Annotated in this window: 55 protein-coding genes (1 of these 55 running past the window's edge); 17 read left to right on the forward strand and 38 right to left on the reverse strand. The window is 32.1% G+C overall.

Annotated elements, in window-relative coordinates:
• Window positions 1–99: 99 nt before the first annotated feature.
• From FLS47_RS05490 to FLS47_RS05625, 28 genes are all read right to left on the reverse strand, one after another.
• The gene (locus tag FLS47_RS05490) at window positions 100–873 is read right to left on the reverse strand and encodes a polysaccharide biosynthesis/export family protein (protein WP_149913378.1); all 774 of its coding nucleotides are present in this window, start codon (window positions 871–873) and stop codon (window positions 100–102) included.
• A gap of 134 nt (window positions 874–1007) precedes the next feature.
• On the reverse strand, window positions 1008–1970 hold the full coding sequence (locus FLS47_RS05495) for an MraY family glycosyltransferase (protein ID WP_149913379.1): 963 nt from the start codon (window positions 1968–1970) through the stop codon (window positions 1008–1010).
• A gap of 6 nt (window positions 1971–1976) precedes the next feature.
• A complete protein-coding gene (locus tag FLS47_RS05500) occupies window positions 1977–2876 on the reverse strand; it encodes an NAD-dependent epimerase/dehydratase family protein (protein WP_149913380.1) in 900 nt (299 codons plus the stop codon).
• 1 nt (window position 2877) lies between these two features.
• The gene (locus FLS47_RS05505; RefSeq protein ID WP_188347363.1) at window positions 2878–3996 is read right to left on the reverse strand and encodes a glycosyltransferase family 4 protein; all 1119 of its coding nucleotides are present in this window, start codon (window positions 3994–3996) and stop codon (window positions 2878–2880) included.
• Window positions 3997–4058: 62 nt separating this feature from the next.
• The gene (wecB, locus tag FLS47_RS05510; RefSeq protein WP_149913382.1) at window positions 4059–5198 is read right to left on the reverse strand and encodes a non-hydrolyzing UDP-N-acetylglucosamine 2-epimerase; all 1140 of its coding nucleotides are present in this window, start codon (window positions 5196–5198) and stop codon (window positions 4059–4061) included.
• Between the two features lie 12 nt (window positions 5199–5210).
• A complete protein-coding gene (locus tag FLS47_RS05515; protein WP_149913383.1) occupies window positions 5211–6329 on the reverse strand; it encodes a polysaccharide biosynthesis C-terminal domain-containing protein in 1119 nt (372 codons plus the stop codon).
• A complete protein-coding gene (locus FLS47_RS05520) occupies window positions 6329–6754 on the reverse strand; it encodes a WxcM-like domain-containing protein (protein ID WP_149913384.1) in 426 nt (141 codons plus the stop codon). Before FLS47_RS05520 ends, FLS47_RS05515 begins: the two co-directional genes overlap by 1 nt.
• A 6-nt stretch (window positions 6755–6760) precedes the next feature.
• Entirely contained in the window at window positions 6761–7795 is a 1035-nt protein-coding gene (locus FLS47_RS05525) for a polysaccharide biosynthesis protein (protein WP_149913385.1), read from the reverse strand.
• Between the two features lie 49 nt (window positions 7796–7844).
• Window positions 7845–8951: a glycosyltransferase family 4 protein gene (locus FLS47_RS05530; protein ID WP_149913386.1), complete on the reverse strand. Its 1107-nt coding sequence runs from the start codon at window positions 8949–8951 to the stop codon at window positions 7845–7847.
• Window positions 8941–10353, reverse strand: a complete 1413-nt coding sequence (locus FLS47_RS05535) for a hypothetical protein (protein ID WP_149913387.1) — start codon at window positions 10351–10353, stop codon at window positions 8941–8943. The genes FLS47_RS05530 and FLS47_RS05535 overlap by 11 nt, the downstream gene beginning before the upstream one ends.
• On the reverse strand, window positions 10350–11753 hold the full coding sequence (locus FLS47_RS05540) for an MATE family efflux transporter (protein ID WP_149913388.1): 1404 nt from the start codon (window positions 11751–11753) through the stop codon (window positions 10350–10352). Before FLS47_RS05540 ends, FLS47_RS05535 begins: the two co-directional genes overlap by 4 nt.
• Window positions 11743–12654 carry a hypothetical protein gene (locus FLS47_RS05545; protein WP_149913389.1) on the reverse strand — a complete coding sequence of 304 codons (912 nt, stop codon included), beginning with the start codon at window positions 12652–12654 and terminating at the stop codon, window positions 11743–11745. Before FLS47_RS05545 ends, FLS47_RS05540 begins: the two co-directional genes overlap by 11 nt.
• On the reverse strand, window positions 12651–13805 hold the full coding sequence (locus tag FLS47_RS05550; protein ID WP_149913390.1) for an EpsG family protein: 1155 nt from the start codon (window positions 13803–13805) through the stop codon (window positions 12651–12653). Before FLS47_RS05550 ends, FLS47_RS05545 begins: the two co-directional genes overlap by 4 nt.
• A 26-nt stretch (window positions 13806–13831) precedes the next feature.
• On the reverse strand, window positions 13832–14692 hold the full coding sequence (rfbA, locus tag FLS47_RS05555) for a glucose-1-phosphate thymidylyltransferase RfbA (RefSeq protein WP_149913391.1): 861 nt from the start codon (window positions 14690–14692) through the stop codon (window positions 13832–13834).
• 16 nt (window positions 14693–14708) lie between these two features.
• On the reverse strand, window positions 14709–15560 hold the full coding sequence (gene rfbD / locus FLS47_RS05560; RefSeq protein WP_149913392.1) for a dTDP-4-dehydrorhamnose reductase: 852 nt from the start codon (window positions 15558–15560) through the stop codon (window positions 14709–14711).
• A gap of 11 nt (window positions 15561–15571) precedes the next feature.
• Window positions 15572–16102, reverse strand: a complete 531-nt coding sequence (gene rfbC / locus FLS47_RS05565) for a dTDP-4-dehydrorhamnose 3,5-epimerase (RefSeq protein ID WP_149913393.1) — start codon at window positions 16100–16102, stop codon at window positions 15572–15574.
• Between the two features lie 7 nt (window positions 16103–16109).
• Window positions 16110–17162, reverse strand: a complete 1053-nt coding sequence (gene rfbB / locus FLS47_RS05570) for a dTDP-glucose 4,6-dehydratase (protein ID WP_149913394.1) — start codon at window positions 17160–17162, stop codon at window positions 16110–16112.
• A gap of 1 nt (window position 17163) precedes the next feature.
• A complete protein-coding gene (locus FLS47_RS05575) occupies window positions 17164–18447 on the reverse strand; it encodes a nucleotide sugar dehydrogenase (protein ID WP_149913395.1) in 1284 nt (427 codons plus the stop codon).
• A gap of 44 nt (window positions 18448–18491) precedes the next feature.
• Window positions 18492–19460, reverse strand: coding sequence for an SDR family oxidoreductase (locus FLS47_RS05580; RefSeq protein WP_149913396.1), 969 nt, complete (start codon window positions 19458–19460; stop codon window positions 18492–18494).
• Window positions 19461–20233: 773 nt separating this feature from the next.
• Window positions 20234–21136: a hypothetical protein gene (locus tag FLS47_RS05585; RefSeq protein WP_149913397.1), complete on the reverse strand. Its 903-nt coding sequence runs from the start codon at window positions 21134–21136 to the stop codon at window positions 20234–20236.
• Window positions 21137–21484: 348 nt separating this feature from the next.
• Window positions 21485–22651 carry a nucleotide sugar dehydrogenase gene (locus FLS47_RS05590; RefSeq protein WP_149913398.1) on the reverse strand — a complete coding sequence of 389 codons (1167 nt, stop codon included), beginning with the start codon at window positions 22649–22651 and terminating at the stop codon, window positions 21485–21487.
• Between the two features lie 44 nt (window positions 22652–22695).
• On the reverse strand, window positions 22696–23781 hold the full coding sequence (gene gmd, locus FLS47_RS05595; RefSeq protein WP_149913399.1) for a GDP-mannose 4,6-dehydratase: 1086 nt from the start codon (window positions 23779–23781) through the stop codon (window positions 22696–22698).
• A 6-nt stretch (window positions 23782–23787) separates the two neighbouring features.
• Complete coding sequence (locus FLS47_RS05600) at window positions 23788–24738, reverse strand: GDP-L-fucose synthase family protein (protein WP_149913400.1); 951 nt, start codon at window positions 24736–24738, stop codon at window positions 23788–23790.
• A 7-nt stretch (window positions 24739–24745) separates the two neighbouring features.
• Window positions 24746–25741 (reverse strand): mannose-1-phosphate guanylyltransferase, encoded by a 996-nt coding sequence (locus FLS47_RS05605; protein WP_149913401.1) that lies wholly within the window; start codon window positions 25739–25741, stop codon window positions 24746–24748.
• Window positions 25742–26032: 291 nt separating this feature from the next.
• The gene (locus tag FLS47_RS05610; protein ID WP_149913402.1) at window positions 26033–26317 is read right to left on the reverse strand and encodes a hypothetical protein; all 285 of its coding nucleotides are present in this window, start codon (window positions 26315–26317) and stop codon (window positions 26033–26035) included.
• A 312-nt stretch (window positions 26318–26629) separates the two neighbouring features.
• Window positions 26630–27094: an adenylyltransferase/cytidyltransferase family protein gene (locus FLS47_RS05615; protein WP_149913403.1), complete on the reverse strand. Its 465-nt coding sequence runs from the start codon at window positions 27092–27094 to the stop codon at window positions 26630–26632.
• A gap of 23 nt (window positions 27095–27117) precedes the next feature.
• On the reverse strand, window positions 27118–27654 hold the full coding sequence (locus FLS47_RS05620) for an exonuclease domain-containing protein (RefSeq protein ID WP_149913404.1): 537 nt from the start codon (window positions 27652–27654) through the stop codon (window positions 27118–27120).
• 78 nt (window positions 27655–27732) lie between these two features.
• A complete protein-coding gene (locus FLS47_RS05625; RefSeq protein WP_149913405.1) occupies window positions 27733–29013 on the reverse strand; it encodes a replication-associated recombination protein A in 1281 nt (426 codons plus the stop codon).
• Between the two features lie 97 nt (window positions 29014–29110).
• Here FLS47_RS05625 and FLS47_RS05630 point away from each other — a divergent pair, with 97 nt between their 5' ends.
• The 4 genes from FLS47_RS05630 (at window position 29111) to tnpB (ending at window position 33285) form a co-directional block, all read left to right on the forward strand.
• Window positions 29111–30199, forward strand: coding sequence for a tetratricopeptide repeat protein (locus FLS47_RS05630; RefSeq protein WP_149913406.1), 1089 nt, complete (start codon window positions 29111–29113; stop codon window positions 30197–30199).
• A gap of 144 nt (window positions 30200–30343) precedes the next feature.
• Window positions 30344–32464 carry a carboxy terminal-processing peptidase gene (locus FLS47_RS05635; protein WP_223225144.1) on the forward strand — a complete coding sequence of 707 codons (2121 nt, stop codon included), beginning with the start codon at window positions 30344–30346 and terminating at the stop codon, window positions 32462–32464.
• A gap of 183 nt (window positions 32465–32647) precedes the next feature.
• The gene (gene tnpA, locus FLS47_RS18945; RefSeq protein WP_394349515.1) at window positions 32648–32920 is read left to right on the forward strand and encodes an IS66 family insertion sequence element accessory protein TnpA; all 273 of its coding nucleotides are present in this window, start codon (window positions 32648–32650) and stop codon (window positions 32918–32920) included.
• Window positions 32920–33285: an IS66 family insertion sequence element accessory protein TnpB gene (tnpB, locus tag FLS47_RS18950; RefSeq protein ID WP_149913408.1), complete on the forward strand. Its 366-nt coding sequence runs from the start codon at window positions 32920–32922 to the stop codon at window positions 33283–33285. The genes tnpA and tnpB overlap by 1 nt, the downstream gene beginning before the upstream one ends.
• 428 nt (window positions 33286–33713) lie before the next feature.
• On the opposite strand, the gene FLS47_RS05645 is transcribed toward tnpB, so the two are convergent.
• Window positions 33714–34895, reverse strand: a complete 1182-nt coding sequence (locus tag FLS47_RS05645; protein ID WP_149913409.1) for a hypothetical protein — start codon at window positions 34893–34895, stop codon at window positions 33714–33716.
• Window positions 34896–35043: 148 nt separating this feature from the next.
• Window positions 35044–36018 (reverse strand): hypothetical protein, encoded by a 975-nt coding sequence (locus FLS47_RS05650; protein WP_149913410.1) that lies wholly within the window; start codon window positions 36016–36018, stop codon window positions 35044–35046.
• Window positions 36019–36342: 324 nt separating this feature from the next.
• On the opposite strand from FLS47_RS05650, the gene FLS47_RS05655 reads away from it, so the two are divergent.
• The 5 genes from FLS47_RS05655 to FLS47_RS05675 all read left to right on the forward strand — a co-directional run bounded on the left by FLS47_RS05655 (window position 36343) and on the right by FLS47_RS05675 (window position 39874).
• A complete protein-coding gene (locus FLS47_RS05655; RefSeq protein WP_149913411.1) occupies window positions 36343–37284 on the forward strand; it encodes an AvrD family protein in 942 nt (313 codons plus the stop codon).
• A 1-nt stretch (window position 37285) separates the two neighbouring features.
• The gene (locus FLS47_RS05660; RefSeq protein ID WP_149913412.1) at window positions 37286–37984 is read left to right on the forward strand and encodes an ATP/GTP-binding protein; all 699 of its coding nucleotides are present in this window, start codon (window positions 37286–37288) and stop codon (window positions 37982–37984) included.
• Window positions 37985–38171: 187 nt separating this feature from the next.
• Entirely contained in the window at window positions 38172–38756 is a 585-nt protein-coding gene (locus FLS47_RS05665) for a cyclic nucleotide-binding domain-containing protein (RefSeq protein ID WP_149913413.1), read from the forward strand.
• A gap of 151 nt (window positions 38757–38907) precedes the next feature.
• Window positions 38908–39396 carry a MauE/DoxX family redox-associated membrane protein gene (locus FLS47_RS05670; protein WP_188347364.1) on the forward strand — a complete coding sequence of 163 codons (489 nt, stop codon included), beginning with the start codon at window positions 38908–38910 and terminating at the stop codon, window positions 39394–39396.
• A 196-nt stretch (window positions 39397–39592) separates the two neighbouring features.
• On the forward strand, window positions 39593–39874 hold the full coding sequence (locus tag FLS47_RS05675) for a hypothetical protein (RefSeq protein WP_149913414.1): 282 nt from the start codon (window positions 39593–39595) through the stop codon (window positions 39872–39874).
• Window positions 39875–39968: 94 nt separating this feature from the next.
• On the opposite strand, the gene FLS47_RS05680 is transcribed toward FLS47_RS05675, so the two are convergent.
• The 3 genes from FLS47_RS05680 to FLS47_RS05690 all read right to left on the reverse strand — a co-directional run bounded on the left by FLS47_RS05680 (window position 39969) and on the right by FLS47_RS05690 (window position 46117).
• A complete protein-coding gene (locus tag FLS47_RS05680; RefSeq protein WP_149913415.1) occupies window positions 39969–41357 on the reverse strand; it encodes a RagB/SusD family nutrient uptake outer membrane protein in 1389 nt (462 codons plus the stop codon).
• A gap of 3 nt (window positions 41358–41360) precedes the next feature.
• Window positions 41361–44468, reverse strand: coding sequence for a SusC/RagA family TonB-linked outer membrane protein (locus FLS47_RS05685; RefSeq protein WP_188347365.1), 3108 nt, complete (start codon window positions 44466–44468; stop codon window positions 41361–41363).
• Between the two features lie 107 nt (window positions 44469–44575).
• Window positions 44576–46117: a TlpA family protein disulfide reductase gene (locus FLS47_RS05690; RefSeq protein ID WP_149913417.1), complete on the reverse strand. Its 1542-nt coding sequence runs from the start codon at window positions 46115–46117 to the stop codon at window positions 44576–44578.
• A gap of 630 nt (window positions 46118–46747) precedes the next feature.
• On the opposite strand from FLS47_RS05690, the gene FLS47_RS05695 reads away from it, so the two are divergent.
• From FLS47_RS05695 to FLS47_RS05705, 3 genes are all read left to right on the forward strand, one after another.
• Window positions 46748–47152 (forward strand): helix-turn-helix transcriptional regulator, encoded by a 405-nt coding sequence (locus FLS47_RS05695; protein ID WP_149913418.1) that lies wholly within the window; start codon window positions 46748–46750, stop codon window positions 47150–47152.
• 192 nt (window positions 47153–47344) lie between these two features.
• Window positions 47345–48592, forward strand: coding sequence for a DNA cytosine methyltransferase (locus FLS47_RS05700; protein ID WP_223225145.1), 1248 nt, complete (start codon window positions 47345–47347; stop codon window positions 48590–48592).
• On the forward strand, window positions 48592–49701 hold the full coding sequence (locus tag FLS47_RS05705) for an HpaII family restriction endonuclease (RefSeq protein WP_149913419.1): 1110 nt from the start codon (window positions 48592–48594) through the stop codon (window positions 49699–49701). The genes FLS47_RS05700 and FLS47_RS05705 overlap by 1 nt, the downstream gene beginning before the upstream one ends.
• A 402-nt stretch (window positions 49702–50103) precedes the next feature.
• Here FLS47_RS05705 and FLS47_RS05710 read toward each other — a convergent pair whose 3' ends face one another.
• A complete protein-coding gene (locus tag FLS47_RS05710; protein WP_317131680.1) occupies window positions 50104–50901 on the reverse strand; it encodes a RagB/SusD family nutrient uptake outer membrane protein in 798 nt (265 codons plus the stop codon).
• A gap of 36 nt (window positions 50902–50937) precedes the next feature.
• Window positions 50938–51402: a RagB/SusD family nutrient uptake outer membrane protein gene (locus FLS47_RS05715; RefSeq protein ID WP_149913421.1), complete on the reverse strand. Its 465-nt coding sequence runs from the start codon at window positions 51400–51402 to the stop codon at window positions 50938–50940.
• A 299-nt stretch (window positions 51403–51701) separates the two neighbouring features.
• Between FLS47_RS05715 and FLS47_RS05720 the strand changes: the two genes are divergently transcribed.
• Window positions 51702–51980 carry a transposase gene (locus tag FLS47_RS05720; protein WP_149913422.1) on the forward strand — a complete coding sequence of 93 codons (279 nt, stop codon included), beginning with the start codon at window positions 51702–51704 and terminating at the stop codon, window positions 51978–51980.
• A 25-nt stretch (window positions 51981–52005) separates the two neighbouring features.
• Window positions 52006–52272 (forward strand): transposase, encoded by a 267-nt coding sequence (locus FLS47_RS18955; RefSeq protein WP_149913423.1) that lies wholly within the window; start codon window positions 52006–52008, stop codon window positions 52270–52272.
• Between the two features lie 189 nt (window positions 52273–52461).
• Here FLS47_RS18955 and FLS47_RS05730 read toward each other — a convergent pair whose 3' ends face one another.
• The 3 genes from FLS47_RS05730 to FLS47_RS05740 form a co-directional block, all read right to left on the reverse strand.
• Window positions 52462–53229, reverse strand: coding sequence for a DUF3050 domain-containing protein (locus FLS47_RS05730; RefSeq protein WP_149913424.1), 768 nt, complete (start codon window positions 53227–53229; stop codon window positions 52462–52464).
• A gap of 222 nt (window positions 53230–53451) precedes the next feature.
• The gene (locus tag FLS47_RS05735) at window positions 53452–53721 is read right to left on the reverse strand and encodes a hypothetical protein (protein ID WP_188347366.1); all 270 of its coding nucleotides are present in this window, start codon (window positions 53719–53721) and stop codon (window positions 53452–53454) included.
• A gap of 221 nt (window positions 53722–53942) precedes the next feature.
• Window positions 53943–54482, reverse strand: coding sequence for a transposase (locus FLS47_RS05740; RefSeq protein WP_149913426.1), 540 nt, complete (start codon window positions 54480–54482; stop codon window positions 53943–53945).
• 388 nt (window positions 54483–54870) lie between these two features.
• On the opposite strand from FLS47_RS05740, the gene FLS47_RS05745 reads away from it, so the two are divergent.
• The 3 genes from FLS47_RS05745 to FLS47_RS05755 form a co-directional block, all read left to right on the forward strand.
• Window positions 54871–55548, forward strand: a complete 678-nt coding sequence (locus FLS47_RS05745) for a response regulator transcription factor (protein ID WP_149913427.1) — start codon at window positions 54871–54873, stop codon at window positions 55546–55548.
• A gap of 102 nt (window positions 55549–55650) precedes the next feature.
• Complete coding sequence (locus tag FLS47_RS05750) at window positions 55651–56889, forward strand: sensor histidine kinase (protein ID WP_149913428.1); 1239 nt, start codon at window positions 55651–55653, stop codon at window positions 56887–56889.
• Between the two features lie 81 nt (window positions 56890–56970).
• Window positions 56971–57671: the 5' portion of a TolC family protein gene (locus FLS47_RS05755; protein WP_149913429.1), read on the forward strand. Its footprint extends 553 nt past the window's final position; the window shows 701 of its 1254 coding nt (coding positions 1–701); the start codon lies at window positions 56971–56973; its stop codon lies off the right edge, out of view.

Below are 57671 nucleotides of genomic sequence, written 5' to 3' on the forward strand. Positions count from 1 at the left end.
CCATTTCCAAAAATAAGCGTACTGTTCAAAAAGTTGTCTTAAATTTAAATCCGATTCTTCTTGAATTGGTTGTTGTGATTCGTTGCTCATTTAAAATATTTAATTACGTACGAAAATAGCTATTAAATCAATAATTACACTTGACACGGAAACAAAGATGGAAGTATTCTGCGTATATTTCGATGATTGTACACGAGCGCCATTAGGCTCTACATATATTACATCATTTTGTGCCAAATAATAAACTGGTGAATTTAAAGCGTCACGTGAGGTTAAGTCTACACGATACTCATTTTTAACACCATTTTGTTCGCGAATCACTAAAACATTACTTCGCACACCATTTATTGTTAAGTCACCAGCAAGCCCAATCGCTTCTAACAATGTAATACGATCATTATTTATTGGATATGTACCAGGTAGCTTCACTTCACCAAGCACGGTAACTCTAAAGTTGCGAATTTCTAAACTGATTCCAGGACTTACAATATATTTACTAACCTCTGTTCTCAAATAATCAATTGCTTCTGTCCTACTCTTACCACCAAGTTTAATTTTACCTAATTTCGGAAAATCAATGAATCCATTATTGTCAATGGCGTAAGTTGGAATGAACGGATTTGTAGTTTGTAATCCAGCAGTAGCACCTTGATATGCTGAAATTTGATTAAATGGCTGAGTTGCACGTATATCATCAGCTGTTACAGAAATAGCTAGAATATCGCCGGCTTGTAATTTAGGCGCATTATTTTCATAGTTTGTCACTAATGTAATACTATCTGATGGCTGGAAATATATAAGGTCTTTCCGTGAAGCACAAGACAATACAGTAAGACTTATAACAAATAATGTATAAAGTATTTTTCTTTTCATAAATTAAAGTTTAATTATACAAAAATTAATTGTGTATTGGCAAAAATAATCATTTTAGTAGTATTATTTATTTTTATAATAAAAAACACCACAGGATAACAAATATGTATAGAATACATTTACTCTATACATATTTAATTTGATTTAACATATTTCTTAACTATGTATGTTTTAAACAGCAAATAGAAAACACTTAATATTGTTAAAAGTATTATCGAGAATCCTAATTGAAAATTAGACGTCTCTTCAGTTACATAAATTATAGCGAAACCTATTACAAGTTGTAAAACACTATAAATGGATGAAATAAACAACTTATTAACCCCAGCCTCATTTCCTAAATATTGATATAAATGTGACCTGTGCGCTTCGAAAATATTTTCGCCACGTAATAGACGTCTTACAATAGTCCAAACCGAATCAACACCATATATCGCTAAAAACAATATATAAATAAAATTACCTGTTTTTAGAATTAATGCACCTAAAGCAAATAAAAGAATAAATGCAATAGACACTGAACCAACATCTCCAGCAAAGCACTTAGCCTTAGTTCTAAAATTAAAGAATGCAAATACTAAAACACTAAACAATGTGTATAGTAACAAGTCTTGAGCAATAAACTCTATTTGCGTATTAACTAGTACCAATAAAATCCCGACCGCTAAACTATAACCAGCCGTTATACCATTTATGCCATCCATAAAATTATAAGCATTGATTACACCTACAATAATTACAAATGATATTAATAAATAATACCATGGAAAAGTAAAAATCTGTAATTCATACGCCATTAATAATACAGAAGAGAAATGAACCAATATTCTTAATTTATTAGATAGTGTCATTATATCATCTGCAAAAGAAACAATTGTCATCAAGGTCAATCCTAGAAAAAACCAAGGGTATTGAAATCCTGATTGGATAAAATAAATCAATGCACCAATATAAAATATTATTCCCCCTCCTCGTAAAGTTATGCGAGAATGAGATGACCTCTCATTAGGTTTATCAATAATATTATAGCGATCCGCGATTTTGAAGTATATCAACTCCAATATAAAAAGTATTGAAAAAATGATTAAATAAATCATTGAATATTAGCTTTTGATAAATGACTTTATAGTTATTTTTAAACCCTCTTCAGCTGACAAGGGTAATTTCTGAATTCCTAGAGCACTTTTAATTTTTGAGTTCGAGACCAACAAGTTTGATGTCAGTTTTTTTAATCTAACAGAATTTAAAGGGATGGGTACAATGTCACCAATCCTAGCTAGACCGATTAATAAAAATTTTGGCAATGCCAAATTTGGCATATTCTTTTTTGTTATTTTCTTTATAATTTCAATGATCTCATTTGTAGATATAGGATCATCATCCGAGATATGATAGATACCTGACTCTAATAACTCTTGTTTAGATATTATTTCTTTAATAAAAAATGTGAAATTATAAATCGAAATAAAAGAACGTTTATTTTTGAAGGAAGATAGGGGATATGGAATTCCCTTTGATATTAATTTATATAATAATCCTAAATTACCCTTATCACCTGGACCATGTACCATAGGTGGCCTAATTATTATTACTTTTTTATTTTCAGGTAATTTTTGTTGCAGCAACCAAACTTCGGCATCTCGTTTTGTTATCCCATAGTAAGATTTTGGATTACAACAATCATTTTCCACGAGGTATTTTTTTGACTCATATTCTTCGACAGCAGCTAGCGAACTTATGTGTATAAATAAAGTTGCAGTTGAATTCAAGAATTCCTTGAATATATCTTGGACTAAAATAACATTCGCATAATGATAATCTTCTAACTTAGCTTTACCATTATGATCGTGAGCCTTACCTACAAGATTAATAATTACATTTGATCTATTAATTTTTTTCTTCCAATCTATTTCTCTTGTAGAAATTAAAATTAAATTTTCACTTAATGCATTTTTAAGATGATGTCCAATAAATCCTGTATGTCCAATAATACCTATACCCATATTAGATAATTTTATTCAATTTAGACAAAACAGTCGATACACTATACTCCTCAATAGCAAGTTTTCTTGCATTATCAGAGAACTTACTATTAATTTCTACTAACGAATTTAGATATTCAACTATCTCCACTTCTTCATTCCAGCTAAATGACATTCCAACGGATTTCTGTTTCACCAAAAGATCAATTTCTGAATACTCGTCTCCAATAAATAAAATAGGCTTCCCAAGGTATAAAAGATTATAAGATTTGGAAGGCACGCCTAAACCATACATATTTGGTGCCAATGAAATTAAACCTATATCAAAACAATTTAAAAATTTAGATTGTTCGCTTCTATTTTTAGATCCTAATATTAAAACGTTTTTAATGTCATTGTTTAATACAAATTCTTCAATCAGCGGGCTTTCAGCTCCCTCACCAATAAGCAAAAGTACTAGCTTATGATTATCTACCTTATTGAAAATTTTTACGAAATCAAAGATATTCTGAACTCTACCTATATTTCCTGCAAAACCAATAACAATTTTTTCATCCAAATTAACCCCTAAATAATCATTTCTATTAATATTTGGATTATAAACAAGATCACTATCAAACCAATTTTCTACAATATGAACATTATGAGGCTTTTTGGATTTAGAAACTACTAATTCTTGCATATCTCGACCTAAAACAATTAGTTCATCAGCCTGAGCATATGACCAATCATACACTTTTTTAACTAATGAATAAAATAGCGAATTATTTCTTAAAACTCCTGCAGGAACCGCATTTTCTGGGAAAACATCATGTACAAGTAAGACATATTTAAATCTGATTATTTTTCTTAATATTGCCAGAATGATGACTAACAAAAATGGATTAGTTACTCCAAATACAGTGTCGTTTTTCGTTACATGCTTTAGAATCTTAAGAGTAAAAGATAATGAAACGCGAATTGCTCCCAAAATTCTAGATGAAGATCTATTCTTATTTACTTTTGGGGTATCACATAAAATCATATTAATGTTATTGATTTCACTATCATCATCAGCACTAACATTACTATCGTAAGCAGCAGAAGAACAAATAACTGAGACATTTCTCGATGAAATAAAATATCTCGCTATCTCAGTCATTATATATGCTGTAGATGTTTTGTTAGGATAAAATAACTCTGTAATAAAAAAAATATTTCGCATTATATCTCCTCTGACCAAACAGTTCTTTTAATATAATCTGTGTATGATATAATTATACGAACAACCTTATCCGAGACATTTGGCATTGAATAATCCGCTACTGGTCTGAAATTACGTTCTTCCCCTACTTTTTGCTGCAAAACTTGTGTTAAACCTTGTAAAATTCTTTCAGGCGACAAACCTACCATCATTACAGATGCTTCCTCCATTGCTTCAGGTCTTTCATGTGCTTGACGAATATTTAGAGCACGGAAGTTCAAAATTGATGATTCTTCTGAAATAGTACCTGAGTCTGATAATACAGCATATGCACGTTTCTGCAACGCATTATAATCGTGAAAACCTAGGGGTTTTAAGAATTGTACCTCTGGACGCATTTGAATTTTCATTTTATCAATCATATTCTGCGTACGAGGATGCGTAGACACAATGATTGGGTACTCGTATTTCTCTGCAATAGCATTAAGTGATTCCATTAATCCACTGAAGTTTTTCTCTGAGTTAATATTTTCCTCACGATGAGAAGATACCACAAAAAATTTACCTTCTTCTAGATTTAATTTTTCTAACACATTAGAAGCATCAATTTCAGGTAAATAATGTGTTAATACTTCGTACATTGGAGAACCAGTTTTTATTATACGGTCGGCTGGTAAACCTTCACGCAATAAATATTCCCTTGCAATATCAGAATATGTCAAGTTAATATCCGAAGTATGATCTACAATCTTACGATTGGTTTCTTCTGGTACACGTTGATCAAAACATCTATTACCAGCTTCCATGTGGAAAATCGGAATATGACGTTTTTTAGCAGGAATAGCACACAAACAAGAGTTTGTATCTCCTAAAACTAAGAATGCATCAGGTTTTAATTCTTCTAATAAAGGATCAATTTTAATAAGAATATTACCGACAGTCTCTGTAGCTGTTTTTCCAGCAGCTTCTAAGAAATAATCTGGCTTACGAAGCCCCAAATCTTCAAAGAAAATTTGATTCAACTCGTAATCATAATTTTGTCCTGTATGAACTATAATATGTTCGACAGCGTCAGACGCATCCAATGCCATTAATACACGTGATAATCTAATAATCTCAGGTCGTGTACCAACAACCGTCATTACTTTTAATCTTTTCATTATATAATGTTGTTATACTGTTTCAAAATAGGTGTCTGCATCTTCTGGGTTAAAAGGTTCATTTATCCAAAAAATGGTATACAAATCTTCTTCACCAATGTTTTTAATATTATGTGTATACCAAATTGGCATATCCACATAACTAGGTTCCTGACCGTCTAAATAAAAATCCAACACTTCATCAGTTCCAACTTTTCGGAGTTGAATTAACGCTTTACCTTTAATTACTGCAAAACGCTCTATCTTACGTGTGTGATAATGATTTCCTCTAGTTATACCAGATACAGTAGTGGAAAATGAACATTGTCCGCCTATACCTAAACGTATGACTTCGACAAAAGCTCCTCTTGGATCTATATGTTGTGTAAATTTTACAGGATAACGGGAGTTATGATCTATATAAGATCTAAAAGTATTGAACAAATTATGCTCAAACGCATTATTTAGTACTGGTATCACTCCACCATCTAAATACTTAACTTTATAATCGTTTAATAAATGTAAAACTTCAGAAACTTTTTTTATTGCAGTAGGCTCTATTGATAGTAACGGTGTTGATTTCTCCCCACGTATTTCTGCTATAATAAGATTAACCAACTCTTGCACATAGATTAGTTTGACCTCCCCATCATTCGCAATTGTTGGTGTCTCCCCATGCGTCAATTGATGACAAAATGTAGCTATAAAAGAATTGTAAAATGGTCTTCCGAAAGCACCGAATACATTAGGAATTAGTAAACCTGATACTTTACCTTCTTGCGCCGAAGTCCAATTGATTAATGCTTCACGACCTTCTTTCTTTGATCTGCCATACAAATTATCTCTCTCTTCTTGCGTAGAGGAAGATATAAGTACATGCGGTTTTGAATTTGTTCGTTCAAATGCAGCAATTAATTTGTGTACTAAACGAACATTCGTTTCGTAAATTACTTGTTCACTTTCGTGACGATTCATCGCTGCTAAATGCACAATAGCGTCACATTGCGATACGAAAGTGTCTAAATCAGATTCATCTTCAAAAAACTCCTTATGAAATTCTATAACCTCAAATTCTTCTGGAGTCAATTTCAATGTATTGTATAAATGGTTACCTACAAAACCATTCTGTCCGGTTATACCAATTTTTTTCATTATTTAATTTTATTTACGAAATAGTCTAACGAATAAGTATAATCGTCATTTACTGCATTCTCTATAGGATAATCTGAAAAAACAAGCAATTCACTATCAGCTTCGAGTGCTTGGAACGCTGTAGCATAACCAGCAGATATATGAAGGACCGTATGTTCTTCAGCTTTTAAAATTTCTCTTCGTACTGGTAAATCTTCCGAAGTCTGCTCCCAGTTATCCACTTCGACAATGTCAATAGAAAAAGATCCTGAAAGAACATAAAACCACCGTTGCTCAATACGATGCGCCCTCCAACCTCTTACCAAATCAGTGTCTGAATTTTTAATTATATAAAAACGCTTGACCAATGACATGTCAAAATCATTCACAAATCGAATTTGACCTCTTTGATCTTTAGCTATGCCACCTTGTATAAAATCAATCATAGTATATTAATATGGGTATTGCATTACATCTTCTCCGAAAACCTCTTTACGAATCAAAGGTAATTTAGATACCAATTGCTTTAATCCTTCCACTCCTTGCTGTTCTGTATTATGTGAATGGTAGTCTTCTATTTTAGAAATATCTTGTTCTCCTTCAGAAAAATACTTCGCATAGTTCAGATCTCTATTGTCAGCTGGAACACGATAAAAATCACCCATATCCTCAGCCTTTATCATTTCTTCACGGGTACACAATGTCTCATATAATTTTTCGCCATGTCTTGTACCAATAACCTTTATAGGCACTTCTTTACCTGTCAATTCAATCAACGCTTTAGCTAAATCCCCAATCGTTCCTGCAGGAGCTTTATTTACAAATAAATCACCAGGATTGGCATGTTCAAACGCAAACAACACTAAATCAACAGCATCTTCTAATGACATAAAGAAACGTGACATATTCGGATCTGTAATCGTAATAGCGTCTCCTTTTTGGATTTGGTTTAAAAATAATGGAATAACAGAACCACGAGATGCCATTACATTTCCATAACGTGTTAAGCAAACCACAGTGTCTGTCAAATTACGAGCCTCCGCGACTGCAACTTTTTCCATCATCGCTTTAGAAATTCCCATAGCATTGATAGGATAAGCAGCTTTATCTGTAGAAAGACATATAACTTTTTTAACGTCATTCGACGCTGCTGCACGAATAACATTTTGTGTTCCTTCTACATTGGTCTTTACCGCTTGCATAGGAAAAAATTCGCACGAAGGAACTTGTTTCAAAGCCGCAGCATGGAATATATAATCTACACCACGTGTCGCAGGCTCCACAGAAGAAAAATCACGAACATCTCCTATATAATACTTGATTTTATCGTTTTTATATAAATTACGCATATCATCTTGCTTCTTCTCATCACGAGAAAATATACGTATTTCGCAAAAATGATCTGTATGTAAAAAACGATTTAACACAGCTGTCCCGAAAGAACCAGTGCCACCTGTAATTAATAATACTTTATCTTTTATTTTCATGACCTTATCTTGTTAAATAGTGAAAATTATATTTTAAATAACTGTAGCTTTAACTTATACGAACATTCGACCAAATATTTGACATAATATTCCAGACTTTTTCAATGCTATAATTTGAAGTTACCTTATCTCGAGCCCTAATGCCATAAGTATGTCTCAAAGAGATATCATTTAGTAGTAATTCAATATTATTAGTTAATGATTTTACATCTTTAGGATCAATCACAACGCCACAGGAATTTTCAGTATATATATCCATCATCTCTGGAATCGCACCTACCTTAGTAGTAATAATAGGACATGAGCAAGCCATACTTTCTAAAATAACATTAGGAAATCCTTCTGTATAAGTAGGCAAAACAAATATTCCGCAGGTCAGCATCTCGCTAATCGTCTCCTCAAAGGACTTTTCACCTAAAAATAGATATTTTTCATTTTTATCTCCCATTCTTGACTTTAATTCTCGCTTGATTTCTTCAGAAGCGTGTCCAACAATTCTAACAGTTATTCCAGAAATTTCTAATGTGGATTCAATCAATTCAAAAATTCCTTTCGTTGGCACGACATGCCCAGCAAATAAAATTGTATCTCTTGATCGCTTTTCACTTGAGTAACTAATTATATCCTCAATTTGAGGAGCGACAGGATTTGGCAGGTAATAAACCTTTATCTCATCGCTAATTATAGTATTATAAGTATTCCTATCAATTACTATAATTACGTCTGCTAATTTCATTACAATTTTTAACAAATAAAATTCCCAATTACGCTTGTCATAAAGTTCCGGAATTCTACCAAATCGAAAGTGAATAATAGATCTACTTTTGAATATTTTACTGATCAATATAATTAAAACATCCTTTATTAATCCAAATGATCCACTACTTACCAAATGAATTATATCATATCTTGTTTTTAGTAGATGCATTGCAAACCGACATATTATATTCAAATAATCAAATATTCCTAATAATATTCTTTTAAGGATAAAAGTATTTGCTTGAATTTTTTGAGCTCTACTAATTGAAAAAAGACTAAGATCTATATCAGTATTTACTTTTATAGCATCATAGTACGTCATTATGTGACCAGTCCAGCGTGATATTCCACCAACATTCCCCTTATAAGGCGAGCATAATAGAACCTTAGTTTTCATCTAGACTTAATTTTAATTTTTCCCATTCCTTTAGCGACATTTTTTTATCCAACAAGCTGTTTATCAAAGTATTTTTCTTGTTTAACAACTTCCCATTAACAAGTTTTTGCATCCAATAGTATTCATCCTGTCCTGCACTAAAAGCTTCCCACCTTAAAGATGAATATAAAGTATTTATCTTTCTATGAATTAAAGAATTATAGAAATCACCACGGTTAATTTTTGTAAATTCCCAAGAACCTTTGCCATTGTTAAATTCAGTCATGTCACTTTTTTTAACGTCCGCATAACTCCACATACCATACCCCCCTAAGTTATATCTTATCGCCTTCCATGGTAATTCTAGATACCTCCTTGGATGATTATCATTACCTGATGATACATTTGTTTCATAATTGAGAATCATTTTAGGATTCTTGCCTAGAGATATCACTTTTTTAAGCAACTCATCATTTCTTATATGTACCTGAACGAAATCATATTCTAAAGCTAAATTTTCTGAACCTAACTTATGTAAGGTTATGAATGTCTTTACAGAAATATTTTTACTTTTTAAATATTTAACAAATTTACTAGACTCCTTGATATTGAAATCTGATGGTTCATCAAAAGGATATAATAATATTTTATTGGGTGATATATTATTCTTAATAAAAGTTTTTTGAATTTCTTGAAACCAAAAAGGAAATTTAAGTTTCCATGAATTAGACAAAATACTAGACTTTTTATCTTGATATCCACTCAAATAAATACAATAATAATCAAACTTATTTCCTAATGTTTTAAGATAACTATCGAGTTTTGCTATCTCATTTCTGTTAATGTCCAAACTAGGTTGAGCATACCCTGGAATAACTATAAAATTAATGTGATGCCTATACAGGTCATCAACAACACTAGTATTAAGTCCCTTTATAAGATAATTATAGTCTAAATAGGCCCAAACATTTGAATTTAATTTACCATATGAATTTATAGGAGAGATTTTTATTTTTTTTAAATACTCTTTTGTACCTCGTTTAAAACCAATTTTTAATTTCACGTTTTTAACCCCACTTTTCTTACCTATAAATTTTATCAAAAATAAATTTTCGCCATTGTAAGAAATATTTGGCTTGTAAGGAATTAGCACATCCATTTTGCCTGACTGATCAGTAGGTAAATAGAAAATCTCACTTGCTATATCATCGGAAATAATACTTATATTTTTTATAGAGTTTCCAGGAGCAGAAACCACTTTTAAAATTCTATAAGCCGTGCCATTGATATAAAGAGGTACCGCTGATATGTCATCCTCAATTAAGTGACTTTTACGATTTTCCCATGGAAGATACCATTTAACTGTTTGGCTATATAAACCATATGTCTGAATTAATAATATGAAAATTATAATATATCTCATATAACATCTTTCCTTAAAAAAAGATTTAAAAAACCCTTATTATATAAAAATATTAAATAAACTATCAACAAAGCAAAGTATAAGTATGGCGCTATTAAACTAACCCATAAATTAAGTAGTATAAAAGATATACTAATTAGAATAGGTAAGATTAAATCCAAAGAAAAATCTATGTTTAATTCTCTTCTTAAGAAGTACTCACATAAAATGTATCTAAAAATTACAGAAAAAACCAATGAGTATAACACATAATTAATATTAGCCAAATAATAAACAGTTATTAAAGACATAAAAAGACTTATAGCTAATGCTATAATATTTACTTTGAAAAGTAATTTTTGCTTCCTAATGACTTTATAATATGTGTTAAATAAAATTTGTATTTTACCTTCAAACAAACAAATTGGTAATAGTATTATTAATGCATCAATACTTTCTTGATAATTATCAAAATAATTATTTATTACCCATTTCAGTGGGTAATAACCTAATATTGCAACAAGAAAAAATCCATTTAAAAAACTATCTAAAGGTCTAAAATAAGTCGATATTTTTTTTAATGATAAGGTTCTCAGAAGAGGGAAAATAACCAAACCCAGCTGAGCAATAAACACAATAAATAAATTGACCATAGATATTGAAAAGGAGAGTTTACTAAAAGCTAGAATCCCGAAATTACCTTCCACAAAAAATCTTGTATTGCCAATAATTAATGAACTAAAAATATTGGAAAACATTAAATACAATCCATTTATAATGTAAAGCTTAAATATCAATAGATTTCTAGAGTCGAAATATTCTAATCTAAATATTTTGGATTTTAGAACTATTATCAAATAGATTACTGAAATAGATCTTGCTAGTATATAAAAAAGGATCAAATCAAACAACTGTAGATTGAATACAAAATACATGAAGGGAATACCTAAGATCAATAGCATTTTCTCAATTAACATTCCTGTGGAATACTTTTTTATTTCATTAGTTGATAATAGTATGTAATATAAATATGTTTGAATATTCGTAATAAGCAGAAATATCGCCAAAAACTTAACCATGCTTACTTTTATTGCATCATCCACTAATGATAAACTTATTCCAAAAAACAAAATGGATACTAAAAATTGAATAATAAAATAATTTAAAAATTGATTTGAAGTATTATTCGTATTTAATGAATTTAATTTTCTTCCGCCTAATTTTAAATACAATCCATCACATATCCCAAAGTGCATGAAACCGAAATAATTAGAGTATAATATAAACAATTGCCAATATCCATAATCACTAACATCAAATATTTTAGTAACTCCAATTGAGAACATTAAACTGACAATTATGGAAGATAATTGCGCAATTAATGTAAATGAAACATTTTTTAATATCGAACTATTTTTCATTTACAAGCCTCTCTAACCAATTCGGGAAATCATATTTAATTAAAATATCATGAGGAATTTTTTCATAAGGTAAATTAAGAAAATTCGGCAAATTTTCTAAAGTTTCTTCCTCTAATATAAATATATTTGATGGGCGATAAAAATCATATAATTTCACATATTTGTTATTGGTAATTATTTTCTTATCAAAGAATAATCCCTCCATTATCCGTAATGTCAACCCACTTTGCCCCTCTTGATTAAAATCTAAGAGAATATTATACTTTAATAATTCTGCTATTACAGATTCATAAGCTAACTTCGGCTTATAAATAAATTCGCTATTAGTAGAAGTTTTATCTCTTACAACATGAAGAATTAATTCAACACCAACCTTACTTAACTTTTTCTTCAAATCTAAAAGCTCCCCAAGCCTACCCTTATCTTGCCCCAGGAAAAATGCTTCTTTCGAATTTTTTAATTGAACTTTGGTGAAAGTTTTATTGTTTACAAATTCTTTAAAGTAGTATGTATTATTAAAAGCAATGTTGTAGTTTTTCGAATCAATTAAATCAAAAGAAACTTTTTTCCATCTTGGAGATAGAACAGGATTACCCATTTTTAAAACAGGATTCCAATACCACAAAATTAATTCACTGCTAGATTCAGCCCACTTTTCAATATACGATAATACTTTTATATTAAACTGATTGGCAGATATAATTATAATATCATAATTACGCAAATTTGTTCTCAACAAAGGATTAATCCAAATAAATTTAAAAGGTAAATTAAAGTAGAACCATAAGAAACGTAGGGCTTTTAAGGGTTTGGATATCTTTATATATAATTCTACACTATTCACATATTTATCATGTACATCCTTAAACTGAGTAATTCCTAAAAACAAGATTTGCATCATAGATTCCCTTCAAATTGATTATAAAAAAAAGTTTCTCTTGTATCATGAATACGTTCATCAAAAATCGTATAAAAAGGAGTATATAAGTCATATCTATTTACACCTTTAATCTTCGCTAATTCACTTCTATCCTGGAAAAAATAATGCAATTGAAACAAAATCAGAAATCCAACACAAAATTGAACTTTCAGAAAAGTTAGGGTATATATATTTCTCTTAAAATAAAAAATATATAAAATATTTATACAGTAAATCAGAATTGGTATAGATAGATAATTTAAAAACCTATAAATTCCAGGAATAAATGAACCACATATCCCTATTATTATATATGGAAAAATAAATTTTTCAAAAACACTCGAGATATTTTTTGACTTAGCTAAAGAAAATATTAAGAATACAGGTATAAGTTTTAACAATTGATATAATGTACCAATTACACTAAATTCCTTATTCAAGTAAAATAACGAATTAGAACCAAATAATTTATCAATACCTATAGAAAATAAAAAATTACCTGTAGATAAAAAACCCACAATTGTACTTGAAAATACAAATAAGGCAATTTGGTAAGATACCTTTAAGTTTAACGAAAACAATGGTAATGTAAAAAGTATAAGAGCAGAATTATGAAAAGTTAATGCTAAACAGCATAAAAGATAATATTTTATCCAACTCTTTTTTAAAAACAAAGGAATTGCAATTAAAAAAACTGCTACTGCGAGTGCCTCTCGTAAAATCTCCATATTGAAATATAAAAAATACAGAAAAAAATAGAAAGGTAAGATAAAGTACTTATTAAGTGAATATCTTGCCATGAACCAAAATATTACACTATTAACGATTATCGCATGTAATAATTGAAATGTGTAAAAAGAATCATTAATACTTTTTGAAATTGCATTAAATATATACCAAGATGGATTATACTGAGCTTCCTTAAAATTAAAAGTAAATAATTCTTTCACTGTGGGGTATTCAAAAAACTTATCATAATAAGCTAATGTATCTCCTCCTACCCTATATCTTATTGCACATATTATAATAAGACAGATGAGTATAAAAAAATATGCAAAACCAAATTGATTCTTCCTATTTATATTTATAAAACTTATAAACACCAGAAAAATAAAAATAATGGAAAGAAACATAACAATTCTATAAGTTATCTAAGATTTTACTTTGAAATATTAATTAAATATTCCCCATACCCCGATTTACGAAGTGGCTCAGCTACTCTAATAAGTTGTTCTTTTGAAATATAACCCATTCGGTACGCGACTTCTTCTATTGCACCGATTTTCATGCCTTGACGCTCTTCAATCACTTGAACAAATTGTCCTGCTTGCATCAAAGATTGAATAGTACCAGTATCTAGCCAAGCCGTACCGCGATCAAAAACACCTACTTTTAATTTACCTCGTTTTAGGTATTCCTTATTAACATCGGTTATTTCTAACTCACCGCGGTGAGATGGTTTGATATTTTTTGCTATTTCTACTACATCATTGTCATAGAAGTATAGACCAGGCACAGCATAATTTGATTTAGGCTGTAATGGCTTCTCTTCAATTGATACTACATTATTATAGGCATCAAATTCAACCACGCCATAACGCTCTGGATCGTTAACTTGATATGCAAATACAACTCCACCTTCCGGATCAGCACAGGATTGTAATAATTTAGACATTCCTGATCCATAAAATATATTATCGCCCAATATTAACGCAACTTTATCGTCTCCAATAAACTCTTCGCCTAAAATAAAAGCTTGCGCTAAACCATCTGGAGAAGGTTGAACTTTATACGAAAACTTACATCCAATCTGAGATCCATCTCCTAATAATTTTTCAAAATTTGGTAAATCTTGAGGGGTAGAAATGATTAAAATTTCACTAATACCTGCCAACATTAATGTTGACAACGGATAATAAATCATTGGTTTATCATACACAGGCATCAGTTGTTTTGACACTGCTAATGTCAAAGGATGCAGACGAGTTCCGGATCCCCCGGCAAGAATAATTCCTTTCATTTCAGAATATTTATAATTAGACTTTTGCAAGCATTTCGTTCAAACTATCTTTCCAAAATGGCACTTGAACACCAAAAGTTGATTTTATTTTCGTCTTATCTAGTAAAGAGAATTTTGGACGTTTTGCGGGTGTTGGGTAAGCTGAAGTGGGAATAGCATTTATAACGCAGTCTAGATTTTTGATTTCTTTGATTGCTACAGCAAAATCAAACCAAGATATTTCACCTTCATTGCTAAAATGGTAGATACCCGATTCCCAATTTTCGCCATCAATGATATTAACAATTGCTTTCGCTAAATCTAATGCATAAGTTGGAGATCCAATTTGATCTGCGATTACAGAAATTTCATCACGCTCACCCATCAAACGAATCATCGTTTTTACAAAATTATGTCCATAAGTCGAGTAAACCCAAGCCGTACGTATAATTATTGCATCGGTAAGATTAGCTTGAATGACTTGTTCCCCCTTTAATTTAGTCTCACCATACACATTTATTGGACTTACATTTGTCGATTCTTTTAAAGGGATGGATGAATTTCCATCAAAAACATAATCCGTTGAAATAGCTATAAGTTTAGCTCCATATTGTTTGCAATATTTTGCTATCTCTCCTGAAGCTAGGTGATTTACTTTATCAGCAATCTCTACCTCCGTCTCTGCCCTATCAACAGCGGTATACGCTCCTCCATGAATAATTATATCTGGGCTGTAACTACGTAGCCCTTCGATAATACCCTCAATATCATCAAGTGCTAATTCTTCGCGATCTACGAAAAAAGTGTCTAAATCTTCTCTGCCCTGGTAAAGATCTTTTAACTCAGATCCTAATTGACCAGCTCCACCTGTTATAAGAATTTTTTTCATTGATATTCGCTTTAAAATGCTCTTGCCTCTTTATCCTTATCGGATAAAATGATTTTATCTAATGGAATCTGCCAATCTACTGCTAATGTGCTATCTAATGGATGAACGCCATCTTCTGAAGCCTTATTATAAACATTATCGCATTTATAGAAGAAAGTAGCTGTTTCGGAAAGAACAGCAAATCCATGTAAAAAGCCTCGTGGAATATATAATTGTCTGTTGTTCTCAGCCGATAATTCTACTGCTACATGCTCCCCATAGGTTGGTGAACCTTCACGAACATCTACTGCAACATCAAGAACTTTACCCTCTAAAACTCGTACTAATTTGGCTTGAGCATACTCACCAACCTGCTGGTGTAAACCGCGCACAACACCGTAACTCGATTTTGATTGATTATCTTGTACAAAATCAGAATTAGCACCTGTTAGTTCTTCAAATTTTGCTTTACTAAAAGCTTCAAAAAAATAACCTCTACTATCCTCAAATATAGTTGGCTCCAATATAAAGCAGCCCTTTAACTTCGTTTCGATCGCCTTCATTTTTCTACTACTTACTATATTGGGTATCGTAATATTTTTGGTAATCACCTGATGTAACATTATCAAGCCATTCTTGGTTTTCTAAGAACCAATCAATAGTTTTTGATAAGCCTTCTTCAAATGTTACCGAAGGTTGGTAGCCTAATTCCTGATTTATTTTAGTCGCATCTATCGCATAACGCAAATCATGACCAGGTCTATCTTTTACAAATGTGATTAATTGAGATGCAGTCCCTTCTGGGCGACCTAATTTTTCGTCAACTTGTTTACATAGCTCTTTTACCAAATCGATGTTTTGCCACTCATTAAAACCACCAACATTGTAGCTATCCCCATTTTTTCCATTATGATAAACTAAGTCGATAGCCTTAGCATGGTCAATTACGAATAACCAATCTCTAGTAAATTTACCATCACCATAAATTGGCAGGGGCTTGTTATTTAAAATATTATGAATACAAAGCGGTATTAATTTTTCTGGAAAATGGTTTGGACCATAGTTATTTGAGCAATTAGTCAAAACTATCGGTAGACCGTATGTATCGTGATAAGCTCTTACGAAATGGTCGGAGGATGCTTTTGACGCCGAATAAGGCGAGTGTGGATCATAAGATGTCTGTTCTGTAAACAAACCCGTATCACCTAACGTTCCGTAAACTTCATCTGTAGAAACATGATGAAATCTCTTACCTTCAAAGTTATCTTTCCAAATCTCTTTTGCAGCATTCAACAAGTTTACTGTTCCTATCACATTTGTCATCACAAATGCCGTAGGATTGGTAATCGAACGGTCCACATGAGATTCAGCAGCCAAGTGAATGACACCGTCTGGCTGATGTTCTTTGAAAATAGATAATATGTGCTCAGCATCAGTAATATCAGCCTTTACAAACGTATAGTTCTTACTATCCTGAATATCTTTTAGGTTTTCCAAATTACCTGCATACGTTAATGCATCCAAATTAATTATTTGGTATTCTGGATATTTCGTAACAAATTCACGTACTACGTGAGAACCAATAAAGCCAGCTCCGCCGGTAATAATGATCTTTTTACTCATATTATAATTTATTATCCGCTTTATCTGCTAATATTCCCTTTACATCATACACTATATTAGTATCCGATTTGAGGGAATTCAAGTCAATATTTAAAAATTCTCTATGGGACACACCTAATACGATAGCATCGAATTTTGCTGATGGCAATGATGTAACCGATTCAATACCATATTCATGTTTTACTTCAGCTGGGTTGGCCCATGGATCATAAGTGGTTACTTTCAAACCATAATCTTCTAGCGCTGCTATGACATCTACAATCTTCGTGTTACGCACATCTGGACAATTTTCTTTAAATGTAATCCCCAACATCAAAACTTCAGCACCATTTACATTAATTCCCTTTTTAATCATAGTCTTCACCACTTGAGAAGCTACATATTCTCCCATTGAATCGTTCAGACGACGACCAGCAAGAATAATTTCAGGGTGATAACCATGTTCTTGAGCTTTCTGCGCCAAGTAGTAAGGATCTACACCAATACAGTGTCCTCCAACCAATCCTGGTTTGAAAGGTAGAAAGTTCCATTTTGTCCCTGCTGCTTCGAGTACATCATGAGTATTGATACCTAAAATATTAAAGATTTTTGCCAACTCATTGACAAAAGCAATGTTTATATCACGTTGTGAGTTTTCGATAACTTTAGCTGCCTCTGCAACTTTGATAGTAGGCGCTAAGTGCGTACCTGCTGTAATTACAGATTTATATACTTCATCTACTACTTTACCTACCTCAGGAGTAGAACCCGCAGTTACTTTCAATATTTTTTCTACTGTATGCTCTTTATCCCCAGGATTAATACGCTCTGGTGAGTATCCAGCAAAAAAATCAACATTAAACTTTAAACCAGATACACGCTCTAAAACAGGAATACATTCTTCCTCAGTTACACCAGGATATACAGTCGATTCATATACTACTATGTCACCCCTTTTCAACACTTTTCCAACAGTCTCCGAAGCTTTGTATAATGGAGTTAAATCAGGTCTATTGTTTTTATCGACTGGTGTAGGAACTGTTACAATATAAAAATTTGCTTCTTCAATATCATGCAATTGATTAGAACACCATAAACCAGCATTAGCTTTTGTAAAAGGATTTTCATTGACCAAAACAGCCTGCAGAATATCATCTTCAACTTCCATTGTGAAGTCTTTACCAGTGCGTAATTCATCTATACGTTTCTGGTTTATATCAAATCCTACCGTGGGATATTTAGTTGCAAATAAACGGGCTAATGGTAATCCAACATATCCTAAGCCTATAACTGCTATTTTTCTCATTGTTTATTAAGTTTTCTATATTCTAAATATTGAATCTGAGTTTCTTATTTCAAGTTATTCCAGTACCACTTCACAGCCTCTTTTAATCCTTCTCTAATGACATGCGAAGGTTCGTAACCTAATAATTTACGTGCCTTATCAACTGAAGCTAACGAATGTGGTATATCTCCCTGACGGTTTGGCCCATGAATGATTTCCACATTTGCAATTTCTGAGTCAAACTCGGTTAAAAATTCTTTTAAATATGCCACCAACTGATTAAGTGTCGTACGATCTCCTACTGCAGTATTATAAATTGTATTTACAGCCTCTATGTTTTGTGTAGTCATAGCCAGCTCATTCATTTGAATAACATTATCTATATAGGTAAAATCACGAGAATAATCACCCGTCCCATTAATAACAGGACTCTCATGATTCATGAATTTTTTAACGAATAAAGGAATAACTGCTGCATAAGCTCCGTTAGGGTCTTGTCGACGTCCAAACACATTAAAGTAACGAAGACCTATTGTTTCCATTCCATATGTTTTGGAAAAGATTTCCGCATATAATTCATTCACGTATTTTGTAATAGCATAAGGAGATAACGGCTTCCCAATAACATTTTCAACTTTAGGGAGAGATTCTGAATCACCATATGTCGAAGATGATGCCGCATAAATAAAGCGCTTAACACCAGCATCTCTAGCTGCCACTAGCATATTAAGAAACCCAGAAACATTCACTTCATTGGAAGTCTGCGGATCCTTAATCGAACGAGGAACTGAGCCCAATGCGGCCTGATGAAGCACATAATCCACGCCCTCAACAGCTTTACTGCAATCTGCTTGACTCCGTATATCGCCTTCTATTAATGTAAAGTTTGGGTTGTCTAGATATAATTCAACATTATGACGGTGGCCTGTTGCAAAATTATCTAAAACTACAATATTATATCCTTTTGCTAAAAAATACTCCGTTAAATTGGAACCTATGAAACCCGCTCCTCCTGTTATTAATATTTTGCTCATTTTTAATTTCTAATAAATATATTCATTGTTAAATATATAAAATGGTGAAGATTAACGAAGTGCATTGATCTTTCCATATATAAGTTTTTGGCATTTTAAGGAAGCACAAAAATACACTTTTTTTTGTATGATATATCCTAGAAATAGCTTTTTATATATTATACCTAAAAATGGGTATTTTAGCACATAGAAGTTAATTTAAATAAATATTCTCTAACCTCATTTTTCGAATTGGCTTAGTTACCTTAATAAACTGCTTTTTGGACAATATTATACACAACAATTATTCTTTTCAATTGCACTTACTTTTATATTTTGAACTTCGAAAACAATTTGTACCTTTTTTACTTCTTGTACACTGCCAATATTGAAGGCGCCTACTTTAAACTTAATATCCTGTTTGTTAATAGCAATAATTTTACCAATTATGAGACAACAACAATTAACTTGGGTTGTCATGATTTTACTCATCGAAGGAAATTGCTTTAAATATTCCACTAAGCAATTTTAAACAGAGCAAGGTTGCAAAAATTTTTAAAATACATCCTAACGAGTATATTACCCCACTAAAATCGATATAAACGCCTCAAGATTTGTTATATCCTGGGGGGGGTATATTATTATTTCATTAAGACCAACTAAAGTACAAATTGTCAGCCTATATTAAATCATAGCTTATCATTGATTAACACAAGTTATGTTAACACCTTTAATATCAACGGGTGCAGACGCGTTCTGGATCCACCTGCAAGAATAATCCCTTTCATTCTTTACTATTGATATAGACCATAATTAAAAAAATATTCATTATTGAAGTAATCCTTTTTGAAGAAACTCGCAGCATATGTTCCTGCACAAGCACCTGCTATAATAGAATTACATCTAGATAAGATGATAATAGATGACAAGTATTCCAATCCTGTAAGAAAATCATTTTCCCTTTCGAAACTCGCTTTGAATAAAAAATCGTTACCAAAATTATCATAATAACTTCTAGAATTAACAAGTATCTTGCTTGGGAAAACTTCTTGTAATCTGAGTACAATTCTTTGCTCTTCTGTCGCTAAATAAAATGAATCAAAATCCCCCCATTTCTCTAAAGAAATTTTTATTTGTTCAATAAACTGTTCTACATTAGGTTGTATTGGATGATTTTTAGGTTTCAAAGCAGTGTAATCGGTACCTCTAAATAATAAACCTAGAGTCTTACCTCCTTTCAATAAATTATTCGCTTCATTATTAATATAAGAATCTACAGCATCTTCAAAAATAATAAACTTAGTAGCAATAATTTTCCAGAACTCTTTTTCTTTTTCATCAAATAAGCTTGATAAAAAAGGAGATTTAGGCCCAAAATATTCTAAACTATAGATACATTTTGCACCTTTTTCAATTTGATCGAGACCAATTCCGCAGGGTTGCTTAAAATACAATTCCCATGCATTTATTTCCCCCACACTATTGGTAAAAGGATTACGATGGGATTGCATATCAATAATTGGAATATAACCTTTCTCTAAAGCATAAGCGATTTGACCTAAAAACAATGAAACATACGTCATTAAGCCTATTGTCTCATTATTCTTTCTAATAATGTAATATTTCTTTCTTTTATTATTCTCTATTTTTTTATCTAGCTCTACAATCTTATCTAAAACATCTCCACTGGCAATCAAAGCCTCTACCGTCCTTGTTGCCCTTCTATTTTTTTTCTCTGAAAAAATTTAACCAAATAGCATAATAATTCAAAAAAAATGAAAGTTTATATTTGCCCTAATTTTACTTTTTAATATATTTATCAACTTAAATAGTTCAAATTTCTTACGTAAACTTAAATATGCATGTTATATCAACTTCATTGCTCTTACAGTAAATATAACTCCGTCCACTCTTTTATTTAAGAATTATTAATTCCTGTATTTGTTAATACATTTATTTGGTACTCTCGATTTTCATTACAAATTGAGGAAAAAATTTTGAACCTAAAAATCTATGATTTTCAAATCTAATCCTCCTATATTAAATTAATCATTTCCAAATAAATCCCTCGTGTATACTTTATGTTTCACATCCTCTAATTCAATCGCATTTCTATTAGAAATTATTAAATCACACTCCTCTTTAAAATCTTTTAAATTATGTGTTATTTTTGAACCGTAAAATGTCTCATCATTAAGAATTGGCTCATAGACTATCACCTCTACCCCCTTGGCCTTTAGCCGTTTCATCACCCCCTGCATTGCAGAAGCTCTAAAATTATCTGAACCTGATTTCATTATTAGGCGATATACACCAACCTTTTTAGGTTTTTTTGCAAGAATTGATTCGGCTATAAAATCCTTTCGAGTACGATTCGCATCTACTATAGCTTGAATGATATTATTCGGAACGGAATCATAATTCGCAAGTAATTGTTTCGTATCTTTAGGTAAACAATATCCTCCATACCCGAAAGAAGGATTATTATAATGTGAACCAATCCGAGGATCAAGACCTACTCCTTCTATTATTTGTTTTGAATTTAGATTATAAGTTTGCGCATAACTATCTAATTCATTAAAATATGCCACACGCAAAGCCAAATATGTATTTGAAAATAGTTTAATAGCCTCTGCCTCTGTAGAGTCTGTAAATAATGTTGGGATACTATTACTAATTGCCCCCTGCTTTAATAAATTAGCAAATAGCTCAGCTCTTTCAGACTGTTCTCCAACAATAATTCGTGAGGGGTAAAGATTATCATATAATGCTCTTCCTTCTCTTAAAAACTCAGGTGAGAATATTATATTGTCGAATTTTGTTCTTTTTTTTAAATCTTCTACAAATCCAACAGGAACTGTTGATTTTATGACAATAATTGCTGAGGAATTATATTTTATAACATCATTTACAACAGATTCAACACTTGATGTATTAAAATAGTTAGTTTTTGGGTCATAGTCAGTTGGAGTAGCTACAATTACGAAATAAGCTCCTTGATATGCCTCAATCTTCTCCAATGTAGCTTTGAGATTCAATTCTTTATTCTCTAAATAATCAATAATCTCCGGATCTTCTATAGGGGACTTTTTATTATTTATTAATTCAACTTTATCTGTAACAACATCTAAAGCTACAACCTCATTATGTTGTGCTAATAATATAGCATTAGATAATCCCACAAATCCTGTACCTACTATGGCTATTTTCATGAAAAATTAAAAATGAATCTTTTAAAATGTTACTAGTATTTTTATTAAAAATTTCTCTCCAAAGCTTTTAAGTCACTTACAACCATTTCTTTTACCAAGGCCTGAAGATCATATTCAGGTTTCCAACCTAATTTTGTTTTGGATTTAGTAGGATCACCTATTAGTAAATCCACTTCTGTAGGCCTATAATACGCAGGATCAACTTTTACTACAATTTTGCCAACCTCTAATTGGTAAGCAGGATTAGAACAACTCACTACGCGCGCAATCTCAGATTCTTGCTCCCCCTCAAAAGAAAGTTCTATACCCGCTTCTTGAAATGCAAATCTAACAAAGTCACGTACAGATGTAGTAACGCCAGTAGCTATTACGTAATCTTCTGCAATATCCTGTTGAAGTATGCGCCACATAGCTTCTACATAATCTTTAGCATGTCCCCAATCGCGCAATGCATTAAGGTTGCCTAAGTATAGACATTGTTGCCTACCTAATGCAATAGCTGCAGTCGCCATAGTAATTTTTCGTGTAACAAATGTCTCACCACGACGTGGAGATTCATGATTGAACAAAATACCATTACAAGCAAACATATTGTACGCTTCTCTGTAGTTTTTAGTTATCCAAAATGCATAAATCTTGGCTACACCATATGGAGATCGTGGATAAAATGGTGAATTCTCATCATAGAATCCTTTTTCATTCTTATTCGCTGGCATACCACCATACAACTCTGAAGTAGAAGCTTGATAAATCCTAGTCTTTTGCTCCAAACCCAATATTCGAACGGCTTCGAGAATACGTAATGTTCCTAACGCATCCACATTTCCTACATATTCTGGTGAATCAAAGGATACCTTAACATGAGACATTGCACCCAGATTATAGATTTCGTCAGGCTGAACTTCTTGAATAATACGAATAATATTAGTCGAATCCGTCAAATCTCCGTAATGCAACTTAAAGTTAACATTTGCTTCATGTCTATCCATATACAAATGATCAATACGTTGCGTATTGAAAGATGAGGCTCTACGCTTAATTCCATGAACCATATAGCCCTTTTCAAGCAATAATTCCGCCAAATAGGACCCATCCTGACCAGTAACACCTGTAATTAGTGCTGTTTTCATTATTAATTAGATTTTAACTTCTTTGAAATTTTGGTAATTACTTAAAAACCAATCGTAGGTCAATTTAATACCTTCAGCAAGTCCAATTTGATGTTTCCAGCCAAGTTCATTCATTTTTGATACGTCCATCAATTTACGTGGTGTTCCATCCGGCTTTGTACTATCCCAAATCACTTCACCATTATGCCCTACAATACTTTGTATTGTTTGTGCTAATTGCTGTATAGATAAATCAACACCCGTTCCAACATTGTATAAATGCTCAGGCAGAATATTTTCAAGTGTAAAAATAACAGAAGATGCCATATCATCAACAAATAAAAATTCACGTAAAGGTGTGCCTGATCCCCATAAAACAACTGGAGCATGATTGTTCAATTTTGCATCATGAAATTTACGAATCATTGCGGGTAGTACGTGAGATGTTTCTAAATCAAAATTATCGTGAGTACCATATAAATTTGTTGGCATCAAACTTACATAATCCTTATTAAACTGTTTTCTTATTGCCTCACAAGTTTTCACTCCGGCTATTTTAGCTAGAGCATAAGCATCATTTGTCGGTTCAAGACTACCTGTTAACAGATATTCTTCTTTCAGCGGCTGAGGCGCAAACTTAGGATATATACACGAAGAACCTAAGAAAATAAACTTATTGACATCAGAGTTTAACGACGCATCTATTAAATTATTTTGTATTTGAAGATTCTCCATCAAAAACTGATAAGGATATGTACTATTTGCTAAAATTCCGCCTACACGTGCCGCTGCGTCAATGACAACATCGGGCTTTTCAGCATTGAAGAAATCTTTTACCATATCCTGACTCCTCAAATCTATTTCTTTACTGCTTCTCCCAATTAAGTTTTTATACCCTTCTTTTTCTAACTGGCGCCATATTGCTGAACCTACCATTCCACGGTGTCCTGCAATATATATTTTAGAAGATTTATTCATACAATAATTAATCGAGAAGTTTTGATTGATGCTTGTCCAGCATATTATAGATTTTTTTTACATCTTGAGATTTTTCCTTTTGAATAATCAAAAATGCATCTTTCGTATATACAAAAATAGTATTTTTTAACCCAACAAAACCTGTAAAAATTTCCGTTCCAATAACAATATTTCCATTATCATCTTTTGGATAACCGTTATCAACAAAATAATCATAAAGTGCTTCGAAAGAACCTAAGTCTGACCACTCGAATGCTGTAGAAATCACTCTAATCTGCTTTGACCTCTCCATAACAGCATAATCAACCGAAATTGATGGTATCTCAAGTGATAGGGATTCATCTAATATCCCATCACTAGATTTGTCCCAGGCATTTTTGGCGTAATCATATACTTTGGGCTCATATTGCATTAACTCTTGTAAAAATACTGAAGCTTGGAAACAAAACATTCCCGAGTTCCACAAAAAATTACCTCTTTCAATGAAATCCTCAGCAGTATCTTGATTTGGCTTTTCGCGAAAAGATTTGACATGATCATTATCATATTCTATATAACCATATCCCGTCTCAGGTCGTGTCGGCTGTATTCCAAAAGTGACTATATAACCTTCCTTAGCTTTTTGGACGCCTGCATGAATAGCTTCCTCATATTCTTCATCTCCAGAAATCATATGATCTGAAGGAGTAACAATTAAGATATCATCAGGCTGAACAGCAAAAGCAGCAAATGCTATAGCAGCAGCCGTATTTCGAGGTGTGGCTTCTACAATATTTGTATATGGCAAACCGCAATTTTGCATAGCTGTATGACTCAAATGCGTATTATCTTTGTTGCCTACAATTACGACACTATCTGCAATTTTCTGATTTCGCTGCACGGTCATTTCAAACAAGGATTTACCATTAAATAAATCAAGATATTGTTTTGGAGACTGTTTACGCGATAATGGCCACAATCTGCTACCAACTCCTCCAGTCAATATAACGTGTACTACATTCATCTTTTAAATTTTTGCCGTTAAATTTCGCACTAATCTCTTACTTTTTAACTACAATAACATAATAGTTTATTCAAACTTTTATGTTATTGTAGTTAAACATTTTGCAAAAGAACCATTATTGATTCTGATGAAGTAATAAAACATTTAAATTACTGAAAAGTCTATTACAATTCAATAAATATTTTCATTAATAATAAATTAATGAAAATATTATCTAAAGTGACCAGTGTCAAATATTAATTATATTTTAGATGACAAAATTACGGTAAATATTATTACGAAAGGTATGTATTAAGTATTGATCGTTTTAGCAGGAGCCAAATAGTTGATTTTAAGCTTCTTTTTGAAAGCAGTCTTTTTGTTCTTATCTTCCATTAAAAAACCTGATATTGTAATAGAATAATTGCCAATTCTTTTATGACTAATATTTCTTGATTTTTTCACACCAACTGACAAAATAACCCCATGAGTTGGAAGAGGTAATTTTGTAGAAATCTGATTATAGGAACGTAACTCAAGTTTATTTGTGTGCAATTTTAGATTGTCAATTGTAAGAGCTCTTGAATCTTTCTTCACATCATTGATTTTAAAAAGTATAAGACCATGGCGGCTTTGTGTTTTGTGTATAGTATTATCTGTAAATTCTAAAGAAATGTCTAAATCAATATAATTATCAAAAACAGTTTTCTTTTTGTAATCAATAATAAAATAAACTGCAAAAAATAATATTGCAAATCCGCTAATTAATAAATAGATGGTCTTGGTATGGCTGTTTTAACGCAAAAATACAATTTAACACTGCGTATCACAACAGAAATATTGTAATTTAATAAATAATATTATTGCAATACAATATTTTATAAAAAAGCTAAGGATTACTCATTAGCTTTAACCATTTTTCTCTGCTTCTTTTTGAGCTACAATTTTACGAAGACCTGAACTAGAAAATCTATGATCTCTACTATTGAAGTAAAGCTCTATTCCTTTTTCTTCGCAATATTTACGACCTGTGAAGTCTCGGTGTTCATATTCATCACCGACAATTCGTACATCAAGTTTAAATGAACGCAGTATATCCTCTAAATCTTGCTCCGTAGAGTAAGGTACAATCTCATCCACATAATGACAACCGCGCAATTGAATATAACGCTCTACCACTGTTTGTGTGGGTGCATTTTTCTCGGGACGATCTAATGTAGGATCCATTTGTAGTCCACAAATAAGATAATCACATTGTCTTTTTGCTTCTGCCAACATCATAATATGTCCTGCGTGTAGCAAATCAAACGTTGAGAAAGTTATACCTACCCTTGGTCCAGGATTGTAATCTTTATGTTTTTTTCCTTCTTCCATTTTAGATTTATTAATAAATAGTTTTATTGATTTATAAGTTGATATTGTACTAGCTTGTCTTTTGCGTTTTCTTTAAAGAGGAAAAGCTCTGCACTCGCCCGTGCATCAGATAATGCATCATGGGGATTTAGTTCTATACCCATAATCTCACAAACCACACTCAATTTAGTTTTTGCAAAACCTAATTGCTTATATATAATACTCGTACAATCCCACTTATCTTGTAATCCTAAATCTTCGTAAACAAGCCCATAATATTGCATACATCGTCGCAGAACTTTTCGATCCAATTCTTCGTTGTGTGCAACCATTTTTTGCCCATACACTAAAGGTAAAATTGCTGGAAATATATCCAAAAAAGTAGGAGCATTCGCTGTATCTTTAGCCTTGATGCCATGTACACGAGTGGTTTGCCACATATATTTATTTTCAGGAGGCTGTACAAGACTATAAAATTCGTTTACAATTTTTCCATCCACAACACTCACTAACCCAACAGCACAGACACTATTGTATTCTGAAGTAGCCAATTCAAAATCTATGGATGTAAAAGTATGCATTAGGCAAAATTAATAATCAAATTGACAAATTCATTTCTAGGCCTCATTAATGTTAATAATTTCATGTTAAATAACATTTTAATAGCCGTATTTGTTCTTCCATTTTTCTTTTAGGGAACTTCTTAGTTTATCCTCTGAACTATTTTTCCCAGGCGAATAAAGTGTAGTTCCTTGTATCCCTTCAGGCATAAACTCTTGATCCACAAAATTTCCTGTATAAGCATGAGAATATTTATATTCTGTACCATAGTCTAACTCTTTCATTAATTTCGTTGGCGCATTTCGTAAATGCAAAGGCACGGACAAATCACCTGTTTGTTTCACTAAAGCTTGTGCTTTATTTATAGCCTCATAAGATGCGTTACTTTTTGCTGATGAGGCCAAATAAGTAACGGTCTGCGACAAAATAATTCTCGACTCAGGCCAACCAATCACATTTACTGCTTGAAAACAATTATTTGCTAATAATAATGCATTTGGATTCGCATTCCCGACATCTTCAGATGCTAATATCAACAATCTACGTGCAATAAATGAAGGATCTTCTCCTCCTTCAATCATTCTTGCAAGCCAGTATACTGCTGCATTGGGATCTGAGCCACGGATAGACTTAATAAATGCAGAAATTATATCGTAATGTTGCTCACCAGTTTTATCATAACGAGCCATGTTTTGCTGCACTTGCTTGAGCACGAAATCATTAGTAATTGTAATATTGTACGGCACCGCTGCATTGACTACAAGCTCTAGAACATTTAGTAACTTGCGCGCGTCACCTCCAGAGATACGCAACAAAGCATCAAATTCTTTAATGATAATTTTATCATTTTTTAAAAATTCATCTTCTTTGACTGCCTTATTCACTAAACCAATTAAATCATCCTTATTTAGCGACTCTAAAACATACACTTGACAACGACTCAATAATGCTGAGATAACTTCAAAAGAAGGATTCTCTGTCGTTGCTCCAATGAGCGTAACTAGACCTCGCTCAACTGCTCCCAATAAAGAATCTTGCTGACTTTTAGAAAATCGATGTATCTCATCAATAAACAAAATTGGTTGTTCTTGATTGAAATTTTGCAGTTGTTCGGCTTTCTCAATGACCTCACGCACCTCTTTTACACCAGATTTAATAGCACTTAAACTAAAAAAAGGTCTGTCTAATTCCTTTGCTATCAAAAAAGCCAAACTAGTTTTACCTACTCCAGGCGGCCCCCAGAGAATCATAGAAGGGACATTTTTGCGCAATATAGCATTATACAATACCGCATCCTCTGCCAATAAATGACGCTGACCAACATAATCATTTATACTACGAGGTCTTAATCTTTCTGCTAAAGGAATTCGTGTTGTCATTTTACTATATTATAAAATACTTTACAAAGTTACATAAAATCATTTGGCTTGAAAGTTGTCAACATTTGCTACATTTGATTAAACGCATATACTTAGAATGAGAATAATTACGGCAGTGCTTTTTACAATTTTATCTAATCTTTCTTTTGTTTACAGCCAGTCACTTCCACAAGATAAATTAGACCCCTATGGGTTTGTCAACAAATATGACACTTTATTTGATGGAATTGGTCCAAGGGTATATATACTTCCTTTGCCCAGAACATTGAAAGATGAGATGATCGATACATACAAAGAAATTGAAAGCTTCCAGGACTCTATACATATAAGCTTTCAAAAACATAGGCTTATTTCAACATTTAGAAATACTTCTAATAATGTTACTGTTGAAAATATTATCTCCGAAAGCCCGTCCGAGAATAGTATACAAGAAATAATTCAACAATATGTTGATCACAAAAATCATTCTATCGTATATGCATTATACAACAAATTAGCACATAACTATCTAAAAAATAGAAACCCAAAAAATGCACTAGAGGCACTACAACTTTCTCTTTCTCATGCTCAAAAAATAAATAATGCTCAAGATCTAGCTGTAATTCAATCAAATTTAGCTACAGTTTATTTATTATTGGCCAAATATGATGATGCAATGCATTTTGAAGATTTAAACTTGGAATATGCCATAAAATCAAAAAGCCTTACGGATCAAGCTGTTTCTTACGGAAAATTAGCATGGATTCAAGCTTACAAAAAAGATTATCAGCCTGCTGAAAATACGATTATCCGTAAGGCTATACCATTATTTAATAAATCAAAAAACTATTTGGGAAAAATCGAAGCATGGATAATATTAGCGGACATCTATCGCAGCCAAAACAAGCACACCCAAGCTCAGTGGTTTTTGATTCAAGCTCGTGATTTAGCAAAGAAACACGAATTGCCCGACAATTTAGCCTTGATAGAATATATGTTAGGATCATCAAAAATGATTCAACACAACTATAGAATCGCCAAAAATGAACTGGAAATAGCTTGGGATCTTGTTCAGAATACTCCAAACATGTATTTGCAAATTGCAACAGCTGAACAATTGGGCCGGGCAAATGTTCATTTAGGGAATTACGATAGTGCAAAAGACTTCTTAACATACTATTGGAAATTAAGAAATAGTCTTTTTTAGCGAAAATATTACATCACCGCTATAAATATTGCTACTTTTTGAAGTCAAAGGATTTAAGTTTGATATATTTTTTACCTAATTTTAGGTTCGATTAAAACCGGCAAGAAGTCAATTCGAAAAATGTTAATTCACAATACAGTTTATATGTTTAAAAATTTTTTAGTTTGTTTAGCTTTTGTTTCAGTCGTTGCCTGTGGTTCTAAGCCACGTGTTGCTATTGAAGAAGGTGGATTAACACTTAAACCATCTCTTCAACATGAGATAATTGCTAAAGAGGTAGTGGGAATTTTAGAAAACTACAGTTATAAAAAAGTAGCTGCAAGTGATTCTATATCTAATATAGTTTTTGATAATCTTATAAAATCATTGGATGAAGGGAAAAACTATTTCATGAAATCTGAAATAGATGAATTTCAACAATACCGAAGCACAATAAGTCAAGACTTTAGAAAAGGAGATTTATCCAGTGCTTTTCACGTGTTCAATACATATAATCAAAGGGCATTAGAAGTCTTGCAATATGCATTGAGTCAAGTGGATGCTACGCATGATTTCAGTAAAGAAGAAAGCTATGTAAATTTTAGAGACAAATTAGACTGGTTCAAGACAGATGCAGAATTGAAAGAACAATGGCGCAAACGTGTAAAATTTGATCTATTGAATCTTAAATTAACATCTGCAGAAGGTAAAGATGAGTCAGCCAAGCATAAAGAAACTCTTAAAAAGCGCTACAATAATCTGATTTCACAAGCTAAGCAGACCAATTCAAATGATGCATTTCAATTGGTAATGTCCGCATTTACAAATGCTATAGATCCACATACGACCTATTACAATCCATCATTTGCTCAGCGTTTCAATGAAGATATGTCAAATACATTAGAAGGTATTGGCGCAAGACTTCAAATGGAAAATGACATGGTAACTATTAAAGAAATCATTGCTGGTGGCCCTGCGTTTAAAGATAAAACATTAAAAATGGACGACCGTATAGTTGGTGTTGCACAAGGCGAGGGCGAATTCGAAGATATTATTGGATGGAGATTAGATGCTGCTGTTGCAAAAATTAAAGGTCCTAAAGGAACCGTTGTTCGACTAAAAATTCTTCCAGCAGGTGCAGATATTTCTGCGCAACCTATTATTGTGAAATTAACACGTGAAAAAATTGTGATTGAAGAAGAGTCTGCAAAAAAGACAATTAAAACTGTAAAAGGAGAAGATGGGAAGAATTACAGAATCGGAGTAATTACATTACCAAAATTCTATATTGACTTTGAAGCCTATCGCAAACGTGATCCAAACTATAAAAGCACAACTCGTGATGTACGCTTATTATTAGATACATTAAATCAAGAAAAAGTTGACGCGGTTGTGTTGGATCTTAGAAATAACGGAGGTGGTTCTCTACAAGAATCAATTGAGTTAACCGGTTTATTTATTGAAAAAGGACCAGTTGTACAAGTGAAAGATACGCGTGGACAAATTGAAGTTCATCAAGATGAGGATAGCAATGTTGCTTGGAAAGGACCATTTGGTGTAATTATCAACCGTTATTCCGCTTCAGCTTCAGAAATTTTTGCGGGTGCTATTCAAGACTATGGTCGCGGCATTATCCTTGGATCGAGTACTTTCGGTAAAGGTACTGTACAATCAGCTGTGGATATGTCAAGATTTATCAGCTCCGTAAATAAACTAAAATTAAAAGCAGCGGGTGAGAGTAAGGATTCTGACACACCAAATGGTGCACCTGAATTTGGTCAGATCAACGTTACTATTGCAAAATTCTATAGAATAAACGGAAGCAGTACACAACATAAAGGCGTAGATCCTGATGTAAGTTTCCCAACACAGTTTACTTCTGAAAAATATGGCGAAAGCTCAGAACCAGCAGCCTTACCTTGGGATCAAATTCGTTCAACGAACTTTACAAAAATCAATGACTTATCAACTACAAAATCTCTTCTTGCGTCAAAACACGACGCTCGTATGAAGAACTCTGCTGAATATAAGTTTTTGTTAGAGGACATTGAAGAGTTTACTAAGACAATGAATACTACTTCTACAATTAGCTTAAATGAGCTTAAATTGAAAAAAGAAAGAGATGCAAATAAAGCGAAAAACAGAAATCGTCTTAATAAGTTACTCGAGTTACGTAATATGCCGCTCTGGAAAGAAGGTCAACCACAACCAAAAGTTGAATTTGACTTTATCTTAGATGAGAGCTTAAATGTGATGAAGGATTATATAATTTTCAAGAAGAATTAATTTAGAATTTTAACTATCTAGAAATCACGCCCCTTAAATTTTAAATCTAAGGGGCATAATTATTTTCTAGACTTCTTTATAATGTAAGCATCCGGCTATTCCCCTGTATGTTTGAATAGGTTAACTATCTAGCTTTGCCTTATTAAATTTATAATTATGGTAATAAGCAATCTTTCGAGCGAAATGCACAATCATTATGTTTGCTGGCAACGCAGTGGTCTTAGTCAGCGTTCGTATTGTTCTGAAAATAATCTACGCGAAGGTCAATTTCATTATTGGATTAAGAAGTTCCGGCAACTGGATTCCCATGCCAATAGCGTGAATTCTGGTTTTGTTCCTCTGGTTGTTACCGCAAGTAACAGTATTAACCCTATCGTAGAAATTCAGCATAAAGATGGTCATTGTATCCGTTTTTTTCAATCGGTAGATGCTTCGGTCCTAAAATCGTTGTTATAATGTTATCGCTTTCCTCGGGTTTTCGGTATTTTCTTTATAGCGGAAACACGGACTTTCGGTGCGGGATGGATTCCTTAAGCGGTTTAGTGCGCAAGGAACTCTCGCAAGACCCACTTAACGTAGCGATCTATATATTTTTTAACCGATCACGTAGCCAAGTAAAGCTTCTTCACTTTGAAGGTGATGGTTTTTCTCTTTATCACAAACGGCTAGAGCGTGGTACTTTTGAAGTTCCTACCACTACCTGCGGTGGGGACTTTCGAATCAGTAGCGCATCTCTGCAGCTGATCTTGCAGGGCATTCAATTGGAAAGTATGTCGTCGCAAGCGCTTTTCTATCACGAGCCAAGGTTGATTTTGCGCTAACGCTGAGTAGCGTATACCTGTTGTTAATTAGGGTCTGCTGAAAAACTCAATGATTTTTTCAGCAGACCCTAAATAAACCTAGCCGTATTAAAAAGCTATATCCTCAAAACTTCAAAAACCAGCGAATCTTTAGGTTATTGACTGGATACATTGTGCCATTGGTTCAGCATGTAATCCAGATATACCTAAATGAATACGATCAAGTAGACATAAAAAAGGAAAATGGTTTATGCCAAAACGCGATTAGGTTTGACAATACATCAACTCCACCTTAAATTGGGTGATAGAATTAAAGCCTTCAGCGGCTCTAAATAGAAATATTTCCGATGGGGATCTATATCTATTTAGAGCTTACTGACACATTTTGCTTTATACTTCCTTTTGAACTTCCTCATAAAAAATTTATCTTACAACATCTTATAAAATAATTATTCTGAATAATTAGACACATGGAAATCTTTATTAACACTATTAATCATCTCAATTAGACGTCCTTTTATTCTCTTAGCCGTTTCAAATTCAACTGTAGTAGATTTTTTCTGCAAACTCTGTGTAGATATAAAAGTTGCATTAGGAGTTTTAAAATGTCTTGCAAAGAACTCAAAAGTCTTCCCAACATTTTCTACCGGTAATATATTATGTTTTATTAACAATCGTATAAAAAGACCTAATTGTGCTACAGGCATATTAATCTGTAATTTTTCATCATCGTTCCACAGTTTTCCATCTAAAACTTCTGCTCTTCTGACTTCTAGACGTTGAATAGCCGCCTCCCTCTTATCTTTATAAAAGGACTTAAGCATTTCTAAGATTGATTTTTGGTTAGGAAACAGGTAAACATTAGAATAATTTCTTATAGTATTTAATTTTTCCTCCATACTTATAAAAAAGTCTAGATGTTGATGTAAACTAGAATCTGGATTGATTATCGAATCATGTTTTTTCACAAAATAATCATAGAATAGATTACTATTAAATTCATATTGGATTAGTAAATTATCAATTTTAGAGGTATCTAAAATTTCGGTTTTTAGAATACAGGCGATTAATCCCGTTGCATACGAATACTCAATTTTTGTTATCTCTTTTCGAATTAATAATTTTTTAAGCTCATAAATGACAACCTCGGATACTTCATGATCTATATCCGAAATTGCAAATTTCGTTTTCAATTCATACAAACTACTATTGTAATTTACTTTTAAAGTAGAAAGTTTGAAATCTGAAATAGGCAATAAACTAACCATCTCTTTACTGAAAGGCTCACAGTAATCAATTATCTCTTCAATAGCATATAGTGTTTTAATATAAACATCTCTTACTTGTGCGTCTAAGTGAAAAGACTTTTTTTTGGACTTACGAAGTAAAGTCCAGTATACTTTATTGCTAATTATTAACATTTGCAACATGGTGAAGCGCCCCAATGTAACAGAAGAGTCAATAGATTCGATTAAATAAGACTTAAATCCACTAATTTCCATTTGAAATGATTCAAAAAAAATTTTATATGCATTTTTTTCAAATTTCTCATTACAACTGGAATCAGAACAAAACAATATTTCAATATCACGAAGTACTACGGAGAGTGTACTAGGTTTTTGAACCCCCATAATTTAAAATAAAATGGTTAAAAAACTATTATTCGAACCTCTATAACTGACAGATGAAAAGTAAATCTTATCGCTAATTCTAAATTTTATTACGACATTATATTTACTGATGGAATCAAATTTAAGATTATATATTTTCCTTAATCGACTAATTAATATCCTTTATACCGTTTCTAAGTTTTAATATTTTATCGGTAAGGTTTTTGAAATATTTTAGTCTATCTTTTTCTGAGCCAATACCTAAAGCCATAGATTTGTCCCGAGAGGATTTGAAAATATGATAATTATCCTTTAACACTCTACTGGAAACCATTGTTATACTATTAATTATATCCATTTTTAGCGATACACTTCTTAACTCATCATCCTGAATTATCATGAAACTTCTACCTAATGGAGAGGGTTTTACGAAAAAATCAAACCGCTTACCAGATGCCTTTTCTCCATTTGATGCGAGTTCTTTAAATTTTGCGATGAGATCAAGTAAATCATCAAGCAATTTATTTTTAATATCAGGATTTGTGAACTTTTCCAATTCATCAAAATGTTCAATTTGCGCTAGCAAATTATCCACAACGCCATGATCCCAAATCTCTGTGCTTTCAAGATTTTCGTAGTGGAATGCGATTGATTGAAATATCGGCTCTAGATTGTATGTTTCCAAGCGCTTAACATATTCTTCGTATGTAAAATCTACTTTACTCATATCATATGCATAAACATAAAGCTTAAAATAAGTAAGTGAGGTGTAACGCATAAAATAAAAAATAGGGATATCATCTGCTTGAAATAATATCTTAGATCCTTCTATTTGAGAAGCATCAGATAATAGTTTATCTAAACCTAGTATATAATTGCGGTATTTTTCTAGATCGAGCATATCAAGTGGAGAGTATCTTACATACACATACTCAGGATTGTCATGAAATAATTCGTCGGGTCTAAGGTTAAAATGCTCAACTATTTTTTTCAACTTTTCGTAATCAATTAAAGTTGACCCGTAGTTCCATTTACTAGCTGCAGCATCACTTCTAAATAGCAATTCAGCTAATTTTTTATTCATTTCCAATTTGGTTTTAAATCTTTCTGCGATTAAATCAAATAGCTCTTTCTGACTTTTCATATATTAATTACGTGTTAATTTGGTATTACTAAACGAAATTAGAACATTTAAAATTTTTCTAATTACCCTCATCTTACTATTATAACGTATAAAAATCTTCAAACATTTTATCTTCTTACAAATAAATTAAACAAAAAGTAAATAACTATAACAATATTACGTTACTCCTGCTGACTTTATAACATAATTACACAGTTAATAAACTTTAAAAAATAAGCTATAAAAAATTTATACGAAACACTCAAAAACAACAAATACAGATAACATAAAGGCCTTTTTGTTAATAAATTTCTGGGATAACTTCGCCATAACAAATCAAAACTTATGTTATCCATACAAAAAAAAACAATAGAGGAAATCTTGGGTACACCAGAAAATAGATATTTTGGAAGTGGGTTTCGTTCTTTTAGTATAGATCTAAAGAACTTAGAGTTATATACACATGAAATAAAAGGACAACTAACGGTCAACTATAATGGGCCGGAAAGACCTAGGGGTGAAGAGCCTCATATTGGCAGTATTGAGTTTATGGCATTTAGTTCACGTATAGCCACATACATAATAAATAGACTATGCCGAGTAAATATCGCGGATACAGATCGAGCGTTCATTACAAAGTATTCAATACATCTTTCTCATACTATGGAAGTTGGTACCCATAACTTTTCTTGCAAACTCATAAGTACGACAACAGACAACAGTAGTTTGCAAGGTTACATCTCACTTTTGGAGATCCGTTTTGAAAATCATGCTCAAATTAAAGTAGAAATTGATCATCGCGGATATTTAATGTATAAGACCCTTCCTCTTGATCAATCTATTCCTTTCGAATTAGAGCAATTACATTCCATAGGTTATAAATCTACTGAAATAAATTTCTCACCACTTGAAATAGACATTCAAGCTAAAACTATTCAAGCAGAAGTAACCTACAGGTATCATTTTGAAGAAAATATTTTTCATGGTGTGGGTAGCGCAAGAAACAGTCTACTTGGTACGGATGCTACTCGCGTGTTTGGCCAACTTATGCAATCATTACTATATCAATTGAATAATAGTGATAGAATAAACTGTCAAAATATATGGTTGCGTAAAATGCATTTGGTACAAGCTAGGCCTACATTTAAAAAAAACATTAAGGCACATTTATTATTTGAAGATATTCGTGAGGTTAAATTAAATGGTAAATGTTGGAATCTTATCAGCTTAAATGGTGTAGTAGGCAATTACTCGGGATTTTTTGAAGTCGCATACGAATTAAACTAATATGAAAAGAATTGTTATAAGTGGTACTTACTGTACAGGTAAAACTACACTTAGCTTGGCTCTAGAAAGAGCTAGCGGAATTTCCTGTACTCATGCACTTACTATGCGTGAAATCCTTCCAAAGTTATTTCCAGGAAAAAATTTAAGAGATTGTAGCTATGCTGAACTAATATGTTTAGGAATGAAACGGTTTGAAGATAGAATTCGAAAAGAATCAGAATTAGGGAATAGTTTTATTTCTGATGGATGTCCTTTACAGGAATGGCTATATGGCAGTACACGGTTAATCACAGGAGCATACCCTGATGAATATCCATATAAAATACTATTAAAGAAATTTTTTAATTATAGATCGTACAAAGATTTCAAAAAGCTACTTAACGGCTTTGAGGGTATGGCTAAAGTCTATACCAAGAAAAAGTACGATATATTTTTTCATTTACCTGTTGAGTTTCCTTTTATAGCCGATGGACATCGACCTACTTCCGAGAAATTTCGAACTATTTCAGAAAACCGATTATTGGAAACTTATAGTAAAATGGGAATAGAAACAATCCTTATCCCAGGAAGTTTGCAAGAGCGACTGAGCAAAATTCTAGATGTATTAAAAATTGTCCCTAAACACGAAATATCAGATTGTATCGCCTATGCACATGAGTTTCGAAAATGTAAATTTGATAATGTTCGACTTGAACAATAAAAAACATACACTATTCCAGCAATTAAATCCGATTACAACTCTTTAAACTAGCTAAATGCAGATTTTATAGACCCTATACTTGACCTTAGATTGACAACTATTACTGAAGGAATATAATGATTTCAATTAGAAATTATTTTCCTAAACATGGATTCTATTAAATCTATTTTCTCAAAAACCGACCAATATGAACAGAACCATAGCCTTCATTAATAAATACACTGATTTAAGTGAACAGGCCATAGATTTTTTATATACGTATGGACGAATTCAAAAATATAGAAAAGGTGAAATTTTTGTCTTACAGCAAGAGTCTAATAAAAGGAGTTGCTTGCTTTTAACTGGTCTTGTTGGATTTAGCATTATAAATGACAAAAATGATTCTGTATTAACTAGAATTATTACACCTATGAATTATTTTGTTGGTTGTAAACATATCTACAGTAATAAGGGGGCATTAGCAAATATTGAATTTCTAAAAGATAGTGAAGCATTTGTTCTTAACAACTTGCATCTACTTCAAGCCATTAGAAATTTTCCAGAATTTAGTTTAATATATAATATTCTTAAACAGAAGGATCTTGTGACATGTAATCACTATATTCATTTAAATAAAATTAAACATATTGATCGGCTAACCTATTTTTATAGCCATTTTCCAGAATTAAAAGAACAACTAACAGTTCGACAATTATGTATATTACTTGGTTTCTCAAATTCCAAACAATATTATTTTGCATTAGAAAAATACTATAAGAGTCAAGGATTTTAACTTCCTTATTAGTTACGTTATAAGCTTATCCTATAAAATAAGAAATTTTCCAGTAAAAATTGTACCCTATAGCCTAAAGTTTTAAATTTCATGCACTGTAGTTTTGAGACTACAATTACTTTTAACTAAAGGTAGTCACAAATATAGACCTATGAAAACAAAAAAAATTATTTCAAATACAATTATAATTCTATTGCTACTTTTATGGATACCTGTATCTATTGATAAAATTCTAAATTTCAACAGCTTTAAAAGTGGCATACTAAGACAACCTTTGGGAGAGCCTATTGCATTATTTCTAATATATTCTCTACCCGCCTTAGAGGTTAGTACAGTAGTTTTACTCATCATAGAAAAGTTTCGTACATGGGGGCTTATTGTTTCATCCATATTAATGTTTGCCTTTACTACATATGTAGCTTTGGCACTTCTTGGCACATGGGATAAACTACCCTGTGCATGTGGATCTGTTATTTCGTCGATGAGCTGGTATCAACATTTATGGTTTAACCTTTTTTTCTTAACAATAAGTGTTTGTGGATGGAGGCTGAACATAAATAGTAAACAAAATCAAGCCTCTATCATGCATAAAAAGTTTTACGTAAAACATATTAGAGACCAAAAAACTACTGAGCCTTGATTCAAGGAAAAAAGGTAAAGGGTAAAGCTAGCCTAAAAGCTCTTATGACTATCCATGGTAACTTCTTGGCATCGTACAACAAAAAGAAGATTGCTGGATAACCAGGATTAAAGGACTAATAAAAAAATCAATATCAGTCTTTATTAATCAAATACTAATAAACAGGCAGACACTATTCTGCCAAAATTAAAAAATTATGAGAAATTCAAAAAATTATGCGATGATCTTGGTAGCCTTGGTTATTGCAACCACAAGTATGACATTAATGTCGTTTTCATTCAATAATGATTCACAAAATGATCTACATTGGTATGTTAAAGTTGATGGCCAATGGCAAGAGGATATAGAAGGTCAAAATCCTAGTCTAAGTTGTCCTGGAGGCACGCTTAATCCTTGTGCTAAAGGCTTCACTAGCCCCCCAACAGAACCTATTACTGATATGACACCCGCAACTGAAACCAGATATTTTGCGCCGTAAAGGTAAAATCAATTAACACACAAGTAATTTAATAACAATTGAGGGATACTATTTCAAAAATATGTATCCCTCAGTTTATTCAAAATATCTATCTCTAATTTACGATTACTTCCAACGGTAATGGCCAAACCCACCTTGAATCAGTTGGTAATAAGTCATACTGTTCATTTCCTACAATTCTAGTTAAAGTAATTTTACGACCTTCTATATTAAAACGACGTAAGTCGGACCACCGTAACCCTCGAAATAACAACTCTTTTCTTCTCTCTTTTAAAATAAATTCTAAAAGCAGCTCATCGTCCAAAGTTGAGGCAGAATTATAAACAATGTTTTTATCCCATCTAGCTCTTAATAATTTATCCATATCTATAACGGCCGATTGAAAATCTCCTAATCTTGCATTACACTCCGCACGAATCAAAAGAATTTCGTCAACTGCTAAACCAGTAAAATAATGCTCATAACCAACAAAACTATAGCTGCCCTTAAATCTATAACCATCCTGATATTTTTGGAAAAAAATTTTTTTTCGTAAATCCCCCTCCTGATATTCCTTAAATAAATTTGAATCAACTTTAGCAAAAAAAGGATTTGTTGGATATATAACACCGATTTCACTTAACATAGCGCTAAAATAAATCACCTCTTGATTGATCGGGTTTTCAAACCGAATTCCTTGGAAAGGACTTTGTAGATTGAAATTCACTAAATTAAAATCATACAATTTATTTTCTAGAGATAGACATGAATCAGCATAGTTTTTTGCCAAATTATATTCTGACATTGAAAGATATATTCGTGCCATCAAAGCAAATGCCGCTTGTTTTGATGGTCTTGCTTTATGTAATGGGCTTTCATCTAATAAATTGATGGATTTTTTTACATCCATCACAATTCTATTATATGTTTCCTCTACAGTTGCTCTACTTAACTTTTCGTTAATATCAGCCTCCAATCTTAAAATAATTCCAGGTTCATTATTGGTTTGATCTTTTTTATATGGGTATGCAAAAACCTGAGAAAGCTGATGAAACATATAACCTCTGTGAAATAATGCTTGCCCCCTAATAAAATTACTCTCTTTACTTATACCGTTTTTTTTCTCAAATTCATCAAGACCTACAAGTACAGTATTAGCAGATAAAACTGCTTTATAAGGTAATTCCCAATCTGTCACACTTTCACCAACATATGGCTGCTTATTCCATAAATAATAGTTTCTCATTTGCTCTCTAAAGGCACTGTTTAAATCTGAACTTGATAAATAGAAATTATCTGATCCTGATTCTCCCAATTGAGGAGTCACGCCTCTTGTTGCGGCACCGTTCATAGTTGCATCATAATCTAAAATTCTCTGGTAGTGTTCTAGTGTATTGGGAATAATAATAGATTTTTGAGGCCTTTCGTCTAAAAACTCTGATCTGCTACAAGAATTTGATAACAACATCCAGAGAATAAGTGAGAATAATAAAAATGTTTTCATAGCTTAAAATATTATATTGGTTCCTAAAGAAATTGATGGGCTTGGTTTAGGTATATTATTATAATAGGGATCTAAATTTTGTGAGTTATTCGTCCATAATATATTCATATTGGATACATATGCAAATAATCGTATGCTCTTAAACCTTTTATTTGAATTTATATTATATCCAAAATTCAGATCTTCTATACGTATATGATCTCCTTTTTCAACAAGTATCTCTGAATATTGGTAAAAGTTATCTCTATTTGAATTCGCTGGGTAGACCATAGATGGAACATTTGTTATTTTTTCATCCCCCTCTTTCTTCCAACGATTTGAATAATCTGCATGTCCAGAGAATCCATTAAATAGAACTGTATAAGAGAGGCTATTTCTACGGAAATAATACCCCCATTTATAGCTGATATTGATTGATAAATCAAAATTTCTATATTTTAAAGAATTCAAAATTGATCCAAAATATGTGGGTTGCGCTGTCCCTTTAAAGACCAGTTCATCTAATGTGGAAGAGTTGTATATTGCATTATAATCTAAACTTTGATTACCATTAACTACACCAATAGGGTTTCCTGTTTTAGGGTCTAATCCGTCCCACTTTAATGCAAACACACTAAATAAAGGCTTTCCGACAAGAGGATTAGCAAGTGAAACAGGGAGATAACTTCGTCCCACACTAGATATAGGCATTAAATATTTTTTCACCTTTCCTTTTGAATACCCAAAATTGAAAGTGGTGCTCCAATTAAGATTTTTCTGAATATTTATTGTATGCAATTGTACATCTAGACCGTTATTATTCATATCAGCTATATTCATGTACATCGTAGTTACACCATAAGTTGGATCAACAGGTGTTTGAGCGAGTAAATCAGTTGCATATTTTTTATAAAAATCAACAGTACCTGAAATACGTCTGTTAAATATTGAAAAATCCAAACCTATATTTACCTGTTTAACATTTTCCCAAGCAAGGTTTTTATTTGGAGCTCCTCCCAATACACCCGTCGGTAGTTGATGTGAAAATCCACTATTAGCTAAGCTCATTGTGGTCAATGCAGATGCACTTCGAGAAATGTTTCCGTTTAAACCATAAGTAGATCTAAGTCTTAAATAAGTTAGAAAATCTGAATTAAAGAATGACTCATTGCTTACATTCCACATTCCTCCAATTGACCAAAGAGGAGTACCCTTCTGATTGGTATTTACTCCAAATAAGTTAGCCTCATCTTTTCGAAGACTTCCAGATAAGGTATACCGATTATCGTATGTATATGCAAAATTACCAAAGTATGATAGAAAATTATCTCTATACTCATTATAATTCTCTAGCACGCTTATCCTACCTGTAGTTCCTGTTGTATTTCTTCTAAAGTTCGAAATCAAATCTACCGCCGAGGTAATATTCCCACTTTCTTGGGAATAACCAATATTTTGATTCTGAAAAATGGTGGTGAGTAACTTTTTGACTTCAAACCCAACTAGAGAACTTACAACATGTTTACCTTCAAAACTCTTATTAAAGTTCAATTGAATTCTTCCTTGGTGGGAACTAGTTTCTGAATTATTGGTATGCAGAATTGAACCTTTAGGAAATGGGTAGTTTGTTGCACCTGTAGTTCTATTAATTTGAGTAAAATCATTAATCAAATTACGAGTATAATAAGATTCCTCTTTATATAACCGTTCGAGACGATCCTGTTGGCTTTGAAATTGATATTTAATCGTTGCATTTAAATAATCGGAAATATTATATTTCGAGCCCACATTTAAAATATAGTCTCGTCTACTAACCGTATGCTGTTGATTATTTATTTCCTCAAGCGGTCGATAGTTCCAATCCATCAATTTATTATTACCAACGGTGTCAATGAATCCCTTACGTAACATCTGATATACAGGAAGAGATTCTCCATCCAAACTCTTAAAATTGGTGTATGGTGAAAAATTTGTTGATGAGCCCTGTGGTGAGTTATACCCATTATTATTGCCATTTTTTTCATTGACCATAAATAAATTTAGATTGGCATCAACAGAAAGATTATTCGTAACCTTAAAAGAATTACCAGAGCGCAATGATATCCGTCTGTAGTTTTCTCCTACTAAATTGGATTTATTATTATTTACTCCACCAGAGATATAATAAGTATTTATATCGCCTTTACCACTAACATTCAAATTATAATGTTGATTTATTGACGTTCTATAGAAATACTTTTCAATTTCACGTCTTACATCGTTAGTTTTCAATGATTCCAATTGAAGTTCTAGGTCAGCTGGATTTTGAATTAATAATTCAACAGCAGAAGGTATAGGTGTAAATCTTGAAGTTGCATTGGTTGGATTTTTAGCAGCATTATATCTTCCATTTTCAAACAAAAAACGCTCTACCTCTATCCTATCACTCGAAGAAATCAATTGAATATTTTGGAGATCAGGTCGCGATGTTATTGTTGTGTTACCAACCAATTCAACTTTAGGTGAATTAGTTGTGCCTCGCTTTGTAGTTATAACAATAACTCCATTTCCTGCACGCGCACCCCAAATGGATGCAGCCGCAGCATCTTTTAACACAGTGACAGACTCAATATCACTTGGATTAATATTATTGATATCTCCATCATATGGAAAATCATCTAACACAATTAATGGTTGCGCGTTTGCATTAATTGTACTTCTTCCTCTTATTAGGAATTTGTCGGTATTAGCAGCATCTCCATGATTAAAAATTAATCCAGGGGATAAGTTTTCTATTCGAGATAAAATATTAGAAGATACATTACGATTTAACAAATCTTTGTCTATAACATCGTAACTTCCTGTAGTTGTTCCCTTTCGTACATTTTGATAACCAGTACTTACTACAACTTCTTCTATCATATCGAGATTTGCAACCATCACAATTCTATAATAACTAACTTTGGATAAGTTATATCGAAATAGTTTAGTCTTGTAACCCAAAGCACTTAATTGAATGTATCCAGAATCAGTGGAAGAGCTTATTGAAAAATAACCATTTTTATCTGTGGTAACTATTGAATTAGAATTTGTTAACGACACATTTGCACCTTCTAAAGGAACACTCTCATTGTTAATCAAATGGCCGCTCATTTTATTTTGCGCTAAAACTGAGTATGAACAAAAAGTTATTAGAGAAATTAAAAAATAGCTATACGTGTATTTTTTAATAAAAGAATGAGTAAATAACATAAGCAGTTTTATAAATTTAATGTATTATTAATTTGGCGAAATTGTTCATTAGGTGAAATTCGGTAAAACATTATTTTACGCTTCTCTTTTCGAAGATCAAGCCCATGACTTGAAAGAGTTTCTTTCAATTTTTCATAATCTGATTGCAACAAATTGTAATCAATATGATTAATTCTTATATTACTTGAGGTCTCGTTAATAAAGATTGGCTGGTCTGGCTTCCAAACAATAGAAAAATTTAGAAGTTTAATGAACGTATCAATAGAGTTTATACTCATTTGCTTCGTCTTATCATATGCTACTTTAGCATTTTGACTAGAAGTAATATTCTTATCAAACACAATAAAGCACTCCGTTTCAACAACAGAACTGTCTACTTTGAGTTTGAAAAAGTTATTAAGTTCGTTAATAACATACTGATTTATATTTGGTAAATCCTTATTTACATATTTAAGCTGATAACAGTATAAATCTTTCTGGAAATAATCTATAATGCTGAATTGCTGATTTTCAAAATTAGTGCTAAGTAATATTTTATTATTTGGAACTTGTAATACATCTTGATACATAGTAACAATAGGCATATTTGTAAAGTAGACCTTCGCAGTATCTCCTTTAGAAAATCTTCCCATAGAATATGGAATTCCTTCTATATGGCCTGTGAAAACTGATGAACTTAATATAGGTATCCCTAGAGTTCTACCCAATGAGGCTAAATCCGTTTCAGATGAATAATTCAGAATATCTTTTTTATCACTTAGTGATAAATACCTATCATTCAATACATTATCTATATTTTTAATGTTTGCATCTTTATGGCCAACAACAGCAATTACCCTATTGTCTTTAATCCATACTTGATGGGGGACAATTTTATGCGGAAAAAATTGTTTTAATAAGGAATCCTGAATAACCGATGATAGCTGCCATCTTTTTGTCACTAAACCTTCCACATCGCGTTTCTTTTGATATGTAATAGGTTGGATGTGAATTTTATTTCCGTATAAATTCTGCAAATAGTTTAATGAATCTAAAGAGGTAATACATGGTGCACACCATGTCGCCCAGAAATCAAGTATTATTAACTCTCTATCTCTGTATTCAATTAGATTTATTTCATTTTTTCCTGTAGCTGTATTTATTGCATGCAATTTAGATTGCCATAATTCTTCTGGAATAGTATCCCCAACTTTTAAGGGCGAAATATTGATTTGACTAATACTTCCTTGTCCTAATAGTGGTATTATATTAATATTAATAAACAGGAATAAAAGAATAATATTATGCAAAAGTGGTCTATAACTGTATTCCTTTTGGGAATAAATGGTTTTATTGTAATATTTTTTTGATTGAACTTCATAAATTTTTGAAGCAAGATACTTTACATATGTATCTAAATGACCTGATCTTTTTAAAAGATCTCTTTCGCTTAATACTTCATTCGATTCATGGAAATCAATATGCCTATGGGGCGATTTGAATCTTTTCTTGTTCTCTATTTTACTTCCAACAATAGGAAATAGAGGATCATTCTTGTAAAAATTATTCATTTTTCAAGTATTTAAAATTGGCTATTTTTTAATATCAACGGGTAGACGAATAAATAGATTTTTCCTACGGAAAGGGATCTATTTAAAATTAAGGAGTCACTAATGTTCTAAAATCCAGCATTTTTAATTATGAGATAAAACTATACATTAGGGGACGTTAACCTTAATTCGTTGAGACAAATTTTGTCCCTAGAAAGAGTTTGGATTACTCAGGAGCAGTAATTTTTAACTGGTAAATTTGATTTTTCATAACTCGTTTATTTGGTTAACGAGTCTTTTACAACAGGTCTATTTCCACAAAAGGTGCGGAATCCAACCTGTTGAAGACGAGGCCCTGAGAAGCCTAAAAGCCAACAAGTGGACGCCGCACCTTTGGTGCAGACGTGTACTCCACTTATCGTCTTGGCTTAATCGAAAATTCTCAGGTTTCGTCCTCAAGACTCATAAGTGCGACACCTATAAGATGCCACAAATTTACTATATTTTAATTCAAAAACAATTACATAAACGTTTTTGGTTATATTTGAAATAATTTATGTTACAAATATTTAAATTCTTTTAATACAAACAAATAGCTATTAGTTATAATAGTATAACTATAAGTTATATTTGGTTATAAAAAATATTATTATGACTTCTGGAACGAAAATCCGTTTAATAAGAGAACAAAAAGGATGGGATCAAGCATCACTAGCAAAAGAACTGGGAATTTCACAACCAGCTCTCTCTAAAATTGAATCTGATCAAACAAAACTGTCTTGGGATCATGCATTGAAATTATCAGAAGTTTTTGATGTTGATCCTGAATATTTCTTTGATTCGAATATAAATAACTATATTTCAAATAACCAAAAAGTGAATCAATTATATAATTCGGATTATCATGATAACAACATCGATTTTATTAAAGGTTTATATGAATCTCAATTAAAACTTAAGGATGAATTACTTCAAGAAAGATATGAACGTATTATAGAATTAAAAAATCTCGTTGAGGATTTAAAATCAGAGTTAGACAGTTTTAAGAAAAGATAAAATACAGAATCTTATATAGCCTATTTTGATTTAATAATCAACTCTTGAGTATCAATGAATAGCAATTAACCTCTCATTCCCTGTTTAATTATTTTAATTACAGATGTAGATTGATCAGGGAAGATTACTCATGAAAAACATTTATAATTTCGTAAATTGCAGAAATTAATTAGTGAATGTAAAATGAATGTATTGGAGAAGTTATCACTTGATGAAGTAAGAAAAGATAAGAAAAATCCAATTTGCAAGTTTGCCTTGAAGGATGCGGTAATAACTCATTATTTATATAATAATACATATCAAACCTCTCAATTCTATAAATATGATGCTTTAAAATTTACTAATGAGATAGCGGGCCATTACTTAAAAGAAAAATTTGTCGATTATTTAGATTCTAATAATCAATTAGAAGTTTTTAAAAAGGAGGATGTTCCTTTCTTACCGGTAGATAAGCCATTGTTTAACTTCATTGATTTATTTGCTGGGATTGGAGGTTTTCGTCTCGCATTACAAAATCTTGGAGGAAAATGTGTTTTTACAAGTGAGTGGGATAAACAAGCACAGAAAACTTATAGAGCAAATTTTGGTGAAACACCTTTTGGAGATATAACTCAAGAAGAAATAAAACAATATATTCCTGAAAGCTTTGATATACTTTGCGCAGGTTTCCCATGTCAAGCATTCTCTATTGCAGGAAAGCGGGGAGGATTTGAAGATACTCGTGGAACTTTATTTTTTGATGTTGCAGAAATAATAAAGCGGAAACAACCCGAAGCCTTTTTTCTTGAAAATGTTAAAGGTTTAAGAAGTCACGATAAAGGAAAGACCTTAAATACAATATTAAATGTCCTTAGGGAAGATCTTGGATATTTTGTGCCTGATCCTCAAATTATAAATGCAAAAGACTTTGGTCTGCCACAAAATAGAGAACGTATATATATTGTTGGATTTCATCCTAGTTTAGGAATTGATAGTTTTAAATACCCTGACGCAACGAACCAAACCGCTCGTTTTGAAGATGTTAAAGAAACAAGTGTTGTGGATACCAAATATTATTTGTCCAATAGATACCTTCAAACATTAATTAATCACAAAAATAGACATGAAAGTAAAGGAAATGGCTTTGGGTATCAAATCATAAATGATGATGAAATTGCAAATGCTGTGGTGTGTGGAGGAATGGGGAGAGAAAGAAATTTAGTGATTGATAATAGAATTACAGATTTCACGCCTACAACAAAAATTAAAGGAGAAGTCAACAAGGAGGGCGTTCGAAAAATGACACCTAGAGAATGGGCTAGATTACAGGGATTTCCTGATAATTTTATAATTCCAGTGGCGGATGCATCGGCATATAAACAATTTGGCAATTCCGTCGCGGTACCCGCTATTCAGGCTACAGCCAAGAAAATTATAGAAATAATTTTAAAACAACAGTAATGTCAGAAAAATCTGAAGGATTAAGTGGAAATATTGGGGAGTGGAGTGAAATATATACATTATTCAAAATTATCGCTGATAAGAAACTTTATGGAGGAACTAGTGAACTTCACAAAGTCGAATCAATGATTTTTCCTATAATAAAAATATTAAGGGATGAATCTAATGGTACATTTGAATTTTCTTACGATAATGATTTAGTAGTTGTAAAAAACAAGAATGAAGAATTTAGGATATCTGTAAAAACGTTTTATCAAAATGCTTCATTTCTTTTAAATAAATTAAAAGAGAAAAATAAATCTTCTTTTACAATTCCTGAGATAGAAACTTTTATTAATTCTTATGGTAGTCAATCTATTAAGGCTAAATCATCACTAAAAAGCGATATTCGGATCATAATACATGATTTAGTAACGGGTAGAAGTCCTCAATTAGGCTTTAGTATAAAGTCTGAAGTTGGGACTCCTCCGACATTATTTAATAGTAACAAATCAACGAACTTTGCCTATAAAATAGTTGGAGATTTATCCCCTACAGATCTAGAAGAAATCAATAGAATTGTTAAATATAAAGGCACTAAGGTGATTCAAGATGTTAAAGGCAGACTTCGTACAATTTTAAATAAAGGTTGTGAATTAAAATTTTCCCATGTTCCATGTGTTATATTCCATAATAATTTAACCTTAGTTGACTCGTCCTTACCTAATATATTGGCACATGCCCTGTATAAATACTTTACTTCAGGGATATCCAAATCAATTGAGATTATAAATTCACTAGCTTCTGAAAATCCCCTGAAATTCAATTTCTCAAACGATCATCCTTTTTATTCATATAAGTTCAAAAGATTTTTAACAGATGTATCATTGGGTATGTTGCCAACAAAAGTTTGGGGAGGAATTATTGATGCAACAGGTGGATATTTAGTTGTAAAAAAGGATGGTGAGGTATTATGTTATCATATATATAATAGAAACGAATTCGAGGATTATTTATATGTTAATACTAAGTTTGATACGCCTAGTGCCACTAAACATGATTTTGGATATATTTATCAGTTAAATGGAGAGTTGTATATAAACCTTAATTTTCAAATACGTTTTATATAATTAGTTCCTGTCACAAATTCAAGTTGTAATAGGCAAATAGGTATAAATATACCAAAATCGAACTTTACGATTACTATTGAAAGAAAAGCTACTGTAGTATTTATTCTCAGGAGTTACAGTATTGTAAATGGAAAATAAGAAAGTAGCAAAATGATGTAGGTTCTTAATTCGTATGTATGCATACGAATATATACCACATTTCCCAATAATACAGGTCTTATGAATTTTAATTTTCATAAGACCTGTATTTTATTTATATCTTTTAAATATTTGGCTAACAACTCCTTCTATAAATCAACATTCAGAGTATGAAATTTACAACTTTCTCCCTTTTATGAAGTTTTAATTATTAAAGAGATTTTTTATTACCTCTATCAAAATATTTCGCCTCTTTTAATTCTTCTAAAATCCTGGATTTTGGACTAAAAGTCTGCTTTTAGATATTTCGGCAAATGGGATTGGATACAAGTACATAGATTTTTTAAAAATTCTTGGCGCGTTATCATAATCAGTTCTTTTAAAATAACTTAAATCATTTTGATTACCTGAAATGTTTATACCTGTAAAAACGCCTCCTTGTCTTCCCTCTGCTTCTTCTGCAATCATCCATCTTCTTACATCAAAATAACGTTGACCTTCTGCAAAAAGTTCAATTCTTCTTTCTTGCTGTATAGCTTCGCGCTGTTTTTGTTGATTCCCCAAAATTCCAGTTTTTGTGCCATTTGAATTCATCTCTACATAGCCAGGAATCCCAGCTCTATGCCTTACAAGATCCAAGTATTTAATAATTTCTGGATCGTTAGGATCAACTTCATTACAAGCTTCGGCATATAATAAATAGAAGTCTGCTAGCCTGAAAATAATTGAGGGTCTAAACACAGTCTTGATTCCACCAGAAACAGTAGGATGAATGGTTCTATTATTAAATTTATACAACAAATACCCTGTTTTTGAATATCCTCCAGAGGTTGCGTTGCCACTATGTGCTATTCCTCCATACCCTGGCCTTGGATTAGTAGATGATTTTATATCTCGTGAAAAGTATATACGGGTTGCCAATGATGTCGCTGCTGTTGTTCCTTGTAAATTTACATTCGAGACGACATCGTGCCAACTTTCCCCTTGATAAGTCACAGTGGCATAGAATCTTGGCTCACGATTGGCATACATATTTGAAACATTATTGTCAGTAAGGATAATTTCATTACCTCCTTTTACAAATCGAGTAGATGGATTTTAAACATTTGAAAACCCAATTTCTGAATATCCAGAATTTTGATCATTAATTTTCAAACCATTGTTCATAAAAAATGCGTCTACAGCTTCTTGTGTAACGCCCATATATCCTCCCGCTGAGCCTCCCGCTGTACTTGCAATATCTCTCGGAATTTGAACTGACTCAACTGTTCCCCAGCTGTTGACAGCATTGGCCCAAATAATTTCTTTGTTATAACGTTGGAATAATTCGTATACATTTAAATAGGGATTGTTAGGAACACTACTGTAGTATAAATTATAGTTCCCGTTATTTGCGAAGTCAATAAACTCCTTTAAAACTTGTTTAGCCTTTTTCCATTTTTCTAAATCTTTAGCTGGAAATAATGATTTACCGTCGGTATTTTTTAATTCTAAAGCCTCAGTGTAACCTCCGTTGAATAAAGGCGATGCGGCATACATCCATAATTTTGCTCTTACAGCCATAGCTACACCTTTTGTGGGAATAATATATTAATTAATCCTATTTTCTACTAAGGGATCAACTTCTTCGAATTTTAAATCAGAAGTGAAATCATTTTTTAAATCTTGGATAATAAATTTTTAAAACATTAATGGTATTGTATTGAAAATAAGAATACAGCAAAATTGGTAATTTTAAGTGGAGCCGAATCGAATCGACATTTTTACTATAATTTAGTTAGAATGTATACCACATTTCCCAATAAATGTAATACTACCCAAATATTGGACAACTGCATAAATGTTTAAATTAGCAGTTGAAAATGAAAAAAGAACGCAGGAAATTCAGTGCAAGCTTTAAGGTGAAGGTAGCCATAGAAGCCATCAAGGAGCAGCAGACCATCCAGGAACTGGCTGTTAAATACGAGTTACACCCAACACAGATCAACAGCTGGAAGCGGGAGTTTCTAGATAATGCAGAATCGGTTTTTACCACAGAGAAAAGCCCGATAAAGGATGATTCCAAAGAGAAAGAGCTTTATTCCAAGATTGGGGAACTACAGATACAGGTTGATTTCTTAAAAAAAGTATTGGGCAAATGAGCTTAGAAGAGAAACGCGGGCTTGTTTGGCATCGCAGAATCGTGTAAGTCCAGGAGAACGCAATCCGATCGAAGGGAAGTTTGGTCAAGCAAAGACTGGCTACGGAATGAATCTCATTTTAGCTCGTCTAGCAAGAACCAGCGAAACTTGGATTAGCTGCATCGTATTGGTGCTTAACTTGGTCAAATTGGCCGAGCTAGCACTTTATTGCATAATCAATATAATAATCAATTATGTAGTAGATCTGCGCAAAAATGGCAACCTCATATCACAATACTCAAAAATCTGCTGAAAAAATCATTGAGTTTTTCAGCAGACCCTATTTAAGCTTTACATCAACGAGAAGGGGGGAGGATAATGTGTGACTAAAAAATAAATAATTATTTCTGGACAGAGTTCCGTTACACTCTCAAATTATTGTAAGCAATCATAAAAGTCAATAACTTTAACTATTATGACTGCTTAATCTAAAAATATTTATCTATGATATGCTATCATTAATTGAATCCCAAAGATCAAGTCTTTTTTTAAGTGCTTGTTTTGAAACTATTTGGATTTCTTCCCATTTTTGAGCATCATCTTGTGCTAACTCTTCAATCATTTTCAATGCCAATGGTCCATGTTCATCACCATCCAATTCTATATGTCTTTGGAAATAGTAAATAAACTTCGCTAAATCAGATTGGGGGAAGTTTATTTGAATTTCCTTTAATATAGATGAGAACATATTAGGGATCAAGTCTTCTCTTCCAAAAGTAAAGGCAGCTGCTATTTTGTGAGGCTCTTTTGTTTCAATTATTTGGAAGGTGAACTTTAGAAACTCTTTAATCCTAATATCTATATCTAAATTTTCAATACTTTGGAATATATCATTTGATTTTTTAACATTAGTCAAAAAATCCTTAATATAGCTTGTATTAGATCCCATAGATTCCATAGAATCCATGTACATTTCAAAATGGCTTAATCTTCTGCCATCTATAAATGTATCTGATTCCTCTGCCAAAACAATCTCATTAATCAAATAACGAGTGTTTGGATATTCAGATGCAAACCAAGGAATAGTGACACAAGTGAGTTCAATTTGTAATGCTTTTAGAAGAGACATGAAATCCCAAACCGCAAAAACATGTACTTGTGTGAATTTTTGTAAATGTTCTAATGTTTTAATCTTACTATAAAGTGGATGATTATTTAGTAAATCTTTTTCTTCCTCAATAAAAGCCTGTATGTTCTCAAATTCTTTCATTTAACAAAGTTAACCTATAGACGTCGATATTATAGATAGCTTACTAAGTAAGATAAAGATTTTTAAAGGATATGAAATATATATGACACATTAATGGGTTTATTTAATGAGTGATTCGGAAATACCGATTTCACTTGCTAATAGGAATAGCATTCTCATAAGGGAAATTACCGCTACAATTAATAGTTTTGATTCTGCCGAATTGAAGCAGTTTTTTTGCTTTTAGATCAGAACATTATAAACAATCCCTATTATTTGATTTTCTGGATAGAATGGTGATGTTGACCCACTATAGAGCATTAAGGATAATTTGGTTGGCGACCAAGTTTTTGCTACCACCACCTGCGCCTCATATTTCATTCTACTAAGCCCCTGCATATTATAAACTTCATTCATCTTGTGACAAAACTGGGTATACTTACCATTGAATCCCATCTGAACAATAGTGTTATGCAGTTCTCGATATGTTTTTCCGTGGTTCTCTTCGCTCAAAAGATAATTAATGAAGAATTCCAGGTTGGTGGAGTTTCTGGATTGTCTTTTCTCAAGTTTTTCCATGGATACATACCTTGCGACTGTTTTTCGATCCAGGTTTGGTATTTTAGCAATTTGTCTCAGCGTAATAACATTGGCATATAGCTCTTTAACCTTGTCGAATAGATATTGTTTATGTGCACCAATGTTTGCTGTAGAAATAGTTGGTGCTACAACTTCTAAATTTGCTTCAACAGGCCGGTAACTTCCGTTAATGTAGGGTCTTTCCTTTTGGGATCATTATAAAGCTTAAATATTTCCTTCAATTCTTTTGCTTTTGATTGGAAGACTTTTTTAGCTGCTTCCCCTAAGTTCATAATTAGGTGAAAGCGGTCGGCTACCTGAATGGCATCAGGGTCCCCTGTTTTTATACCTAAAGCATATGGACCATAGCGATCTCTGAATACTACTCTTATTTCTGGAAGATTTTTCAGCCACTCTGCCAGCGTATCCGATTCACGATCCGGAAGTAAATCTATCACTTCTTTCCGTTCTAAATCCACAATAACGGTTCCGTAGGTACTTCCTTTTTTGAATGCCCAGTCATCTACGCCAATTACCCAAGATGTCAAAGCCTTAGGTTGTATATCTACTGCTTGAATCACTCTTAACATAGTGGAGGAGCTAACCGGCAGTCCACCATAGCGACTAATTGCTGAACCTCTATTTCCTCCCAATTCAAGTCCCATTTTAAAAAGAAGATCATTTGAACGAATCAATCTTCTATAATATGGTCTGATTTCACAATCGAAGCGTTCTGTAAAAACCTTTCGATGACAGACTGAATTATCACAAAAATACTTCCTAGCCCTGAGCTTGACTTTTACTATATATCCGGAAACAGGAAGGTCTAAAGAGTATAAATTTGCACTTCTTTCAATAGCACGCTATAATTTATAATAAAATGGAATTTAAATTCTCGAGTTTTATAATGACACATAAAAATCAAAGAATATGATCTGTGAATAACATTTTTATAATTCTAAAAGAATAGACTTCCCTGTTTTTAAAATTTATATAGTGTAATATTATACATTAAAATTTCATTAGAAAGCAATGGTTATTTTTTTAGAGGTTTATGATTTTCTATTTTTGTGAAAAACATTTATGCAAATTATTCTTATTGAAGATGATAAACGAATTAGTGATTTTATTCTAAAAGGATTAGAAGAGAATACACATTTTGTAACCTTATGTAAATCTGCAGAAGATTTCATAAATAATTACCTACAATCATCTTTTGATTTAATTATTTGCGACATTATGCTCCCTGGTATGGATGGTATGCAATTAGTTCAAACCATTCGTTATAAAAAAATATATACTCCAGTTTTGATGTTAACGGCTTTAAGCTCTGTACAAGATAAAGTCTCTGCCTTAGATTTTGGAGCTGATGATTACATGACGAAACCCTTTCATTTTGATGAATTGCTATCGCGAATAAATGCTTTGACTCGTAGACATCAGTATGCACAAAAAGATGAAAGATCCAATACATTTGCAATTGGAGATATGCTGGTCGATTTGAACCAATATACTGTGAAAATTGCAGGAGAAGAAGTTATTTTATCACCGCGTGAATTCAAGCTTTTAAATTATTTAATCGAAAATAATAACAAAGCGGTTTCTCGAATTCAAATTTTAAATGCTGTTTGGGGTATAACTTTTGATAATCACACCAATGTTGTGGATGTTTATATATCTTATTTGAGAAATAAGATTGATAAAAATCAAAAATATATTTACACTATTAAAGGAGTTGGATATATGCTAAAGGCGGATTAAAATATGAAGTTAAGAGATCGTTTATCCATTTATTCTGTCTTAATATTCAGCGTCATAATTTTAACAGTTTCGGCCATAATTTATTTTTCCTTTTACTCTACTATGGAAAAAAAGGAAATAAAAGCACTCGAAAGTAAATCACTCTTGGCGGCTATTTATTATCTAGAACAAGATGAACTTTCTTCTTCCGAGCATGAGAATATTAAAAGCCAATTGTTAAAAACCATTTCTCGCAAAAATATTGCCGTTTACAACAATAACAGTGACAGGGTAAATGGTGAAATGACAAATGATATAAGTATTTCCAAGGACTTTCTACAAGAAGTTAGAAAACATAATAATGGTATTTTTCACACGGAGGACTACTTTTACAAAGGAATTTTTTATACAGATAATCAAGGTGATTTTGTGGTTGTAGTTCGTGAATCTAAAGTAGTTTTTAACGATCAAATGAGTTCGTTGCTTCAAATTTTACTTATTGCTTCCATAGTTGGTTTAGCCATCATCTACCTGTTGTCGCAATATTTAGGATTTATAGCTTATCAACCCATCACACATTTTATTTCTCAGATAAAAAACAGAAACGGAATCAATTTTAAAGAGCCGATTATTCTAGAACATTCTTATACTGAAATAAAAGAATTATCGACGACTTATAACCGTTTCATTAATCAAATTTCAGAAACATTTTCGGTACAAAAGAATTTCATAGACTATGTTTCTCACGAATTACGTACGCCGATTACCGCTTTAATGGGCACTTTGGAAGTTACAAAACAAAAGGATAGAACCACTGAGGAATATCAAGAAGCATTGCAACAATTACAGCAATATACGATAGATCTACAAGAAACAATCGATCAAATGATGTTGCTTTCAGGGGTGAAAACCAATTTTGAATTGTCGCCTATTCGCATTGATGAAGTGATTTGGGAATTGGTAGAAAACCAAATTGTCTATCATCAAGCAGATATTAAAGTAGATTTGGATGTGAAAAATGATCAATTATTGACGATCAACGGGAACAATCAATTACTAAATTTAGCCATCGGAAACCTTATTTCTAACGCCATTAAATATTCTAATAATCAGCAAATACAGATACAATTTTCAACTATTGAAGAGCGATTAATTCTTCAAATTATTGATATGGGAATTGGAATTGAAACTGACGAGTTACCTCAAATTCGGCAAAATTTCTACCGTGGAAAAAACACATCTTCTTATCAAGGTAAAGGAATTGGATTATCTATGGCTGATATTATTTTTAAAATTCATCATATCGAATTAGAGATATTAACCAATCAGCCCAAAGGAACCATTATGCGATTAACATTTTAAGTAATTCTAATCAAATTCTAATCTATCTTAAAAACCTCCTTAATGTTTGATTTCTAGTTTTGAACTTTCAAAGTTCTAGAAATGAAACATCTTTTATTTCCTATTGCATTAATCTGTGCTGCGCCTACTATACAGGCTCAAACCATCACATTAACCGATCTCGAAAGTCAGTTTATTCAAAATAACTCAAAACTTCTTGCTTCAAAATTTAATATTGATAAGGCCCAAGCCGAAATCATACAGGAGAAATTATGGCCAAATCCTACGCTTTCAATTTCTGAAGTTAACCTTTGGAAAACGTACAATATTGAAAAGCAACCCTATCTGTTTGGTAAGTATGGGCAAAATCAACAAATTTCTGTTGATTTGGAGCAGATGATAGAAACAGCTGGCAAACGTAAAAAACGTCTAGCGTTTAAAAAATTAGACCAAAAATCAGCATCTTTTGAGTATGAAGAATTACTACGCGAATTGCGTAAAGAGTTAAGATTAACCTTTTATGATCTAGAACGCATTCAGCAAGAAGTTACGCAATTGAATGAGATTGTTTACTTGTACACGCAAATGAATGCCCAGTACAAACGTCAATCTGAGCTGAAGAATGTATCTTCGGCTGATTTTTACCGTATTCAAACGGAATTAATTGGATTGCAAAAACAGCAAGTTGAAATAGAAAATGAACAATTTGAAGCGTTAAGCAAACTTCGAATTTTGACGCATAATCACAGTTTAGATGTTACACAAATCACTTTTGAAACATCCGCAAACATCAAATCCCAAAT

This window comes from Sphingobacterium cavernae (assembly GCF_008520265.1).
In the GTDB taxonomy this organism is placed as follows: domain Bacteria; phylum Bacteroidota; class Bacteroidia; order Sphingobacteriales; family Sphingobacteriaceae; genus Sphingobacterium; species Sphingobacterium cavernae.

Coding starts and splice junctions, on each gene's coding strand:
- FLS47_RS05490 (WP_149913378.1), bottom strand. CDS start 873: ATGAAAAGAAAAATACTTTATACATTATTTGTTATAAGTCTTACTGTA.
- FLS47_RS05495 (WP_149913379.1), bottom strand. CDS start 1,970: ATGATTTATTTAATCATTTTTTCAATACTTTTTATATTGGAGTTGATA.
- FLS47_RS05500 (WP_149913380.1), bottom strand. CDS start 2,876: ATGGGTATAGGTATTATTGGACATACAGGATTTATTGGACATCATCTT.
- FLS47_RS05505 (WP_188347363.1), bottom strand. CDS start 3,996: ATGACTGAGATAGCGAGATATTTTATTTCATCGAGAAATGTCTCAGTT.
- wecB (WP_149913382.1), bottom strand. CDS start 5,198: ATGAAAAGATTAAAAGTAATGACGGTTGTTGGTACACGACCTGAGATT.
- FLS47_RS05515 (WP_149913383.1), bottom strand. CDS start 6,329: ATGAAAAAAATTGGTATAACCGGACAGAATGGTTTTGTAGGTAACCAT.
- FLS47_RS05520 (WP_149913384.1), bottom strand. CDS start 6,754: ATGATTGATTTTATACAAGGTGGCATAGCTAAAGATCAAAGAGGTCAA.
- FLS47_RS05525 (WP_149913385.1), bottom strand. CDS start 7,795: ATGAAAATAAAAGATAAAGTATTATTAATTACAGGTGGCACTGGTTCT.
- FLS47_RS05530 (WP_149913386.1), bottom strand. CDS start 8,951: ATGAAAACTAAGGTTCTATTATGCTCGCCTTATAAGGGGAATGTTGGT.
- FLS47_RS05535 (WP_149913387.1), bottom strand. CDS start 10,353: ATGAGATATATTATAATTTTCATATTATTAATTCAGACATATGGTTTA.
- FLS47_RS05540 (WP_149913388.1), bottom strand. CDS start 11,753: ATGAAAAATAGTTCGATATTAAAAAATGTTTCATTTACATTAATTGCG.
- FLS47_RS05545 (WP_149913389.1), bottom strand. CDS start 12,654: ATGATGCAAATCTTGTTTTTAGGAATTACTCAGTTTAAGGATGTACAT.
- FLS47_RS05550 (WP_149913390.1), bottom strand. CDS start 13,805: ATGTTTCTTTCCATTATTTTTATTTTTCTGGTGTTTATAAGTTTTATA.
- rfbA (WP_149913391.1), bottom strand. CDS start 14,692: ATGAAAGGAATTATTCTTGCCGGGGGATCCGGAACTCGTCTGCATCCT.
- rfbD (WP_149913392.1), bottom strand. CDS start 15,560: ATGAAAAAAATTCTTATAACAGGTGGAGCTGGTCAATTAGGATCTGAG.
- rfbC (WP_149913393.1), bottom strand. CDS start 16,102: ATGAAGGCGATCGAAACGAAGTTAAAGGGCTGCTTTATATTGGAGCCA.
- rfbB (WP_149913394.1), bottom strand. CDS start 17,162: ATGAGTAAAAAGATCATTATTACCGGCGGAGCTGGCTTTATTGGTTCT.
- FLS47_RS05575 (WP_149913395.1), bottom strand. CDS start 18,447: ATGAGAAAAATAGCAGTTATAGGCTTAGGATATGTTGGATTACCATTA.
- FLS47_RS05580 (WP_149913396.1), bottom strand. CDS start 19,460: ATGAGCAAAATATTAATAACAGGAGGAGCGGGTTTCATAGGTTCCAAT.
- FLS47_RS05590 (WP_149913398.1), bottom strand. CDS start 22,651: ATGAAAATAGCCATAGTAGGTACAGGATTTGTGGGATTATCTAATGCT.
- gmd (WP_149913399.1), bottom strand. CDS start 23,781: ATGAAAACAGCACTAATTACAGGTGTTACTGGTCAGGATGGGTCCTAT.
- FLS47_RS05600 (WP_149913400.1), bottom strand. CDS start 24,738: ATGAATAAATCTTCTAAAATATATATTGCAGGACACCGTGGAATGGTA.
- FLS47_RS05605 (WP_149913401.1), bottom strand. CDS start 25,741: ATGAATGTAGTACACGTTATATTGACTGGAGGAGTTGGTAGCAGATTG.
- FLS47_RS05615 (WP_149913403.1), bottom strand. CDS start 27,094: ATGGAAGAAGGAAAAAAACATAAAGATTACAATCCTGGACCAAGGGTA.
- FLS47_RS05620 (WP_149913404.1), bottom strand. CDS start 27,654: ATGCATACTTTTACATCCATAGATTTTGAATTGGCTACTTCAGAATAC.
- FLS47_RS05625 (WP_149913405.1), bottom strand. CDS start 29,013: ATGACAACACGAATTCCTTTAGCAGAAAGATTAAGACCTCGTAGTATA.
- FLS47_RS05630 (WP_149913406.1), top strand. CDS start 29,111: ATGAGAATAATTACGGCAGTGCTTTTTACAATTTTATCTAATCTTTCT.
- FLS47_RS05635 (WP_223225144.1), top strand. CDS start 30,344: ATGTTTAAAAATTTTTTAGTTTGTTTAGCTTTTGTTTCAGTCGTTGCC.
- tnpA (WP_394349515.1), top strand. CDS start 32,648: ATGCACAATCATTATGTTTGCTGGCAACGCAGTGGTCTTAGTCAGCGT.
- tnpB (WP_149913408.1), top strand. CDS start 32,920: ATGTTATCGCTTTCCTCGGGTTTTCGGTATTTTCTTTATAGCGGAAAC.
- FLS47_RS05645 (WP_149913409.1), bottom strand. CDS start 34,895: ATGGGGGTTCAAAAACCTAGTACACTCTCCGTAGTACTTCGTGATATT.
- FLS47_RS05650 (WP_149913410.1), bottom strand. CDS start 36,018: ATGAAAAGTCAGAAAGAGCTATTTGATTTAATCGCAGAAAGATTTAAA.
- FLS47_RS05655 (WP_149913411.1), top strand. CDS start 36,343: ATGTTATCCATACAAAAAAAAACAATAGAGGAAATCTTGGGTACACCA.
- FLS47_RS05660 (WP_149913412.1), top strand. CDS start 37,286: ATGAAAAGAATTGTTATAAGTGGTACTTACTGTACAGGTAAAACTACA.
- FLS47_RS05665 (WP_149913413.1), top strand. CDS start 38,172: ATGAACAGAACCATAGCCTTCATTAATAAATACACTGATTTAAGTGAA.
- FLS47_RS05670 (WP_188347364.1), top strand. CDS start 38,908: ATGAAAACAAAAAAAATTATTTCAAATACAATTATAATTCTATTGCTA.
- FLS47_RS05675 (WP_149913414.1), top strand. CDS start 39,593: ATGAGAAATTCAAAAAATTATGCGATGATCTTGGTAGCCTTGGTTATT.
- FLS47_RS05680 (WP_149913415.1), bottom strand. CDS start 41,357: ATGAAAACATTTTTATTATTCTCACTTATTCTCTGGATGTTGTTATCA.
- FLS47_RS05685 (WP_188347365.1), bottom strand. CDS start 44,468: ATGAGCGGCCATTTGATTAACAATGAGAGTGTTCCTTTAGAAGGTGCA.
- FLS47_RS05690 (WP_149913417.1), bottom strand. CDS start 46,117: ATGAATAATTTTTACAAGAATGATCCTCTATTTCCTATTGTTGGAAGT.
- FLS47_RS05695 (WP_149913418.1), top strand. CDS start 46,748: ATGACTTCTGGAACGAAAATCCGTTTAATAAGAGAACAAAAAGGATGG.
- FLS47_RS05705 (WP_149913419.1), top strand. CDS start 48,592: ATGTCAGAAAAATCTGAAGGATTAAGTGGAAATATTGGGGAGTGGAGT.
- FLS47_RS05715 (WP_149913421.1), bottom strand. CDS start 51,402: ATGGCTGTAAGAGCAAAATTATGGATGTATGCCGCATCGCCTTTATTC.
- FLS47_RS05720 (WP_149913422.1), top strand. CDS start 51,702: ATGAAAAAAGAACGCAGGAAATTCAGTGCAAGCTTTAAGGTGAAGGTA.
- FLS47_RS05730 (WP_149913424.1), bottom strand. CDS start 53,229: ATGAAAGAATTTGAGAACATACAGGCTTTTATTGAGGAAGAAAAAGAT.
- FLS47_RS05745 (WP_149913427.1), top strand. CDS start 54,871: ATGCAAATTATTCTTATTGAAGATGATAAACGAATTAGTGATTTTATT.
- FLS47_RS05750 (WP_149913428.1), top strand. CDS start 55,651: ATGGAAAAAAAGGAAATAAAAGCACTCGAAAGTAAATCACTCTTGGCG.